Source organism: Agathobaculum sp., assembly GCF_050946325.1.
Classification (GTDB): domain Bacteria; phylum Bacillota; class Clostridia; order Oscillospirales; family Butyricicoccaceae; genus Agathobaculum.
In genome coordinates this window covers 1-55,750 of record NZ_JBMNUP010000002.1, presented here as the reverse complement: position 1 = coordinate 55,750, position 55,750 = coordinate 1, and the positions used below count along the sequence as shown (strand labels likewise).

The following is a 55,750-nucleotide window of genomic DNA, read 5'->3' as shown; positions in this document are numbered from 1 at the left end:
AGTGCATGCCGGCAGACCGCCCTGGGGATTTCAACCAGGCGCTGATGGAACTCGGCGCCACCGTCTGCCTGCCAAACGGCGCGCCGCTGTGCGAAGGCTGCCCTGTGCAGCACCTGTGCATAGGGTTTCATCGCGGGCATGCCGCCCTGCTCCCCATCCGCGCGCCCAAAAAGGCACGGCGGCTGGAGCGCCGCACCGTATTGCTGCCGCGGTATGGCGAGCTGGTAGGGTTGTCCCGCCGGCCGGACAGCGGTTTGCTGGCAGGGCTTTGGGAACTGCCCTCATTGGACGGCAGCCTTTCTCCCGATGCTGTTCGCACCACCCTGGCATCCCGCGGCTGGCAAACCGGTAAACTGCTGTCGCTCCGCCCCGCCAAACATATTTTCACGCATGTCGAATGGCACATGACCGGCTATTATGTCGAGCTTTCCGCTCCGCCGGATGAGCTGACCTTTGTCACGCCGGCCGCGCTGCGCACGGATTACGCGCTGCCCAGCGCGTTCCGCGCTTTTCTGTCCGTTATTGAGGAGGACGCATGAAAACCGAAACCATAACCCACAACATTCCCCCGCTGTATGACGCGCAGTCCCGCGTACTGCTGCTTGGCTCTCTGCCCAGCCCCAAATCGCGCGAGGCAAAGTTTTTCTATGGTCATCCGCAAAACCGGTTCTGGCCCGTGCTGGCCGCCGTGCTGCAGGAAGATTTGCCGCAGACGGTTGCGCAAAAGCGGGACATGTGCCTGCGCCACCACATTGCGCTTTGGGATGTAATCGCCCGCTGCGATATTGCGGGCGCGTCCGACGCCAGCATCCGCAACGCCGTACCCAACGATATCGGCCGCCTGCTGCGCGAAAGCCGGATTGAACGCATCTTTGCCACCGGCGGCAAGGCAGCCGAGCTGTACCGCCGTCTGGTTGAGCCCGTCACGCGCGTTCCTGTCATACAGCTTCCCTCCACCAGTCCGGCCAATGCCGCCTGGACGCTTGACCGTTTAATTTCGGCCTATCGTATGATTCTTTAAACCAGGAAAGAAGGCCCTCTTCTATTATGAAAAAAGATCTGTTCTCCAATGCGGACCTGAAAAAGCTGATCTGGCCGCTTGTTCTGGAGCAGCTTCTTGCCTATACCATCGGCCTGATGGACACCATTATGGTCTCCTCGGTCGGCGAAGCCGCCATGTCCGGCGTTTCGCTGGTTGACATGATAAACCTGCTGTTTATCAACCTTTTCGCCGCGCTCGGCACAGGCGGCGCGGTTGTCGCCGCGCAGCTTCTCGGCTCAAAGGACCGCGAGCGTGCCTGCACTTCTGCCAAGCAGCTTTATTTCGTTGTCACCATCATTTCGCTGGCGGTTTCCTCTCTGCTGATGGTCTTTCGCGCGCCCATTCTCCGTCTGCTTTTCGGCTCCATCGAAGATGCCGTGATGGAAAGCGCGCTGACCTATTTTACCATCAGCATTCTTTCTTTTCCCGCCCTGGCTATCTATAATGCAGGCGCGTCCCTGTTCCGCGCGCAGGGAAACTCGCGCATTTCCATGCTGATTTCCGCACTGATCAACGTTGTCAACGTCAGCGGCAACGCCATCATGATTTACGGCCTGCACAAGGGCGTTGCAGGCGCCGCAATCGCCTCTCTGATTTCCCGCCTGATTGCCGCGGTTGTCATCACCGTTTTGCTGTTCAATCCCGGCCACATCGTCTCGCTCCGGCGCGGCGCGCCGTTTCGCCCCGACCGCGGGCTCATCGGCCGCATTCTCTCGGTCGGCATCCCGAACAGTTTGGAAAACAGCCTGTTTCAGCTTGGCCGTGTGCTGGTTGTCAGCATCATCGCGCAGTTCGGCACCGCGCAGATTGCAGCCAATGCCGTTGCGAACAATCTGGACGGCATCAGTATTCTGCCCGGCCAGGCCATCAATCTGGCGATGATTACAGTCATCGGGCAGTGCGTCGGCGCGGGAGACGCAGAACAGGCCCGCCGCATGGCCAAAAAGCTGACGAAAATCACCTATGCCATCATGGGCTGCACCTGCCTGTTTGTTTTCCTGTTCTGCCCCCTCATTCTGCGCGCCTATACGTTGTCGCCGGAGGCGCGTTCCCTCGCCTCGCTGCTGGTTTACATTCACTGCCTCTGCGCTATCGTGCTTTGGCCCATTTCCTTCACGCTGGCCAACGCGCTGCGCGCGGCAAACGATGTGCGCTATCCCATGATCTGTGCCATCGCTTCCATGGCCATTCTCCGCATTGGCTGCGGCTATGTTCTTGCAGTACAGTTTCAGCTGGGTGCCATCGGCATCTGGATTGCCATGGTTGCAGACTGGATTTGCCGGGCAATCTGCTTTGTCGGCCGCTTCCACGGCACCAAATGGCTGACCTTCGCGCCCGAGCTGCGGCAGGCGCAGCAAACCCAGATATAAACAACACCCCCGAGCCAAAGCTCGGGGGTGTTCTTTTTTCAGGACGCCTGATCCGTTGCAGCGCACTCTCCGTTCTGCGTGCTGGGCAGCATCTTGTAAAAACGCAGCACCATTTTCATTGCAAAATACAAAATCACAACCTCTGCCGGCAAAATCAGCAGGTTTTTCGGAATCCGCAGTGCCAGCAGCGCGCTCATCGCCTTGCCGCCGGTCATGGTCAGCCACAGGGTGTTCATACCGATATTGCAGATCACGTTGATGCACAGCTTGGCGCCAATCGCCCGCCCGACGGACAGCTTGCGCGGATACAGCCACAGTCCCCACAGCAGGCCGCCGACGACCGCCGTCAGCGTAAAACCGGGAAAGTAGGCGCCCATGGTCAGATTGCCGGCGAAATAGCCCAGCACATCGGTACACACACCGGCCATCATGCCCACCACAGGGCCAAACAGCATGCCGATCGCTGCGTTGCACAAAAAGCCAAAACCGATGCGCAGATTGGGCGGCAGCTTGATTTGCAGGCCCATCAGGTCAAGCGCGATGTTGATGGAAATCAGCAGCGCCGTCAGGGCCAGGCAGCGGGTGGATTTGAGCTCTTTCAGGGAGCGGACAAAGATATTGGAGTTTTTGGACATAGAAAAAGACACCTCCTAAAAAATTCATCTGTTGCCACAGCGATTTAGGAAATGCCTAAACAGTTGCAGCAGCGGGATGCGATCACAATACCGCAGGGAAAACGCCCTTTCGTCCGCCGAACAACTCCCCGTCTCAGCGGCACTTTACGCATTGTGGTCTACTCTGCTTTTTCTGGTTCTTATTGTATCATGCTTTTACGGCTTGTCAATACCAAAAACACGCCGAATTGTCCGACACACGCCGTCCTCATCATTGGAAGGCGCAATATATTTGGCTGCTGCTTTCAGCGCGTCATGTCCGTTTTCCATTGCATAGGACTGGCCAACCGATTGCAGAAGCTCCAAATCGTTCAGATAATCGCCAAAGGCCATGCACTCATCGGGCGAAATGCCCATGCTCTGACACAGCGCACCGATGGCGACGCCTTTATTCATGCCCGGGCGCATCAGATCAATCCAGTCTGCGCCGGACAGCGCAACCTGCGAGGTTTTTTCAAACGCGCGAAACACAGGCAGCACCCTGTCCTCCGCATGGCGTGAGCAGAACAGCGCAACTTTACACACCGGCTCATTGCGCGCAACGGCCAGCAAGTCAGGCGTATACCGGCGGCGCGCATAGAAAAACGCCATGTTTTCCAAAAAAACGCCGTCCGTCTTATTTTCGTAAAAGCCGCCGTCCCGACAGGCCAGAATGACGGAAACACCCGCGAGCTCCCGCGCCGTTTGCACCACGCGCACCACCTCGTCCTGCGGCATTGCGTCAAAGGACAGAATTTCCGCGCCGTCGCACACCATCGCGCCGTTTTCGCTGATATAAACCAGCTCTTCTGAAATAGGGGCAAACAGCTCCCACAGGTTGTAATACTGCCGGCCGGACGCCGGCGCAAAACGAACGCCCCGCTGCCTGAGCTGCCCGATCAGGGAAAACAGGCCGGACGGAAAACGCCGCTGGCTGGTCAGCAGCGTGCCGTCCAGATCAGCCGCAATCAACTTGATAGCCACGGTATATTTCCCCCTTCCCCTATAGCAGCATCAGCAGGCTGCCGATCCGGTACACCGCAAGCGCAGCCAGATAGGCCAGCACCGTCTGAAACGCAGCCGCGCCCAGCGCCCAGCGCCAGCCGCCCATCTCCCGCTTGATGGTAGCGAACGCCGACATGCAGGGCATGTACAACAGCGTGAACACCAGGAAAGAATAGCCGGACAGCGGCGTAAAAACCGTGCCCAGCAGGCTGGACAGCAGCGCGCTGTCCCCGCCCGCGCCATACAGCACGCTCATCGTGGAGACAACCGCTTCCTTGGCAACCAGTCCGGTCAACAGCGCTACCGACTGCTCCCAGCCGGAAAATCCCAGCGGCTTGAACACAGGCGCGATAAACGTGCCGATCACGCCGAGAATGCTCTCCGAACTGGTCTGTGCAACCGCCAGCGTGGGCGTGAAGTTTTGCAGCAGCCAGATCACCACGCTCATCAAAAAGATGATCGTACCGGCCTTGGTGATGAAATCCTTGGCCTTCTGCCACATGTTCAGCACCGTGCCCTTGAATGAAGGCATGCGGTATGCAGGCAATTCCAGCACAAATCCCGAAGATACGTCGCGGAACACGGTTTTCTTCAGGATAAAACCGGCGATAATGCCCATGACAATGCCAAGCACATACAGGCTGATGACAACCAGGCCCGCTTTCTCACGGAAAAGCGCGCCCGCCACCAGCGCATACACCGGCAGCTTGGCCCCGCAGGACATGAACGGCGTCAGCATAATGGTCATGCGGCGGTCAGAATCGTTCTCCATCGTGCGGGCAGCCATCACTGCCGGCGTGGTGCAGCCAAAGCCCATCAGCATGGGCACGAACGACTTGCCCGACAGGCCAATGCGGCGCAGCAGCGTATCCATAATAAAGGCCACGCGCGCCAGATAGCCCGTATCCTCCAAAACGGACAGGAAGAAAAACAAAATTACAATCTGCGGCAAAAAGCTGAGCACGCCGCCCACGCCGCCGATCACACCGTCGCACAGCAGGCCTGTCAGCCACGGCTGCGCGCCTGCCGCGGCCAGTGCGCCGCTCACCGCGGGGGACAGCACCTCCTGCAGCAGATATTCCATTCCGTCCCCAAAAAAGCTGCCGATGGGGCCGAAGGTACACCAGAACATCAGAAACATGAATACCGCAAAAATCGGCAGCGCCCACACACGGTTGAGCACAATGCTGTCAATCCGTTCGGTCACGGTCATCTTGCGGACTTTGGGACGTTTATAGGCCGCGCGCACGACCTCCTCAATGTAATCATACAGCGCGTCAGCCAGCACCATTTCATTATCCGTCGAATTGGCGTGGCTGTGCATGCCCTCTGCCAGCGCGTCCAGTTCCTCGCGCATGCCGCGCGGCATATCCCCGCCGTAGCGCGACCACAGCTCCTTATCTCCTTCCAGCAGCTTGGCCGCATAAAACGGCAAACTGCACCCGCGCAGCGGCAGCGGCGCAAGCAGATCGGCCGCACGGCGAATCGCCGCGCCCACGCCATGCAGATAGGTCGGCTGACGCGCGGGCGCACGCATGCCGTGCGCGATCTGGTCGAGCAAATCGTGCATATTCTCGCCCTTTTTAGCTGAAATAGGCACGACCGGAACGCCCAGGCGCTCGGACAGCACCGCACAGTCAATTTCAATCCCCTGCGCGCGCACATCATCCATGAAACCCAGCGCAATCACCATCGGCAGGCCGAGCGAAATCAGCTGCAAGGTCAGGTACAGGTTGCGCTCAATATTGGCCGCGTCCACAATATTCAGAATGCCGTCCAGCTCGTCTGACAGCACAAACTCACGCGCAATGATTTCCTCCTGCGTATACGGCGACAGCGAATAAATGCCCGGCAGGTCGACGATGTCCACGCCGATGCCGTCATGACAGATATGGCCGGTTTTGCGGTCCACCGTCACGCCCGGCCAGTTGCCGACGTGCTGGTTTGCGCCGGTCAGCCGGTTAAACAGCGTGGTCTTGCCGCTGTTGGGGTTGCCAATGATGGCAACCGTTCTGTTTCTGCTCATCCTGCCGCCTCCAGCACAATTTTTTTCGCTTCCTGCCGGCGCAGCGACAGGCTGTACCCCCGCAGACGCACAGCAATCGGGTCCCCAAAGGGCGCAATACGCTCCATCGTGATCGCCACCCCTTTTGTAATCCCCATATCCAGAAAGTGCCGTTTGAGCGCTCCGTCGGCCGTGATACGGTCGACGATGCCGGTCTCTCCCGGGCGCAAATTGTTCAGCGTTTTCATTGTGTTTCCCCCGCTCTTGTTTGCTTAGGCTAACTCATCTTCAATTTTAAAACACCGCGCCCAGCTTGTCAAGCAATGGGGCGCACCTGCCGCAAACAAAAAGCGCCAAAAAAGCGCGGCCGCAGCCGCGCTTTTTTGACAATCTATCTCTCCATCCGGCTCCTTCCATGCGGAAGCAGCATCCAATCAGCAGCCGTGCGGACCGCCGCCGTTTGCGGAACGCCCCACGCATTCCGCACATTTCACACAGTCCGTTTGCTGCGCGTGACCTTGTCACGCTGTTTTCATTCAGCTCCAAAAGCCCAGAATCAGCGCCGTCGCCGCGGCCGCACCGGGCAGCCACGCCGTACCGGCCCCGCCCGAGGCCTTTACCAGCCGTAATTTTTCCAGCAGGCGAAAACCTGCATATCCTATCAGCGTACCCATCCCATTCGTCAGGATATCGTCAATATCCGTTGCGCGGTACAGGGTAAACAACTGCATCAGCTCAATCAGCAGCGACAGCCCCAGCCCCGCCATGCAAATGTTCCGCGCCCGTCCAAACGTTTTGCTGATCCACGGACACAAAAAGCCAAACGGGATAAACAGCAGAACATTCAGCAGCAGGCTCAGGCTGATCCCATCGCGCAGCGGGATCCAGTTCACATTGGGATTGAAAACCGCCTCTCCAAGCCGCAGCAGTCTGCGCCATTCTGCCAACGTGGGCATGCCGATGATATTGGTCAGCGCCACACACAGATAATCATACAGCAGCAGCGACAAAATTGTGGTCTTGATACGGGGAACGCTTTTATCCCTGCGAAATACCCAGAGCAGCAGCGCAGCGATCGGCACAATGCCCCACAGCAGCGCCGGTTTCAGCCACATCAGCTCCCACAAGGATTGCCACAGGCCGAGCTGCGTCACATGCGCATCCGGTACCATACCGCCAGCCTCCTTACAGCCCGCCGAACACCAACAGGTCGGTCACGGTAGCCAGCGCGATCACCGCGCACCAGCAGGCCAGCGGATAGGCCCACTCGCCCCGCCCCTGACGCCGCGGCGCCAGGCGTGGCCATGCCCGCAGCGCAAGCCGCGCCAGTGCAAAGCCGGCCGCCGCGCCTATGGTGTTCAAAATCAGGTCATCCACCGATGTTACGCCGCCCGAGACGAGCTGAATCAGCTCAATACTGACCGACAGACCCAGTCCAAACAGCACCGTGCGCTTTGCGCTGCCGAACCACCGCCAGAACAGCGGCAGCAGCAGCCCCAGCGGCACAAACATCACCACATTGCCTGCCAGATTGGCCAGCGGCCCCAACCCGGGGGACTGCGGGTCGGTCACCACTTTAATCATATCCACAAACGGGATCAGCTCCATTTTGGGCGCGGGCAGCCGCCCGAGCAAAAGCTGCACGAGCGACGGCCCTGTCAGCATCCCCACGCCCATCAGGTAGACGAACAGGAGCAGTACACCGCATACATCGCGTTTTTTCATGCCGCCGCCTCCACGAAGGGACCGTTGGACGACGTTCCCTCTGGACGGTATTTTTCTACCACCGCGGCGGGGTATTTGCCCTGCGGATAGAACAGCTCCCACTGTTCCCCGTCGATCGTCTGCACATATACTTCTTTATTCTCGGCCTGATCCTCCGCAAAGTAGAGACCGCTGATCTCCAGCATACGGCCGTTATCCAGCATATCGCGGGAAACCGCATCCTTCAGCAGCGCTTCCACATCGGCCTTGTCGGTCACTTCCACGGATACCCACTCGCCGTTGTCTTCGTCCAGCTGCTTAAAGTACTCAATATGGGTCGTTTCCAGCATATCCGCCGTCAGCGGCTGCGGGCGCACACCGGTAAACTGTTCGATCAGTGCCAGCGTCTTCACGTCCTGGTCGGTCACATAGGTGTCTCCCTCATAGTTGTGACTGCCGTTCTGTTTTTCGTGGTGCATCGCGATCCGCATGACAACCCTGCTGTCCTCCGCGCGGGTCAGCGATTCTTCCTGCAGCGTCCGCACGATCTGCTCAATCTGCGCGGCGTCCCACAGCTCATACACAGAGCGGTACCCGCTCGCATTCGTGTAAAAATCCAGCCGCGGCGCGCCGTTTTCCGTTTCGCCGGTCTCATACAGGAACAGCGGCCAGCGCTTCTGCTTATATTCTTCCGAACAGTAGATGCTGTCCACCAGGCCGACTACTTCCTCGGTTTCGGGCAATACATAGCGGCGCATCGTTATGCGGCTGCCCCGTTCAAAGATAACAAAGCAGCTTCGGTACGTCATGCCGCCCTCTCCGGTTTCCATATCGGGCTGCTGCGCAATTTCAGCCAGCCGGTACACCGCGTCGATATTCGCCTCGTCGGTCAGCAGCACTGAAGCACGCGAACTGTCCAGATCCACGCCGGTCAGTTCGTCCCGCTCGGGCATCCAGCGGTCATAGCCGAATACGTCAAACTTCATCAGCAGCATGCCGCACACCAGCACCACAAGGATCGCCGCCAAATGCACGGGCTTATGGAACATCGCATGGAAGTCCATCGCATAGATGATTTCCACAATCCAGTGGAACAGCACCGTGCCGATGACCAGCCCCGGCCAGAACCAGAAGCTTCCCGCAATCAGCTCGAACAGCATGCCAAACGCCGCGCCCGCCGTCAGGCACATATATACCTTAACCGGCAGCTTGAGCGGCTCAAAGGCCAGCGCCATGCCGCTCCGCTCGCTCTTGCGGATGCGGAACAGCCGGCAGGCCAGCGCCGTCACCAGCACCGCCGCGATCAGATAGCCCGCCAGCAGCGGCAGCGCGGAAACCTTTTCGCCCGTACCCCAATAGGTCAGCATATTGTGATAGGTCATGCCGTCAATCAGGAAGTAATGCACCACCGGCGAAGCATAGCCCAAACCGTCCATCGCGCCGGTTTCCACAAAGGTATCCAGGAATTTGCCGCACAGTCCGCTGAACAGCAGCCGCACCAGCGCAGGGGACAGATGCACCCACGCAAGCAGCAGCAGGGTGATGACCGTGTTGCCGCACAGCACTGTTGTCAGCACACTGAGCGCATACAGCAGCAGGAACAAAATCACATTGCTGATGACCGCAGCGCCGATCTCGCTCCAGTTCACCGCCGCGCCAAAGCCCATCGCGTAAACGCAGGCCAGCGTGATGCCGTACATCACCAGATAGCCCGTCAGCGTGCAGATCACGCCGGTCGCAAAATTGTTAAAGAACAGTTTTGTGCGCGTCACCGGCAGGCTGTGGTAAAAATCCACCTTCTGGCGGGAGTGCAGATAGGCAAACAGCGCCACGCCGCACGAAACCGCCATCACAATAAAGACAATCTTGATAAAAGGGTTATACCCGCCGATAAGCTCCGCAACCTGTGCCAGGTCGCTCTGCCAAAAGGTCTCCAGCGCCTCGGCGGATACATACGACGTTTCCGTCGCACGTCTCTCCAGCGAGTGCTGCATGGTCATCAGGGTGGGCAGCAGCATGGACAGGAAAAATCCCACGCCGGACAACACAAACGCCCACAGGCTGCGGCGCGTGCTGTCGCGCAGCATTCCCTTAGAAGAGCAGTTTCTTGATGTCATAACCTGCCACCTCCGTTTCATTGATAAAGATCTCCTCCAGCGTCAGCGGGAGCAGTTCGCAAAAGCTCGGTCCCATCGCGTTCACACGGGCCAGCAGCGCCTCGCGGCTGCCGCGTGCGGTCAGCGTATACAGCGAACCGCGCCGGTCCAGATGCATGATGTCGATGCCGTCCCACGCGTTTTCCGGCAGCGGGCTGGTAAAGATACACTGCATCTTGAACATATCCAGCTTCATTTCCTCCAAGTCGCGCGAAAACAGGATGCCGCCGCGGTGCAGCAGGCCGACATGGTCGCAAAAATCCTCCAGCTCGCGCAGGTTGTGCGAAGCGACGACCGGCGTCAGGCCGCGGCTTTCCACATCCTCTGCAAACAGGCTTTTGACCGTTTGCCGCACGACCGGATCGAGGCCGTCGAACGTTTCATCGCAGAACAGGTAATCCGTGCCCGCGCATACGCCGCAGATGACCGACACCTGCTTTTTCATGCCCTTGGAAAACGTGCGGATCTTGCGGTTTTCATCCAAACCGAAGCCGTTCATCAACTTACGGTAGCGTTCTTCGTCAAAATGGCGGTAAAAGCGCTTGTAGTAGTTTTTCATCTCTGCCGGCGTGCTGTTCTGGAAGAAAAACTGTTCATCCGAAATAAAAAAGCAGCGTTCCTTGAGAGACGTATTCTCAAACACGTCCGCGCCGTCAATCTGCACCGCACCTTCATCGGGCAGCAAAATGCCTGCCAGCATCCGCAAAAACGTACTCTTGCCCGCGCCGTTTGAACCGATCAGCCCGTATACCGAGCCATCGCGCACCTCGGCGCACACATGGTCCACCGCCGTGATGCCGCCAAAGCGCTTGGTCGCATTATTCGCCGTGATCATGCTCTGTCCTCTCCTTTCTCTTTCAGCCAGCCCTGCAGCTGTGCTTCGCTTGCGCCAAGCGCCCGCGCCTGACCGGCCAGCACGCCGATTTGTGCGCCGATTTCCTCCAGCCGGCGTGTGCGCAGCGCCCCCGTGTTATCTGAAATAAAGTTCCCCCGTCCTTTTGCGGCGTAGATCACGCCGCGGCGCTCCAGCTCTCCATACGCGCGCTGGATGGTGTTCGGATTGATTGACAGTTCCACCGCAAGCTGCCGCACACTGGGGATCTGGGTATCTGCCGGCAAAGCCCCACGCAGTGCCAGCTCTTCGATCCCGTCCACCACCTGTTCATAAATCGGCCGCGGGTCCCGATAGTCAATTTTTATCACATTGCGCGCCTCCTTTCCTGATATTGTCCTTGTGTCTTATCTGTATTAACAGTCTTAATACACTTAGAATATATCATACGCTTTATCAGATGTCAATGGCTTTTTTACGCGCATTATGCTATACTGTGTTTACGACGCATGTACAGGGAGGGCCGATATATGGTACGGTTAAACAATGAGTGGGACGAAATACTTGCCGGTGAGTTTTCGCAGGAATATTACAGGCGCCTTCGCTACTGGCTGAAAAAAGAGTATGCCGAGCAGACCATCTATCCGCCAATGGAGAATATCTTCAACGCTCTGCGCTATACCTCTTATTCAGATGTCAAAGCCGTCATCCTCGGACAGGACCCCTACCACGGCCCGGGGCAGGCGCACGGACTTTGCTTTTCCGTGCAGCCGGGCGTACCTGCGCCTCCCAGCCTGCAAAATATCTTCAAAGAGCTGCAAAGCGATCTTGGCATCACGCCGCCGAAGGACGGCACCCTGACCCGCTGGGCGGAGCGCGGGGTCCTGCTGCTCAACACCACGCTGACCGTGCGCCGCGGGCAGGCCAACAGCCACAAAAACATCGGCTGGACCACCTTTACCGACCATGTCATTCAAAAACTCAACGCGCATGAGCAGCCGATCGTCTTTTTGCTTTGGGGCGGCAACGCGCGCTCCAAAAAGAGCCTCATCACCGCGCCGCAGCATCTGGTGCTGGAAAGCGTGCATCCTTCGCCGCTTTCGGCGTCGGGCGGCTTTTTCGGATGCAGGCATTTCTCCAAATGCAACGCTTTTCTGGAGGCAAACGGCGTCTCCCCCATCGACTGGGACTTAAATCATCCATAAAAAAAGCTGTCATTCCACAGAATGACAGCTTTTTTATTTGGCAGAATTTATTCTTTGCCCAGCATATTCATAAATTCTTCGCCCGTAATGGTTTCCTTTTCCAGCAGGAAATGCGCCAGGCGGTGCAGCGCCTCCATATTCTCCCGCAGCAGGCCGATGGCCTTTTCGTGCGCGGTCCGCACGGCCGCGATCACCTCCTGGTCAATCTGCGCCGCCGTCTCCGGCGAGCATGCCAGCGAGGTATCTCCCGATAGGTACGGGTTATTCAGCGTTTCCAGCGCCACCATATCAAATTTCCGGTTCATGCCGTAGCGCGTGATCATTGCGCGGGCCAGCTTGGTGGCCTGCTCAATATCGTTGGACGCTCCCGTTGTAATCGAGCCGAAAATCAGCTCTTCCGCCGCGCGGCCGCCGGTCAGCGTCGCCAGTTTGTTCTCAATTTCCTCGCGGGTCATCAGATAGCGCTCGCCCTCATCCACCTGCATGGTATAACCCAGCGCGCCCGAAGTGCGCGGCACGATGGTAATTTTGGTGACCGGCGCAGAATCCGTCTGCCGGGCGGCAACCAGCGCATGCCCGATTTCGTGATAGGCGACAATCTCCTTTTCCTTGGGGCTAAGCACCGCATTTTTGCGCTGCGCACCTGCAATGACCGTTTCCACGCTTTCCTCCAGGTCCGCCTGCGTTACGGCATTGCGCCCCAGCCGGACTGCGCGCAGCGCGGCTTCGTTGATGATATTGGCAAGGTCTGCGCCCGACGCGCCCGAAGTTGCGCGGGCAATCGCCGCAAAGTCAATGCGTCCCGTCATGAGCACATCCTTGGCGTGTACCCGCAGAATGGCCTCGCGTCCCTGCAAATCGGGCAGTTCCACGGGAATCCGGCGGTCAAACCGGCCGGGGCGCAGCAGGGCCGGATCGAGCGATTCCGGCCGGTTGGTCGCCGCCAGAATGACAACGCCCTTGGTGCCGTCAAATCCGTCCATCTCGGTCAAAAGCTGGTTGAGCGTCTGCTCGCGTTCATCGTTGCCGCCGAAGCCGCCGCCGTCACGCTTTTTGCCGATGGTATCAATCTCATCAATAAACACAATACAGGGCGCTTTCTCGCCGGCCTGCTTAAACAGATCCCGCACTTTGGCCGCGCCCATGCCGACAAACATCTCCACAAATTCAGAGCCGGAGATGGAGAAAAACGGCACATGCGCTTCGCCCGCTACCGCTTTGGCCAGCAGCGTTTTGCCCGTGCCCGGCGGGCCTACGAGCAGCGCGCCCTTGGGCAGTTTGGCGCCGATGGAGGCGTATTTGCCTGGGTTGTGCAGAAAATCAACGATTTCCGTCAGCGCTTCCTTGGCCTCATCCTGTCCGGCAACATCGGCAAACGTTTTGCCGGTTTCGGTTTCCGCATAGATTTTTGCATTGGCCTTGCCAAAGGTCATTGCGTTGCCGCCCATGTTTTTCATCATCCGTTTATTCAGCCATTGGCCGAACAGGATGATAATGATAATCGGCAGCGCATAGCTGATCAGCAGGGTCAGCAGCGGCGAGGTCTTGGTCGGGATCTCCGCTGCGAAATCAACACCGGCCTTATCCAGCCGCTCATACAGGCCGTCGTCTGGGAAAATACCGGTTTTGTAAACGCCGTCTTCCCCTTCCGCATCCTTTCCTTCAAATACAATCTGCTGGTCGGTCCGGTCATAGGCAACGCGCTCCACGCGGCCTTCTTCCACCATGGTGGAAAACTCGCCGTAGCCGATCTCAATCACCTGCCGCTGCATCAGCGACGGAAACAGAAACGCATTGAGCAGCATCAGCACCAGCAGCGTAACTGCATAATAAAAAATCAGTGGTTTTTTGGGGCTTTTGGAGCCCTTTGAAGACTGTATCATATTCCTTTCACCTTTCCTTGGCCTTTCGGCCTTTTATTATTGTAGGAAAGCGCAGCGCCCCTGTCAACCATTTGCCCGTAAACAATTTGGAAATTCTTGTCCGCAAAAAAGCCGCGCGCCTCCATGCGCACGGCTTTTCCTGTTTTTACTGGTCAATTCCCTTCAAAGTGCCCTTGGAGCCCCAGACCGGATACTCGGTATAGTTCAGGTACATGCAGTCCTTGGCAAGACCGGTAACCTGATGCAGCGCTTCCAGCGCAGCCTCCGTATAGGCCTTCTTGTAGGAAAACTCTACCGAATCATAGCAGCGCAGATCCACATAAGCCAGTTCGCGCTTGACGCTGCCCAGATACATCGCATGGCCGTCCGAAATATCGACCATCAGATTGGCTTCAATCTTGTTCGGAATCAGGCTGATTTTCTCACCCAGCGCCGCAGCGAGCGCGCTTTTCTGCTCCTCCGTCAGCACCTTGGACGTAGAAATACCAATATACGGCATAATTGACACCTCATTTTTATTTAGTGGTTTTATTATACCACCCCCGCCCTGTCAGAGCAAGCAAACAAAATTATAAACGCTTTGTGAATTTTGCTCAAAATGACTGCACATCGGGCAAGTTTTGTGGTATGATATTTGCAGTTAACTTTACCCCGCCGAATGGATGTGTGCTTATGAATATCAAGTGTACTCAAAATATTTATAAAAGCTCCAACGGTGTGTCCAACGTCACCTACTATATCCTCGTTCCGGAGGACGTGGAGGTCCGCGGCATTATTCAGATTTCGCACGGCATGTGCGAATACTTTTCGCGGTATACGGCGTTTGCCAAATACCTCTGCGGCCTTGGCTTCATCGTCTGCGGCAACGATCATATCGGTCACGGCGCCTCGGTTTCACGGGATGCCGAGCTTGGTTTTTTTGCCACGCGGGACGGCTGGAAGTATCTTGTCGAAGACGTCAAGCAGCTCACAGACCTGATGCAGCGGCGCTATGCCGATCTGCCGTATTTTCTGCTCGGCCACTCGATGGGCTCGCTCATCGCGCGCCTGTACCTGACCGATTACGGCGAGCGGCTGGCAGGCTGCATTCTCATCGGCACCGCAGGGCCCAATCCCATGGCGGCCAGCGGCGCGCGCTTTGCCGATTCCATTGCGCACAGCCGCGGCGTGACCTATCGCAGCGGTCTGCTGGAAAACATCACCTTCAAGGGATACAACCGCAAAATCAAGCAGCCGCATTCGGTGTTTGACTGGCTCAGTCGGGATGAGGACGTCGTTTCCCTCTACCAGTCGGACGAAAAATGTAATTTCATCTTCACCGCGGCCGGCTTCCGCGATCTGTATACCCTCTGCGCGCGCGCCAACGCCAACCACACGTTCCGCCGCACGCCGCGCACCTTGCCGCTTCTGTTTCTTGCGGGAGACAAGGATCCGGTCGGCAAGTATGGCGACGGGGTCCGCCGCGTCGTCAACCTTTACCGCAGCGCAGGCGTGAAAAACATCGAGGTCATCTTCTATAAAGACGCCCGCCATGAGGTGCTCAATGAGCTCGGCCGGCTGGATGCGTTCGGTGACATCTCCCGCTGGCTGGAGGCGCAGCTTGCCGCCTGCACACAGGCGCAGCAGGAGCAGGCCAACTGATGTTATCTTCCAATTTCCAAAACAAAAAAGCACGGGCAATGCCCGTGCTTTTTCTATTTTACTTGCTCCACGCAGCCTTGGCCGCGCCCTCTTCAAATACCTTGAGGAAGCCCGTGACGTTGGCTGCAATATCGCCGCCGAACACCGCCGAGCCCGCAACGATGACATCCGCGCCCGCCGCAACAATATCCGCCGTGTTGTTCAGCTTGGCGCCGCCGTCGATCTCCAGCTCACACTGGTAGCCGTGCTTCTGGATTTCCGCACGCACCGCGCGGATTTTGTCCATGCACTCCGGAATAAAGCCCTGACCGCCGAAGCCCGGCTCCACCGTCATGATCAGCACCATATCGCAGTACGGCAGCAGCGGAAACAGCGCCTCGGCCGGCGTTTTGGGCTTGATGACACAGGCCGCCTTGACGCCCGCCGCACGGATTTTTTTGAGCTGCTCCAGCGTATCGCCGTTGGACTCATAGTGAACCGTGATGATATCCGAACCGGCCTTAATGAAATCGTCCAGATACTGGTCGGGGTCGGTAATCATCAGATGTACGTCCAGCACCTTGTCGGTCGCGCGACGCAGCGCCTTGACCACCGGCGCGCCGATGGTGATATTGGGCACAAAGTGTCCGTCCATCACGTCCACATGCACATATTCCGCGCCCGCATCGGTTGCGATTTTGATATCGCGCTCTAAATTGGCAAAGTCCGCCGAAAGAATAGACGGAGACAGCTTGATTTCCATTGGTTTTTCCTCCTGTAACCGCACGGAAAGGCGCGGCATATTTTGATAGTAAGCAGGCCTGAGCGGCTGCATGCCGCCGCCCGCTTTTCAGATACAGGGGGAGCGGCTGCCGCTCCCCTCTTTGTTTTTATTATACCGCATCCGCGCGTTTTTTCAAGAGCAGCAGCAGGGAAAGCTGCTGCTCGCCGTGTTTTTTCTCCGTTTCCCGTCATAACAGCCGGCCGCGCCTGTCACAGGGCTATCCATCCCGCCCCGGCGCGCGCTTTTGCATCTGTTTTTCTGCCCTGTTTTGATTTTCGCGCAAAAAAGCAGAGAAAGCCTACCGAATCCAGACGGATTTTGTCGTCCTGACCGATTGATTTATCGGTCCGAAACAGGTACAATAAACATATATGCCAAAACCAAATGAGAGGACACGATAAAATGAGCGTCAATCGTTGTTATTCCGAGAAAAAACCCGGCTTCGACGTAGAAGCGCGCAGCCTGTTTTCCAGTCTGCACGACCTGCTGGAGATCAAAAGCCTGACCCATGTCCGCTACCTCTGCCGCTATGACGCCGAGGGCCTCGTCCCGGAAGCCTATGAAAAAGCAAAGGGCATTGTCTTTTCCGAACCGATGGCCGATGTGTGCTATGACGAGGATTTCCCCCGTCCGGCCGGCGCTCATACCGTATTGGCGGTCGAGCCGCTGCCCGGCCAGTTTGACCAGCGCGCGGATTCCTGCGCCCAGTGCATCCAGCTGCTGACCGGCGGCGAGCGCCCGTCGGTAGCCGCAGCCAAGGTCTATGTGCTGGAGGGCGCGCTGTCGGACGCCGATCTGGATAAGATTCGCGGCTTCTTAATCAATCCCGTTGAGGCGCGCGAGGCTTCGATGGACAAGCCCGAAACCCTGCATGTGCAGTACGAAATCCCCACCACCGTCGCTTCGGTGACCGGCTTTATCCATATGGACAAGGCCGCACTGTCCGACCTGCTGACAAATATGGGCCTTGCAATGGATCTGGACGACCTCACCTTCCTGCAGGCATACTTCCGCGATGAGGAAAAGCGCGACCCCACCATCACCGAGGTGCGCATGGTGGATACCTACTGGTCCGACCACTGCCGCCACACCACTTTCCTGACCGAGATCGACGGCGTGCAGATCGACGACCCCATGGTGCAGGATGCGTTCGACCGCTATCTTGCCGCCCGCGTGGAAGTATACGGCGCGGAAAAGGCCGCAAAGCGTCCGGTCACCCTGATGGACATTGCGACCGCCGGCGTCAAGGTGCTCAAAAAGCGCGGCTACCTCAAAAATATCGACGAATCCGAAGAGATCAACGCCTGCTCGATCAAGGTCAAGGCGCTTGTGGACGGCCGGTATGAGGACTGGCTGCTCATGTTCAAAAACGAAACCCACAACCACCCGACCGAGATCGAGCCGTTCGGCGGCGCAGCCACCTGTCTGGGCGGCGCGATCCGCGACCCGCTCTCCGGCCGCTCCTACGTCTATCAGGCCATGCGCGTGACCGGCGCGGGCGACCCGACGGTGCCGCTCTCCGAAACGCTCGAGCACAAGCTGCCGCAGCGCAAGCTGTGCCAGACCGCCGCAGCCGGCTACTCCTCCTACGGCAACCAGATCGGCCTTGCCACCGGACTGGTACACGAGATCTACCATCCGGGCTATGTTGCCAAGCGCATGGAGATCGGCGCGGTCGTCGGCGCGGCGCCGCTGGAAAACGTCATCCGTGAAGTACCTGAGCCGGGCGATGTTGTCGTCCTGCTCGGCGGCAAAACCGGACGCGACGGCTGCGGCGGCGCCACCGGTTCTTCCAAAAAGCACACCGAGTCCTCGCTTGAAACCTGCGGTGCCGAGGTACAGAAGGGCAACCCGCCCGAAGAGCGCAAGATCCAGCGTCTGTTCCGCAACGGCGATGTCACCCGCATGATCCGCCGCTGCAACGACTTCGGCGCGGGCGGCGTTTCGGTCGCCATCGGCGAACTGGCTGACGGTCTGGATATCAACCTTGACGCAGTACCCAAAAAGTACGACGGTCTGGACGGCACGGAGCTTGCGATCTCGGAATCGCAGGAACGCATGGCGGTTGTCGTCCGCGCGAAGGACGCGGAAGCCTTTATTGCCGCTGCCGCAAAGGAAAACATCGAAGCCGTGCAGGTTGCCGTGGTGACCGACAAAAACCGGCTGTGCATGACGTGGAACGGCAACCTGATCGCGGATGTCTCCCGTGATTTCCTGAACACCAACGGCTGCGCCAAGCATGTAAACGCCGAAGTCGCGCCGCTTGCCGCACCGTCCATCACCTGCACCCCCGCCGGCAGCACTCAGGCGGAAAAGCTGCTGAACCACGCCGCAACGCTCGGCATCTGTCTGGAGCGCGGCCTTGTTGAGCGCTTTGACGGTTCGATTGGTGCAAACTCGGTATTCATGCCGTTCGGCGGCAAATATCAGCTCACCCCGACGCAGGTCATGGCAGCCACCATGCCGGCACTCTCCGGCCAGTGCGAAACCGCGTCCGTCATGGCCTTTGGCTTTGACCCCTGCTATACCGAACAAAACCCCTTCCTCGGCGCATCTGCCGCGGTGATTGAATCGGTTGCCAAGCTGGTCGCAGCAGGCTGCGACTTTGAAACCGCCTACCTCACCTTCCAGGAATATTTCGAGCGGCTGGGCAAGGACCCGAAGCGCTTCGGCAAGCCTCTTTCCGCCCTGCTGGGCGCTTACACCGCGCAGGAAGAGCTCTGCCTCGGCGCGATCGGCGGCAAGGACTCCATGAGCGGCTCGTTCGATGATATGGACGTTCCCCCGACGCTGGTTTCGTTCGCCATCGCCCCGCAGGACGCGGCGCGCCTGATTTCGCCTGAGTTCAAGGCGGCCGGTCATCCGGTTTACTTCTTCGACGCCCCGTATTTCCCGGACGGCTCGCCCGATTACCAGACGATGAAGCACGTCTGGAGCGAGGTTGCAGATCTCATCGCTTCCGGCAAGGCCGTATCCGCATGGGCGCTGACCACCGGCGGCATTGCCGAGGGTGTATGCAAAATGGCGCTCGGCAACAAGATCGGCTTTGCGTTCGACGAATCCTTCCCGACCGAGGCGCTTTATCTCAAGAACTTCGGCGGTATCCTGATCGAGGCCGCGGAAGAACTGCCCGCCTACTGGCTGGTCGGCCGCACCACTGCGGACGAGGCCGTTACCGTTGCGGGCGAGCGCGTTTCGATCGACGCGCTGACCGAAGCGTTTGAAGGCCGTCTGGAAAGCGTGTTCCCGACCAGGGCGAACGCTTCGGACGAACACCTCGTCAAGGTATCCTATGCTGCACGCAGCGGCAAGGCGCCGGCTGTCAAGTCGGCAAAGCCTCTGGCTGTTATTCCGGTCTTCCCGGGCACCAACTGCGAGTATGATACCGCCCGCGCGGTGGAAAATGCAGGCGGTGCGGCTGAGATCATCGTCGTACGCAATTTCTCTGCCGACGCACTGGCAGAAAGCGCCGAGCAGCTGGAAAGCGCTGTCCGCCGGGCACAGATGGTCATTCTGCCGGGCGGCTTCTCCGGCGGCGACGAGCCGGACGGCTCGGGCAAGTTCATCGCCTCGTTCCTGCGCGGCCCGGGCATCAAGGATTCCATCCACGAGCTGCTCGGTAAGCGCGACGGCCTGATGCTCGGCATCTGCAACGGCTTCCAAGCGCTCATCAAGCTGGGCCTGGTGCCTTACGGCGAAATCCGCGACGAAATGACCGGCGACGACCCGACGCTGACCTTCAACCTCATCGGCCGCCACCAGAGCCGCTATGTCACCACCCGCGTGGCGTCCGTCAAGAGCCCGTGGCTGTCCTCCTGCGAGGTCGGCGACCTGCACTCGATCGCCATTTCCCACGGTGAAGGCCGCTTTGTTGCCCCGCAGCATGTCATCGATCAGCTTGTGCAGAACGGTCAGGTCGCCTTCCAGTATACCGATCTGTCCGGCGAACCGTCTATGGATATCGCATGGAACCCGAACGGCTCGCTGTGCGCGATTGAGGGCATCACCTCGCCGGACGGCCGCGTGCTGGGCAAGATGGGCCACACCGAGCGTTACAGCCCGTTTGTCGGCAAGAACATTTACGGTGAAAAGTATCAGCCGATTTTTGAGAACGGCGTGAAATACTTCAAGTAAGCAAAGAGGTTTGCCATATCCCCTGCTTGACACCAGCCTTCACTGCCTCCGAATAATCGGAGGCAGTTTTTTCTTTTACCAAAGCGTATCTGGCATTGCCCGCGCTGATATGGTACAATCTGCTTAGTGAGCCATGCGCATATCTCTGCGCTGCGGCATATCCAGCAACCAATCCCGCAATATCAATATTGAGAGGAGCAAGCATATGGCACAGGAGAAACCAACGGGACTCTCTTCTTTTCACCTCCACCTTTTGGCCATGGCATTCATGCTGTGCGATCATCTGTGGGCTACATTATTTCCGTATCAGGAGTGGATGACCTGCATCGGACGTATCGCGTTCCCCCTTTTTGCCTTTTGCATTGTTGAAGGCTACTTTCACACATCCAACCTCCGAAACTATATTGTCAGAATTCTCGTCTTTGCCCTTCTTTCGGAAATACCGTTTGATCTGATTTATGGAAGTTCGGTTTTCTATCCGTTCCACCAGAATGTGCTTTGGACATTTTTAATCGGCCTGCTTGCTGTTTTGGCATGCGAAAAAGCCAAAACCTGCAAAAAGCGATGGATAACCTGGCTCCTCCTCCCCGCCATTGTGCTTTGCGCCTATGGGCTTGGAACGATCACCATGGTGGATTACTTCGGTGCTGGCGTCCTGATGGTCCTGACCTTTTACTTCTTTCACGGCAGAAATTGGCGGTGTCTGATCGGACAGGCGGTATGTCTGGCCTTTTTGAATATTTATATTCTCGGCAGCTATTTTTACCCCGTAATGATTGCAGGCTACGAAATCAAAATCATGCAGCAGGGGTTTGCTTTGCTGGCGCTCATCCCCATCTGGCTGTATCGCGGCAGGCAGGGCTACCACTCCAAAGCGTTCCAGTACAGCTGCTATGCTTTTTATCCGGTTCATCTTCTTGTGCTGTATTGTCTCTGGCAATATATGCTGTAATCGCTTGCTGTCATTTTTTCAAAAAAACGCCGCATCTTCTTCCCCTTGATCTCTTATCTTTGCATCGGAGGCATTCTTATGAACCCCTATCTTCACAAAGTGCAGTATTACGAAACTGACGGCATGGGCATCGTCCACCACTCCAACTACATCCGCTGGTTTGAAGAGGCGCGCGTCGATCTGCTTGAGCAGCTCGGCTGCGGATATGATGTATTTGAGCAGCGCGGCTATTCCAGCCCCGTGCTCAGTCTTTCCTGCGAATACCGTCACATGGTCCGTTTTCCGGAAACAGTTTCCATCCATGTGCAGGTACTTGCCTACACGGGCGCCAAAATGACGCTCGGCTACAAAATTTATAACGCCGCCGGCATGCTTTGCTGCACCGGCGAAAGCCGCCACGGCTTTCTTGACGCCGCATCCGAACGCCCTGTCACACTCAAGCGCGTCTGGCCGGAAGCGCATGCGCGCTTTGCCGCGGCCCTTGCAGAAAATCCCGCTGAATAAATAAAACCCCGCAGACCAACGTCTGCGGGGTTTTTCTTATGAAACGCTTACTTTTCTTTTTTCCTTCGGCCAAGGTATTTTTCTTCATAATCATGCAGCGAATCCAGCGCCTGTTTTGACAGCGGGAAGATGACCGCCAGATTAAACAGCGTCATCAGGCCAATGCCGACATCGCCCAGATCCCATACAAACGTATACGCTGCCAAGCCGCCGATAAACAGCATGATCAGCGCCAGCACCTTATAAGCGGTCTGCGGCAACCACTTATCGCCAAACAGATAGGATACATTGGAGCGCGCATAGAACAGGATGCCGATAAAGGTGGAAAAGCTGAACAGCCACAGCGTTGCTGCAATGAATACCACGCCGAAACTGCCGGAGTGATACTGCATAGCCGCCTGCAGCAGATCCATGCCAACCAGACCCTCGGTGACGTTTTCCGGCGCAAGCAGCATAATCATCGCAGTGCAGCTGCAAATCACAATGGTGTCAATGAACACGCCGAAAGCCTGCATCAGACCAACCTTGACCGGATGATCGGTTTCTGCCGCCGCTGCCGCGCAGGGCGCCGAGCCGGAGCCAGCCTCGTTGGAGAACAGGCCGCGCTTTACACCGTTCATCAGCACTGCGCCGAAGCCGCCGGCCGCAACCTGACGCAGGCCAAAGGCTTCCGAAAAAATCCGGCTGAACACGGCCGGCATCTGACCGATATTTTTAATCATAATAAACAGGGTGAAAATCAGATAGCAGCCTGCCATCACCGGAACCAGAATATCCAGCACCTTGACCGTTGCATTCTTGCGCAGCACGATAACCGCCGAAATTGCTACCAGTACAATCGTCGTATACAGCGGCGGGATGTGGAAAGCGTTTTCAAACGCATCCGAAACCGAGTTGCCGATTACCTGACTGATGCCGCACCAGCAAATCAGGCCGGAAATTGCAAAACCGATCGCCAGCAGACTGCGGCGCTTGGTATCCCCGCCTCTGCGCTTTGCCATAAAATTGTGGATATAATAGGCAGGACCGCCGCGGTAACCGCCGTACAGCGGATCCTTTTCCTTATGAATCTGTGCCAATGTACCCTCAACAAACGCGGTTGCCGAACCCATCAGCGCGGTAATCCACATCCAAAACACAGCGCCTGCGCCGCCGGCCGAAATCGCCGCCACTACGCCGACCAGGTTGCCCATGCCGACCCGCGTTGCAGTCGATACAATCAGCGACTGCAGGCCGGAGAGCGCACCGCTGCCCTTTCGCCCGCGCCGCTCCAGCGTTACGCGCACCATCTGCGGAAACAGACGGATGGGCAGAAAACGGGAGCGAATGGTAAAATACAATCCCGTAGGCAGCAGCAAAATTGCCAGCAGCGGCAATCCCAGCGTTCCGCCGCTGGGGAGCGGCAGCACAATAAAATCGTTCCACAGAAAGCCGTAAATGGCTTCAATTACATTGATGATGACCTGCATTCCTCTTCCTCCGCATCAGTCCCCCCTCGGGACTTGTAATCTGTCGACTTTTATTATATAGTATAAATCAGGATTAGTAAAATTGATAATATCATTTTATCAAATCGAATTTTCAAATCATGGAGGGCCGCATGGATATCCGAAGCCTGAAAACTTTTTTGTATGCTGCCGAGCTGAGCAGCTTCACCCGCGCAGGGGAAACGCTGGGGTACTCGCAGTCCACGGTTTCTTTTCACATCAAGCAGCTTGAGAACGAGCTTGGCGTGCGCCTGTTTGAACGGATCAATCACACCGTCAGTCTGACCGGCCGCGGCCGCGAAGTGCTGCAATACGCGCAGCAAATCATCCAATTGGAGCGCGACCTGACGCAGATGCTCAAAGATGAACCGGAGGCTGCCGGACACATCCGGCTTGCCATGGCCGATTCCCTTTGTCCGGCCTTTTTTGACGGCGATTTTCAGGGATTCCGCAGACAATTCCCCAACATCACGCTCAAAATCATCACTGCGGGCACGGAAGAAATGTTCCGCCTGCTCAACCGCAACGAAACCGATCTGGTCGTTACGCTGGACAACCATATCTACCATGCAGAATATGTCATTGTGCAGGAAAAGCAGCTTCCGATGCACTTTGTTGCCCGCACAGGGCACCCGCTTGCCGGGCGGCGGCAGCTTTCCGTGGAAGAGCTGCTCTCCTATCCCTTTCTGCTGACGGAAAAGGGTATGAGTTACCGCCGCCTGATGGATGAACGCCTGGCCGCACGCTCGCTGGAGGTATCCCCTGTGGTGGAATTGAGCAATACAGACCAGATCTGCCGGCTGGTCGAACAGGATATCGGTATCTCTTTTCTGCCCGATTATGCTACAGAAAACTGGGTCCGGTGCGGCGCACTGACCTATTTGCCGGTTACCGATTTTGATATTGACATTTGGCTTCAGCTGCTGCATCATCGCGATAAGTGGATCTCGCCCGCCATGCGCCATGTCATTGCATATTGCGGCGGCCTCTATGCTGCGCTCCGGCCGGCCTCACATGCCATATAGCAAAAAAGTTCCCACCGTTTCCGGTGGGAACTTTTTACTTCGTATAGTAAATCACGGTCACTTCGCCGTTGACAACCGACGGGTAACAATACCGATATTCGCCGCCCGTGCTCACAGGCCGCTCCAATTGGTGATAAGTGGAGGTCACATCAATTGCAACGCAGTTCGCCGCAACCGGATAGGTCGCCGCTCCGTCCTCTGCCGATGCGCCGCTCAGAATCAGTTCGCCTCTGCTGTAAACGCCTTCGCGGTCAATCGCCTGATTCTCTTCCAGCGTAATATAGGTAACGCCGCCCTCCTGCCAAAGCTTGGAATAACGCATCAGTTCGCCGTAATGCACGGTGGGGTCATAGTTGTCAATCACAACGTCGCAATAGCTTTGCGCACCGATGCAGACGTTTACCACATCCCCGCGCTTTTCATAAAAAGTGCCGCTGTCCTGCGCAATCAGATGGGTGGCGCGATACAGCATCACAGCCATTTCCGCGCGCGTTACCATGGCTTTCGGGTTGAGTTTGCCGTTCGAGCCGCCGATTACCTGCGCAATCACCAGTGCGTTAACCGCCTCTTTGGCATAACCGGAAATCTGATTGATATCGGAAAATCCGGAAATGGCGCCCGTTTGCAGCGTGAGCGGCGTGCAGTCAATCGTCCGCTTGAGGAACACCATCGCATCCTGCCGCGTCATTTTGTTCTTCGGAAGAAAGCGGCCGTCCTTGGTGCCCGTGGCAATGCCAAAAGCCTTGGCAGCAGTGACTGCCTTGCTGTAATAGGAACCTGCCGGCACATCGCTGAACGAGCCTTTGGACGAAATCAAACCGCTGTCCATCGCCTCACTCATGCCGTACGCACGGTCCAGCATCACAATAAAATCGGCGCGTGTGATCTGGTTGCCCGGATAAAACAAATGGTTGCCGCTGCCCTGTACCACGCCGTTCAGCGCCAGTGCGTCAATCTCCCTATGGGCCCAGGAATATCCCTCTGCAACATCATAGAAATAAACAGAGTGATCAGGAAGATACGCATAGGTGCTTGTGGTGTCCGTCGCGAGCGCGGCCGTAACCCCGCTCGCCGCAGCGACGGCCGCCAGCAGCAGCGCTGCTATCAGCTTACGCGTTCTTTTCATAATCTTCTCCTTGCAGTAGGTTTCAAACACAGGTCGGTATCGCCACCCATGCAAACTTACTGCAAAATTATAGCACATTCATCCCCACTTTGCAAGTTAAATATTGACTAAAAATGCTGTCGTTTCCTTTTTCTGCCTCTTTTTTGCCCTATTTCCCATCAATTTTCTTCCAGGTTTGCATTTTCTCCGGCTGATTGCCAAGGCCGTTATCCCTTCGACTCTGCCCTGTACCAGAAATAGCTTTTCACAGAAGGGACAATACAGGCCGCCATTACCGGCACAAAAAGCAGCGCAAACCGCGCATAGTTGTTGGGAACAAACGCACCGGCAAGCCCAATCAGCCCTGCTGCAAACATCATCCGTCCCCCCAGCCGATGCGTGCGCGTCCAGACCGTTTCGCTCGATAATGTCCATGGGTTTTTAATGCCGCAGTAAAAATTGGGCCGGAATTTGGGCATCACGTTGCCCAAAAACACAAACAGCAGGCTGCACAGCAGACAAACCGCCATGGATACATTTACGGTATCCGGCCACAGGGCCTCTGTCACGCAGATGCCCACCATCGCCAGCAGAAACAGCATCATCAGCACCTGAAACAAGTCATAAGACACCCTGAACTTACGATAATTGCGTTTTTTGGGGTCAACCACCGGCAACACAGAGAACAATACCGCCATCACCGGCGCAAGGCCTGCCACCCCCCAGATCTGCCATTTTGCCCCATACCTGACCTGTCCCCCAAAATCCCACTGCATCGGTATTTCCGCCGGCAGGCGGCTATATACCGCTGCGACCAGCACCAGCGGCAGCACCGCCAGCACCCAGGCGAAAATCTGCATTTTTGTGACTTTCTTCATCTCATCCTTCTCCTTTCAATGCGGTAAACCATTCCAGTATCTCGTCCACCACGGACATATTCAGCTCATAATAGATGTACTTTCCCCTGCGCTCATCCAGCACCAGCCCTGCCTCCTTTAAAATCGACAGGTGGTGCGACACCGTTGCGCCCGACACATGGAAATGCGCCACAATATCGCCCGCGGCCATTGGCCCCGCCCGCAGCAGCGCGAGTATTTCGCGCCGCGTCGGATCGCTGAGCGCCTTAAAACTCTGCTGAAAACCCATTCCACGCTTCCCCTTTCCCTTTTGGACAGCGCGCCCCGGTTTCGCTGCATACAGGCAGCCCTGCACCCGTCCATCATTTAGATATTTATCTAAACAAATGATACTCTGCGCGGTTTCTTCTGTCAATATTCATTTTGATGTTTGTCTAAATAATTTGCAGGCAAAACAAAAACACCCCGAAGCTTTTGCTCCGAGGTGTCCTTATCACAGCTATGAATTACGCCATGCCGTTGAGCTTGATCGTCATCTTGCTCTTCTTGTTGGCCGCGTTGTTCTTGTGCAGGAGGTGCTTGGCAGCCGCCTGATCGACCGCCTTAACAGCAGTCGTATAAGCCTCCGCAGCCTTCGCCTTATCACCGCCGACAACAGCAGCGTCAAACTTCTTCAGCGTAGTCTTCAGCTCGCTCTTGGCCATCTGGTTGTTCATCGCCTTGGTTGCATTCACCAGCACGCGCTTCTTTGCAGATTTGATATTGGGCATTCCGAAAACACCTCCTTCGTTCTCTATTCGTCAGTAGTTCTACTATACCATTATAATTTGCAAATTGCAAGAGTTTTTTCACCTGTATCGCATAAAAAAATCCTGAAGGCAGCAAAATACCGTAAAAGGAGTGGTGCTTATGGCATTCCGCACCGACCTTGCAGTCGAAGCGGTTGAAAATTTCCGGCAAACAGAAGGCGGACAGCACATTCGCCGCAGCGAAAGAACCATGGAAGGCTTTGCCGTACACGAGGTAGATGTGCTGAGCCTGCATGCCGCGCAGCAAACCGGCAAGCCGCAGGGCCGCTATCTGACCTTTGAGCTGGACGCGCTGCTGCACAGGGAGGAGGACGCCTTTCCGCGCGCCTGCCGCGCGCTCTGTTCGCTGCTGCGCGAACTGCTGCCCGAAAAGGCACAGCGCGGCCCTGCTCTGGTTGTCGGCTTGGGCAACCGCATGATTACGCCCGACGCCATCGGCCCGCAGGCGGTTGACCATGTGATTGCCACGCGCCACCTGGTTGCACAGGCCCCCGATATGTTTGCCGGATGGCGGCCGGTCTCCGCGCTCGCCCCAGGCGTGCTTGGGCAGACCGGCGTGGAAACCGGCGAAGTGATCTGCGGCGTGCTGGACAGGATACAGCCCGCTGCCGTACTGGCGGTGGACGCGCTGGCCGCCGGCCGTCTTTCCCGCCTGGTGCGCACGGTGCAGCTCACCGATACCGGTATTACGCCCGGCTCCGGTGTGGGAAATGCACGGGCGGCTCTGGGACCGCAGACGCTCGGTGTTCCCGTCATTGCCATCGGCGTGCCAACTGTGGTGGACGGCGCTACGCTCGCCCACGAAATCACCGCGCAGCTTGCGGGGTCCGGCTGCGAAGCGCTTGAAGACCTGTCCCGCCCGGTGATGATTACCACGCGCGATATTGACCGCGAAGTTGCGGACATTTCCCGCCTGATCGGTTACGCCATCAATCTAGCGCTGCATCCCCACCTTACTGTCGAAGAAATCGACCTGTACCTGTCCTGAACAGTCGTCAGAATTCTGGTCTACTCGCGCGCCGCACCGCGTATGATAGAAGCAAATGCAGGAGGTGGCGCGATGGGACGACACAGAAAATTTTACAGAAAGCGCAGCAGCATCGGCCTGTCCGCAGCCGCGGCGCTTTGCACGGCGGCTTCTCTGCTGCTGTTTGCACATGCAGGCGGTGAAACGGCGGCAGACGAACTGCTGGACAGCCTTGCACACAACAACAGTTTTATCACGCGCGCCGTCGCGCTGGAGCTTGGGCTTGCGCCCGAGGAAGCCGCAGTGCTTGCTCCTCGGACCGCCGCTTCCGCCCTGGACGAATCCGCAGACAGCGCCGTAGCCGAAAACACCTATATCCCGCTGCCCGAGCCCAACGATGCGCCCGTGCTTTCTGCCGCTGACAAAGCCGCAACCGTCACCGTCAACAACGAAACCTCCTACGAGGTCAACGTTGCCGCATGCCTTGCCGCAGACGCTGCCATCCATGCCGAAGGCAGCGGTCCGCAGGTGCTGATTGTACATACGCACGGCAGCGAAAGCTACACGCCCGACGCCGCCTTCCCCTATACGCCGACGGAAACCGAGCGCACCACCGACACCCGCTTCAACGTTGTCCGCGTAGGCGATGAGCTGCAAAGCGTACTGGAGCAAAACGGTATTCAGACCGTTCACATCCGTGATATTTTTGACTCGCCGGCTTACTCGGGCGCATACGACCGCTCGCTTGCCGCAACCGAACAGGCGCTTGCCGAATATCCGTCTATCCGCATGGTCATTGACCTGCACCGCGATTCGATTCTGACCGACGACGGCCGCGCCTATAAAACCGCCTGCACCATTGACGGAACCGAAATGGCACAGCTCATGTTCGTCGTCGGCACGGACGAAGGCGGCCTGTATCACCCCGACTGGCGCGACAACCTGAACCACGTCGCCGGCCTGCAATACCAGCTCAACCGCGCCTATCCCGGGCTGATGCGGCCGGTCAACCTGCGCACGCAACGGTTTAACCAGCACGCATCCCCCGGCTCGCTGCTGGTCGAAGTCGGTTCCTCCGGCAACACGATGACCGAAGCGCTCGCCGCTGTCCGCCTGTTGGGCGATGTATTGTCAGATGAACTGAATCATGTATAAACTCCCGTTTTTTGTACAAAATACCTGTGCTGCTTTCACCGGAAGCAGAATAATGACCATCCGGTCTTTTCAGGGGTGTGCCGATGGAAACCATCGTTTTTTCAACCGATCTGGAGACAAACATTCGATTGATGCAGTCCGTCTTTCAGGGAGACAATACCATGGTTGTGCGCCGCGCAAAAAGCCCGCACGGCCTGCGCTGCGCCATCTTTTTCTTCGACGGCATGGTGAATGCGCTTGCGATCAACCAAAGCATCATCCGTCCAATCGTCTGCTCGGACCGCCGGCATATGACCGCCGACGAGCTGGCGCAGACGCTTTTGCAGGTAAACGACAGCCGCGTGGAGACCGACTCTGACAAACTGTTCTCCTCTTTTCTGTACGGCGATACCATTGTGTTCACCGAAGGGGACGCGCGGCCGGTCGTAGTCAACACCAAAGGTTTTTCCCTCCGCTCGATCAGCGAGCCGGAAAACGAACGGGTGCTGTCCGGTCCGCGCGAAGGGTTTACCGAATGCTTTATGCCCAATCTTGCGCTCATCCGCCGCCGGCTGAACGACCGCCGGCTCAAATTTTCCTTTCTGCGCATCGGCACACGCACCAACACGGTCGTCTGCCTGTGTTATCTGGCCGGCGTGTGCGAACCGCGGCTGGTCGGTCATCTGCAAAAGAAATTGCAGGCGCTTGATATAGACAGCGTGCTTGACTCCAACTATCTGGCAGAGCGCATCCGCGACCACCGTTTTTCCCCTTTCCCCACCCTGGGCACGACCGAGCGGCCCGACGTCGTGGCCTCCCGCCTGCTGGAAGGGCGCTGTGCCATTGTGACAGACGGCAGCCCTGTGGTGCTGACCGCGCCTTTCCTGTTCCAGGAGTGCTTCCAATCCAACGATGATTACTATATCAGCTTTCTCCATTCCGGCCTGACGCGACTGCTGCGCCTGCTGGGCTTTCTCTGCACCATTGTTTTCCCCGCCGTTTATATTTCGCTTCTGCTTTATCACAGAGAGCTTGTGCCGTCGCGCCTGCTGTTCGCGGTATCTGCGGCGCAGCGCGGCGTACCGCTTCCGATCGGATGGGAAACGTTTCTGCTGCTGCTTGTACTGGAAGCGCTCAAAGAGGCCGGCGCGCGAACACCGGGCATTGTTGGACAAACCATGAGCATCGTCGGCGGCCTTGTTCTTGGACAGGCTGCCGTCACTGCGCGCTTTGCCGCGGCGCCAACCGTTATTGTCGTCGCCATCGCAGGCGTCACCGGCCTGATGGCGCCCAAACTGCAAACCGCATCGCTTTATCTGCGCTTCGGGCTGCTGGCGGCCGGCGCGGCCTACGGCCTGTACGGCGTCGGTTTTGGTCTGGGACTTATCCTGATCTCGCTCTGCCGCATGCACTCCTGCTCCGTGCCGTATATGCTCAACCTGGTTCCGCGCATACAGGCCGAACAGGAGGATGCCTGGCTGCGTGCGCCATGGTTTTTTATGCGGAATGACCGCTTTCCCGTCAAACGGGACAACCGAAGGGGGACTCACCATTGAAACGCCTTTTATTACCGTTTATCCTGCTGCTGCTCTGCGGCTGCTCGCAGGAAGTTTCACCCGTATCCGCACTTGCGCTTGACCGCACGGAGGACGGCTACCGCCTGACTGCCGAGCTGGTGCGGCAGGACAGCCTGGACGAACCCGCGGCGCCCTCGTATCTTTCCGCCGCAGGCCGCGATTTGCCTGCGCTGCTCCGCGGCATCGAAAACCTGCTGCCGGGTGAACTGTATCTGAGCCATGCGCAGGTGCTGCTGCTCTCCGAGGAGGTCGCGCAGGACAGCATCCTTGCGCTGGCCGACTATCTGTGCCAGCACAACGACGTGCGCCTTTCGCTGCGCGTTGCCGTTGTGCGGGAGGGGGCGGCAGACGAGCTGATGAAGGCGAGCGGCGAGGTTTTCGCGCTTTCCGAACTGCTTGACCGCTCGGCCAGCGCGGGCACGCTGCCGGATATGCCGCTTTACCGCACCGCAGAAGCCCTGCACGCCGACGGCACCGCCATCTTGCCCGCCCTGCGGGTGGATGCGTTTGGTCAAACCGCACCCGCAGGCACCGCGGTCTTTGCCCGCGAGCGGCTCTCCTGCTTTCTGGACGGCAGCGAGATAGGAGGCGGCAGCCATGCGTGAACGGTTATTCCCCCGTTGGGGCGCAGCGCTGTTTGCGCTGCTTCCGCTCAGTGAAATTCTGTATGTCTCCGTCAACGGACAAACCATGTATGCCGCGGCGCTCGCCAGCCTGGTCTGTGCGCTGATATGCGCGGCCGGTGCGCAAATCGCCCCGCTCATGCACCGGCACCCGCCGCTGCGCTGGGTGCTTGCACTGGCAGCGCTTTGGCCGCTGACCCGCTCGTTCGCCCGTATGGCGCTGTTTCTGCGCAGCACGGTATTTACCGGCCGGCCGCTGTGGAGTTTGGTACTGCTGCTGACCGTTTGCGCGGTGCTGTTGGCCGCAAGCGGCCTGAACCGCTGCGCTATGTGGGCGATGCCGGCCGTCTGGACCGCCGGCATCATCCTCGTGTTATCCGGCATTCTCACGCTCGGCGATCTGCGCGTCGCCTACTGGCAGCCGCCGGACGGCACGCTGCTGCCGCTGACCGGACAGCTGCTTTCCGCCATGCTGCCCGGCGCGCTTACGCTGTCCCTCTCTCTGCCGGACAAGCTCTCCGGCGCCGCCTCCCGCGGGCTGGCAGCCGGCGGCGCGCTGTTCGCTCTGATTTCGCTGCGCGCGCTGCTCCTGCTCGGGCCGCACACGGCGGCGCTGCTGCCATATCCCAATTTTTCAGCCGCCGGTCTTGCCGCCATCGGCGATTTTGCCCGCCGCGGCGAGGTATTCTTCGCCGTTCCCCTGCTGCTGTGCGAGCTGGGCCGCGCCGCCGCGCTCTGTTGTGTGCTGTTCTTCCCGCTGACACATACCTATGGGGTGCCGCACATTCAAAAAAAGGACGCTTAAGCGTCCTTTTTTTGAGGCTGCCGAAAAACTTCGTTTTTCCGACAAGCTGTTCCTTACCTTGCCAAGAGCGAGGCTGCGATTGCCAGCGTATACACATGCGCGGGATAATACGCATAAAACAGATATTTCATCCCGCGTCCGCGCCGCCCGTTATACAGCAGAAGCAGCGGCAGCGCCAGCCACATGAAAAACAAAGACGGCACAACCGACAGAAACATCTCCATAGAGGAGAACATGAGCTGCACTGCCGCCAGCGCCAGCAGAACCGACGTATAAAAAACGGCGAGCGCCCGCCTGCTGTTCCGGCAGTAATAAAACCCAATGCCGATAATCACAAACATCACGCCGCCCTCGCACCACATCGGGCCGGGAATCAGCATAATCGCGACCCGCGCAGCGGCCGGCGAGATCCCTGACAACCAGCCCACCAGCACGATGGAAAGCAGCAGCGCCGCCATAGCAAACACATAGAGCACCGCACGTCCTTTTTTGCCTTCACGCCAGCGCTTTTGCATATTTTCAATCCACCACAGATAGATGACAATGGCCGTCATTGTGGTGAAAATGCCGTTCATTACAATCATCCCGCCCGGCAGCGGACAGTAAGTGTTGACGAGCATATTCGCAATATACATCAGCACACCGCCGATATACAGCCGCAGCAGGTATTTCTTGCGGCTGCGCGTGTGTGCAAAGCCCTCCGCCACGAAAAACACAAAAATCGGTGCGGCAATGCGGCCGATCAGCGTCAGCAGCTCCGGCATGGGGCGCAAAGCCGACCCGAAATAATGGATATGGTCGATCGTCATAATCATCAGCGCCAACAGTTTGAGCTGAAATCCGTCCAGCCCGCGGCGGCGCTCCAAGGTATGTGTTGCTTCCATTTGTAAATCCCCTTTTGTATTATTGTCCGATTTGCATAATACAATAATTCACGCAGTTTGTCAAGCCTTGTTTTACAGCGCAAGCTCTGCTATAATGCAGGCAAAGGAGTTCGATGTGATGAATATTCAGATTTTCGGCAAAAACAAATGCTTTGACACCAAAAAAGCCCAGCGCTGGTTTAAAGAGCGCGGCATCAAATTCCAGATGATCGATCTGGCACAGAAGGGCATGTCGCGCGGCGAGCTGGACAGCGTGTGCAAGGCTGTCGGCGGGCTGGACGCGCTGATTGATGAAAAAAGCAAGGGGTATGCTGCGCTCGCCTATCTTGCCTATGACGAGGACAAAAAGGAAAAGCTGCTGGAGGACGGCACGCTTTTGAAAACCCCGATCGTCCGCAACGGCCGGCAGGCAACGGTCGGCTACTGCCCCGCAGTTTGGGAGACCTGGGAATAAAAAAACGCCGTATCCGGATGGATACGGCGTTTTAGCTTATCGAAAACGCATTTACAGGTAAATATCAGTTCTTCAGGCTCTGGATCGGCGCCGGAATACGTCCGCCGCGGCCGATAAACTTCGCCGGTGAACCAGTCGCGATGGGCATAATCGGCGCAGAACCCAGCAGGCCGCCAAATTCGACCATATCGCCCACTTTCTTTCCAATCGCCGGAATCACGCGCACCGCAGTGGTCTTGGAATTGACCACGCCGATGGCGATCTCGTCCGCAATCAGGCCAGAAATCACCTCTGCCGTCGTGTCGCCCGGCACCGCGACCATGTCGATACCGACCGAGCAGACCGCCGTCATCGCTTCCAGCTTTTCAAGCGTCAGCGCGCCCGACTGCGCAGCGGCAATCATGCCCTCATCCTCCGACACCGGAATGAACGCGCCCGACAGGCCGCCAACCGACGAGGACGCCATGACGCCGCCCTTCTTCACCGCGTCATTGAGCATGGCCAGCGTGGCGGTTGTGCCGCAGCAGCCGCAGACTTCCAGACCAACCTCTTCCAGAATACGCGCAACTGAGTCGCCGATGGCCGGCGTCGGCGCAAGCGACAGGTCCACAATGCCGAACGGCACGCCCAGCCGCTGGCTGGCAAGCGCGCCGACGAGCTGGCCCATACGGGTAATTTTGAACGCCGTCTTTTTAATCACATCCGCCACTTCGCCGATTGAGCAGTCGCCCGCCCGGCGGATGGCAGACTGCACAACGCCCGGGCCGGATACGCCGACGTTAATCACGGTTTCCGGCTCGCCAATGCCGTGGAACGCGCCCGCCATAAACGGGTTGTCATCCACAGCGTTTGCAAAGACAACCAGCTTGGAGCAGCCCATCGAATCGTTGTCCTTTGTCAGCTCCGCCGTCTGCTTGATGATGCGCCCCATCAGACCGATGGCGTCCAGATTGACGCCGGCCTTGGTGGAAGCAACGTTGACCGACGAACAAACCAGATTAGTTTCCGCCATCGCTTCCGGAATGGAGTTAAGCAGGATTTCATCGCCCTTGGCAAAGCCCTTCTGCACCAGCGCGGAAAATCCGCCCACAAAATTGACGCCCGTCGTCGCAGCGGCGCGGTCCAGCGCTTTGGCCAGCGGCACATAGCTGTTTGCAGACGAGGTTGCGCCGATCATCGCAATCGGCGTGACCGAGATGCGCTTGTTGATGATCGGGATGCCCAATTCGCGCTCAATCTGCTCGCCCGTGGCAACAAGGTTTTCTGCGCGGCGGGTCACCTTGTCATAAATCTTGTCAGCAAGTACATGCACATCGTCCGCCGCCAAATCGCGCAGCGAAATGCCCATCGTAATGGTGCGGATGTCAAGATGCTCTTCCTCGATCATCTTGATGGTCTCCAAAATATCTTTTGTGTTGATCATAGACATGGCAAAAACTCCGTTTTTTCATTGAAAATGCACTGCCGGCAGCGCCTGTACAGCGCGCCTTCCTCATCCATTTTCCACTTTATATTTTGTGCATCGCGTCAAAGATATCCTCATGCATGGTATGAATCTTCATGCCGAGGTCCTCGCCCACCTCGTCCAGCACGTCGGCCAGATGGTTGAAGTCAACCGTACATTTATCAATATTGACCAGCATGACCATGGCGAACATGTCTTCCATAACGTTCTGCGAAATATCGACAATATTGACTTCATGCCGGTACAGCGTATCCGAAATTTTGGCAATGATGCCCGTGCGGTCTTTGCCGACCACTGTAATAACTGCGCGCATACTGTATTCCTCCAAAATAGTGGTTTGGTTTATTTCAAACGGAGGTGTTTCTCAACCCTCCATCTGTTTCTGCCCTGCCTCTACGACAGTGTTGATAATGCTGTTTGATACCAGAAATCCTTTTTCCGTCAGGTACCATCGGGTGCCTCGGTGGGCGACCAGCTCCTGTCCCATCAAACTGCGGAACGCTTCCTCATAGGGCGTGGAATCAATGTTATACCGCTTTTCCAGGTCCAGAAAATCAACCCCATCCGACGTGCGCAGGCGCACCATCAGGTATTCTCCCTGCCGCTGGAACGTCGGCACCTCTTCCTCGTCCCGCAGAATATCCTCGCCGCCGATATACGCCTTGATATCCCGCGCAAATGCAAACCGCCGCCCGTTCATAAACGAATGTGCGCCCGGCCCCAGTCCAAGATACTCGGACAGATCCCAGTATTTCAGATTGTGCCGCGAACGGAAACCCGGCTTTGCAAAATTTGATATCTCATAATGCTCATATCCGTTGTCCCGCAGCAGCCCGCACATGGCAAGATAGGTATCCGCCTGCTCGTCATCATCCGGCAGAACGGGATTTTCGCGTCCCATCTTTGTCGTCGGTTCCAATTTGAGCCCATAGCAGGACAGATGCTGCGGCTCCAGCAGCAGGCACTGCTCCACCGAATCCAGAAACATCTGCTGCGTCTGCCCCGGCAGGCCGTACATCAAATCAAGGCTGATATTGGCAAAGCCCTTTTCCCGCGCCAGCGCAACGGCCTGCTGCGCCTGCGCGAAAGTATGAATCCGGCCGATGGCGCGCAGTTCTTCATCATGCGCGGACTGCACGCCGAACGACAGCCGGTTGACGCCGTGCTTTTTCATCGCGTCCAGCACTTTTTTATCTGTGCTTTCGGGGTTGCATTCAACGGTGATCTCCGCATCGTCCGCCAGCGGGAATTTGCTCCGCACCTCCTGCAAAATGCGGCCGAGGTACTTGGGGCCGAGGCAGGTCGGCGTGCCGCCGCCAACATAAACCGTATCCACCGTATAGCCGCTGCACAGCCTGCCGTATTCCCGTATGTGGGTCAGCAGGGCGGAAACATAGCTTTTTTTCAGCCCCTCGTCGGTCACAGAATAAAAATCACAGTATCCGCATTTGGAAACGCAGAACGGGATGTGAATATAAAGCCCCAAAGGCTTGTTTTTGTAACTAAATCTGCTCATTTTGCTGTTCTTCCAATTGATTTGGGCTATTTGCTTATTCTTCGTCCAATTTCAGGACCGCCATGAACGCCTCGGTCGGAATCTGCACCGTACCGAGCGAACGCATCTTCTTCTTGCCTTCCTTCTGCTTTTCCAGCAGCTTCTTTTTGCGCGTGATATCGCCGCCGTAGCACTTGGCCAGCACGTCCTTGCGCATGGCCTTCACGGTTTCGCGCGCGATCACCTTGCCGCCGATTGCCGCCTGTACCGGAATTTCAAAAAGCTGGCGCGGAATATTCTCCTTGAGTTTTTCGCAGATGCGGCGGGCGCGGCCATAGGCCTTCTCCCGATGCGCGATGAAGGAGAGCGCGTCCACCTGATCGCCGTTGAGCAGCATATCAACCTTGACCAGATCGCTCTTCCGATAGTCGAGAAATTCATAGTCCAGCGAAGCGTATCCTTTTGTACGCGCCTTGAGCGCGTCAAAAAAGTCATAGATGATCTCATTGATCGGCATTTCATAGTGCAGCTCCACCAGACTGGCGTCCAGATACTGCATGTCCTTAAATATGCCACGGCGCTCCTGGCACATCGGCATAATATTGCCGACAAACTCATTGGGCGTCATGATCGTCGCCTTGACAAAGGGCTCGCGCGCCTCCTCAATCACGGCAGGGTCGGGATACTCATGCGGATTGTCGCACCGCACGGTCGTTCCGTCCGCCTTGACGATTTCATATACAACCGAAGGCAGCGTCGTCACCAGGTCCAAATCGAACTCGCGCTCCAGACGTTCCTGAATGACCTCCATATGCAGCATGCCAAGGAAGCCGCAGCGGAAACCGAAGCCCAGCGCAACCGAACTTTCCGGCTCAAAGGACAGAGCCGCGTCATTGAGCTGCAATTTTTCCAGCGCATCGCGCAAGTCAGGGTATTTGGAGCCGTCCTCCGTATAAATGCCGCAGTATACCATGGGCCGCGCCGGACGGTAGCCGGGCAGCGCTTCCGCCGTCGGGCGGTCCGCCTCCGTGACCGTATCGCCCACGCGGGTATCCGCCACGTTTTTGATTGACGCGGTAAAGTAGCCAACCTCGCCCGCGCGCAGCTCCTTCTGGGGCGCCAGGCCGAACGGCTGCAAATATCCGCACTCCAGCACCTGGAACACCGCGCCCGTCGCCATCATCTTCACGCGCATTCCGGGACGAACGCAGCCGTCTATCAGCCGCATATACACGATAACGCCTTTATAGGGGTCATACTGGCTGTCAAAAATCAGCGCTTTGAGCGGCGCGTCCGCATCGCCCTGCGGGGGCGGAACGTCTGAAACAATGCGCTCCAGCACTTCATGAATGTTGATATTCATTTTAGCGGAGATTTCCGGGCTGTCCTCTGCCGGAATGCCGATGATATCCTCAATCTCCGTCTTGACACGCGCAGGGTCTGCCGCAGGCAGATCAATTTTATTGATAACCGGCACGACCTCCAGCCCTGCGTCAATCGCAAGGTAGGTGTTGCCAAGCGTCTGCGCCTCAATGCCCTGCGCCGCGTCCACAACCAGCAGCGCGCCCTCGCACGCGGCAAGCGAGCGCGAAACCTCATAGTTAAAGTCAACATGGCCGGGCGTGTCAATCAGGTTCATCTGATAGGTGTTGCCGTCATCCGCCTCATACTCCATGCGCACCGCGCGCGCCTTAATGGTGATGCCGCGCTCGCGCTCCAAATCCATATTATCCAAAAGCTGCTCTTCCATCTCGCGCTGGGAGACGGCCTTGCACTGCTCCAGCAGGCGGTCTGCCAGCGTGGACTTGCCGTGGTCAATATGCGCGATAATGGAAAAGTTTCTGATTTGCTCTCGATTGCTCACGTCGGAAGCTCCTTATCTGTTATGGCGATATGGAAATATTATAGCACGTTCGCCAACCGCTCACAAGCTTCTTTTGGCCTTCCGTCTCAAACCTGCCGATTTTTCTAACTTTTGACGAAAACCACCGGTTAAATTTCACAAAAAACGGATATACTGATTACGGCAAGGAAACTTTCACCATTTATTCTTTCTTTTCTTCATCCCCTTTTTTGTAAAGGAATTGCGGGTAGCCGCAATTCCTTTTTTCATACGCGCCGCGCGCAGTCCCATCCGAAATGCCGGCAGTTTTCCGCCTTTCTCCGCACAGCACGGTGCCCGCCTTCCTTTTATTAGCACTCCCGCCGCCCGTGTGCAAAAGCGCGCATATCATTTAACAAAATATTCATAAACGAGACTTGACTTTGCGCCTATAGGGTGGTAAATTAATTTTAGCACTCAGATAGTTCGAGTGCTAAACCGTTTTGAGAAAGGAGCCACCACCGTGGAGCTTTCGGAACGAAAAAAGCAAATACTCAAGGCTATCATCGGCGATTACATCCGCACTGCCGAACCGGTCGGCTCCAAGACGCTGACCGAGGGGCACGCCCTCCCCTTCTCCTCCGCCACCATCCGCAATGAGATGAGCGAACTGGAAGAAATGGGCTATCTGGAAAAGCCGCACACCTCGGCGGGACGGATTCCCTCGCCGCGCGGCTATCGTCTGTATGTGGACGAACTGATGGAACGCCCTGCCGATACCGAGGACGATGACACCCCTTCGCTGCGTAGCATGATGCAGACCCGTGTGCGCGAGCTTGACCGCCTGATTCAGGAAGCCGGCAAGCTGATTTCCGGCCTGACCAACTACGCTTCCGTAGCGGTCACGCCGTCGCTGACGCAGATCTCCATCCGCCAGTTTGAAATCATTCCGGTGGATCAGCTGAATTTCGTCATTGTAGTGGTTACGGACTCGGGCACGGTCAAAAACAAGATGGTGCGCACACTTGCCCCCGTCTCCAGGGACGAATCCGAACTGCTGACCTATGTGCTCAACCAAACGCTGACCGGCCTGCCGATCAGCCACATTACGGCCGAACGGTTTGACATCGTCCGCCGCGCCGCCGGACTGAGCGCGCTGCTTGCGCCGGTTGCGGAATATCTGGCCGAACTGGTGCAGGAGCTCAGCGATCAGAAGGTCTATCTGGAGGGCGCAAGCAAGCTGCTGCGTTTCCCCGAATACCAGGATACGCGCAAGGCGCAGACGCTGCTTGACTATATGGAAGGCGAACGCAAGCATCTGCTGCCCGCCACCCGCAAAATCGACGGTATCGAGTTCTTCATCGGGCCGGAAAACGGTGAAAATCCGCTGAGCGAGACTTCGGCAATTTACGCCAAATACGATATTGGCAACATCGGTCAGGGCGCGATTGGCATTGTAGGCCCCACCCGCATGGACTACGCCCGTCTGTCCGCCCAGCTCAGCCGCTTTGCCAAGGGGCTGAACCGGCTGATTGCCGAAACTTTTCTAAGCGATAACGACGGGAACCGCTGAAGCACGGTTCTCTTAAAACAAATGGAGGCATGAAACGACATGAGTAAGAAAAAGCAGTCCGAAGCGGCAGAAAACGAGCAGATGACCGCCGAAGAGACCGCGGCAGCCGAAACGGCAGCCCCCGCAGAAGACTGGAAAGCCAAGTATGACGAACTGAACGACCGGTATCTCCGCATGGCGGCAGAGTATGATAACTTCCGCAAACGCAGCCAGCGCGAGCGCGATCAGGCTTACGGCGACGCCGTCAGCCATGCCGTTAAGGCGCTGCTGCCGACGTATGACAATCTGGAACGCGCCATCAAGGCGGAGACGGCTGACGCTGAATACAAAAAAGGCGTTGAGTTGACCATGAATCAGCTTGTGGAAAGCCTGAAGGGTCTGAACGTCACGCTGATTGAGGCCGCGCCCGGCACCCCGTTTGACCCCAACTTCCACAACGCGGTGATGCATGTGGAAGACGAGCAGTTCGGTGAAAGCGAGATTGCGGAAGTATTCCAGCAGGGCTTTATCAACGGCGACAGGGTCATCCGTCACGCGATGGTCAAGGTGGCAAACTAAGTATCGGGGGCTTCAAAAGCACCCTATATACGAAAGTCAGTTCCCAAAGAAACTGACTTTCGATACCCCGAATGACGCCGCCCAAGGCGGCTGGATCGAGGAATAAAATCCGAGATACAGGCTCTCGGATTTTATAGAAATTTCTCTTCCAAGAAATTTCCTGATAAATGCGCGCCTTATGGCGCGACAATAAGTGTAATAAAGTATCGAATCATATAAAGGAGTGCAATCAATCATGGGAAAAATCATCGGTATTGACCTTGGTACCACTAACTCTTGCGTATCTGTTATGGAGGGCGGCGAAGCCGTCGTTATCCCCAACGCGGAAGGCGCGCGCACGACCCCGTCTGTCGTTGCCTTCTCCAAGGACGGCGAGCGCATGGTCGGCCAGGTTGCAAAGCGCCAGGCTGTTACCAATGCGGACCGCACCATCATTTCCATCAAGCGCCACATGGGCTCGGATTACCGCGTAAACATTGACGGCAAGCCCTATTCCCCGCAGGAAATTTCTGCAATGATCCTGCAGAAGCTCAAAGCGGACGCCGAAGCCTATCTGGGACAGACGGTTTCGCAGGCTGTTATCACGGTTCCCGCTTACTTCTCCGACTCCCAGCGCCAGGCAACCAAGGATGCCGGTAAGATCGCGGGTCTGGAAGTTCTCCGCATCATCAACGAGCCGACCGCTGCCGCACTGGCTTACGGCGTAGATAAGGAAACCGAGCAGAAGGTTATGGTATACGACCTTGGCGGCGGCACGTTCGACGTTTCCATCCTTGACATCGGCGACGGTGTTCTGGAAGTACTTGCCACCGCAGGCGACACCCATCTCGGCGGCGACGACTTTGACCAGCGCATCATCGACTGGATGGTGGCCGAGTTCAAAAAGTCCAACGGCATCGACCTGTCTGCCGACAAGATGGCCATGCAGCGCCTGAAGGAAGCGGCGGAAAAGGCCAAGATCGAGCTGTCCAGCATGGCGCAGACCTCGATCAACCAGCCGTATATCACCGCGGACGCCACCGGCCCGAAGCATCTGGAGCTGACGCTGACCCGCGCCAAGTTCAACGAGCTGACTGCCGACCTGGTAGAGCGCACCATGGTGCCCGTCCGTCAGGCGATGTCGGACGCCGGTCTCAGCGCTTCCGATCTGGCAAAGGTTCTGCTGGTTGGCGGCTCTACCCGTATTCCTGCCGTGCAGGAAGCGGTAAAGGGCATCACCGGCAAGGACGGCTTCAAGGGCATCAATCCGGATGAATGCGTTGCCATCGGCGCGTCCATTCAGGGCGGCGTGCTCGGCGGCGAAGTCAAGGACGTATTGCTGCTTGACGTTACCCCACTGTCCCTCGGTATTGAGACCCTTGGCGGCGTATGCACCCGCCTGATCGAGCGCAACACCACAATCCCGACCAAGAAGAGCCAGATCTTCTCCACCGCGGCGGACAATCAGCCCTCGGTTGAGATCCATGTATTGCAGGGCGAGCGCGAAATGGCTGCCGGCAACAAGACCCTCGGCCGCTTCACCCTTGACGGCATCGCACCGGCGCCGCGCGGCGTACCGCAGATCGAAGTTACGTTCGATATTGACGCAAACGGCATCGTAAACGTATCCGCCAAGGATCTGGGCACTGGCAAGGAGCAGAAGATCACCATCACCGCTTCGACCAATCTCTCGCAGGATGAGATTGACAAGGCGATGCATGAGGCAGAGCAGTTTGCCGAGCAGGATAAGAAGAACAAGGAAGCCGTTGAAGTGCGCAACAGCGCCGAGCAGCTCGTATTCCAGTCCGAAAAGGCGCTGACCGATCTGGGCGATAAGCTGTCCGCCGATGAAAAGGCCGGCGTACAGGCAGAGATCGAAAAGGTGAAGGAAGCCCTCAAGGGTACCGATACCGAAATGATCAAGATGGCGACCGACGGCCTTTCCAAGAAGTTCAGCGACCTGGCAGGCAAGATCTACCAGCAGCAGGCACCGCAGGGCGACCCGAACATGGGCGGCCAGGGCTTCCAGGGCGGCGCACAGCAGTCCGGTCCGCAGGGCGATTTCGTCGACGCTGACTTCACCGAAGTGAAGGACGACGACCAGAACAAGTAAAAATGCTTCCGTAGGGCGCGACAGGCCGTCGCGCCCTACGGCGCTGTAATTCCATTACCATTTGAGGGATCACAATGGCTGACAAAAGAGATTATTATGAGGTGCTCGGCGTACAGAAGGGCGCCAGCGAGGAGGAGCTGAAAAAAGCTTACCGTCGTTTGGCCCGCAAGTACCACCCTGACCTGAACAAGGACAATCCGGAGGCTGCCGACAAGTTTAAAGAAGTCAACGAGGCTTATGAAGTGCTGTCAGACGCGGATAAGCGCGCCAAGTACGATCAGTTCGGCTTTGCCGGCGTCGATCCAAGCTATGGCGGCGCAGGCGGCGCGGGCTTTGGTGGCTTCGATATGGGCGACCTCGGCGATATTTTCGGCTCGTTCTTCGGCGGCGGCTTTGGCGGCGGCGGACGCGCACAGCGCCGCAACGCACCGCAGCGCGGCGAATCCATCCGCGAAAGCGTGATTCTGTCGTTTGAAGAAGCCGCTTTCGGCTGTGAGAAAGAGATTTCCGTAAACCGCGTTGAGACCTGCGACGAATGCGGCGGCACGGGCGCAGCCAAGGGCACAACGGCGGAGACCTGCCCCAACTGCCGCGGCACCGGCACCGTGATGCAGACGCAGCGCACCCCGCTCGGCATGTTCCAGACGCAGACCGCTTGTCCGAACTGCCGCGGCACGGGCAAAATCATCCGCAAGCCCTGCACCAAGTGCGGCGGCGCGGGCCGTGTACGCAAAACGCGCAAATTCAAGGTCAACATTCCGGCCGGTATTGATGAAGGACAGTCGATCCAGCAGCGCGGACAGGGCAACGCCGGCGTCAATGGCGGTCCAGCCGGCGATCTGTTCGTGACCGTTTCCATCCGTCCGCATCCGATCTTCACCCGCGAGGGACAGAACGTATATGTGGAAATTCCGATTTCCTTTGCGCAGGCCGCGCTGGGCGATACCCTGCAAGTGCCGACCATTGACGGCCGCGTGGAATACAAAGTTCCCGAAGGCACACAGACCGGTACCGTGTTCCGCATGAAGGGCAAGGGCATTCAGAATGTCAACGGCCGCGGCCGAGGCGACGAATATGTGCGCGTCAACATCGAAGTGCCAAAAAATCTGTCCGATAAGCAGAAAAAACTGCTCCGTGAATTTGAAGAGTCTGCAACCGATGAAAACCAGTCCAAGCGCAAAGGCTTCTGGGATAAGGTAAAAGACGCCTTTAAAGAATAACCAAACAGGAAAAAACGCCCCTCCGGCTTTGCCGGAGGGGTGCTTTTTTGTTTCTATTGCTATCATTCTTCGCGGTAATGCCGAATCAGGGCCTGCGTGCCCAGATCGCCCATACCTTCCGCTTCCAGGTCGCCGTACATCGCGCACACGCGCTCCAGAACCGGCAGCGCCTTGTCGTTCTGCGCCTGCGCGATCTTCATATCCTTGATGAAGTGCTTGAGGAAAAATCCGGGCGCATAATCCTCCCGAACCATTTTTGGCATCAGGTTTTCCATCTGCCACGAGCCTGCCGCACCCTTGGAAATGCTGGCGATCAGCTTTTCCGGATCCAGCCCTGCCCGTTCCGCATAGGTCAGCGCCTCGCTCACACCGGCGATCGTTCCGGCGATTGCGATCTGGTTTGCCATCTTGGTGTGCTGCCCCGCGCCGGCCGGACCTTCATACACAATCTGTTTTCCCATCGCCTCAAACAGCGGCAGACATGCGTCAAAATCGGCCTGCTCGCCGCCTACCATGATGGACAGGGTGCCGTTCTTCGCGCCCGTATCACCGCCGGAAACCGGCGCGTCCAGCGTATGCAGACCGCGCGCTGCGCCCTCTTCATGGATGCGGACGGACAGCCGCGGATCGGTGGTCGTCATATCAATCAAATAAGTACCCTTCTGCGCCGAGGAAAGGATCCCGTTTTCACCAAAGTACACCTGCTCAACATCCTGCGGATAGCCGACAATGGTAATCACCGCGTCCCTGCCCGCAGCACATTCTGCTGCCGAATCGCACCACAGCACATCATTCTCTGCCAGAAAATCGGTCAGCTTGCACTTTGTGCGCGAATAAACCGCAACTTCATATCCTGCCTTGAGCAGATTTTTTACCATGGAGCGCCCCATCACGCCTACGCCGATAAAGCCGATTTTTTTCATTCCAGTTTCCTCCCTGCATGATTTGTTGTCTCTATTTTACCTGATAAAATCCCATATGTACAGAAAAAGGCGCGTTTTTCACGCGCCTTTCGTTTTTTATCCATTTTATCGCTCTGACAGCGCCACATAATCCGTTTCCGGCAGCACACAGCGGTAAGCCGGACGAATAATTTTATCCGTGTTAATCAGTTCTTCCAGCCGGTGCGCGCTCCAGCCGACAATACGCGCCATGGCAAACACGGGCGTATACAGCTCCGGCGGCAGGCCGAGCATGGAATATACAAAACCGGAATAGAAATCCACGTTGGCAGAAACGCCTTTGTAAATCCGGCGTTCCTGCGCAATCACCTGCGGCGCCAGCCGGGCAACGCTGGAATACAGCGCAAAATCCGCGTCCCGTCCTTTTTCATGCGCCAGCTTGCCGACAAAAGACTTGAACACCTGCGCACGCGGGTCCGAAATGGAATATACGGCATGTCCCATACCATATATCAGTCCCTTGTGGTCAAACGCCTCCCGCCGAAGCAGTTTGCACAGGTAATCCGCTACCTGCTCGTCGTCCGTCGGGTCGGATACGTTTTGCTTCAGATCGTTGAACATCTGCACAACCTTGTAATTTGCGCCGCCGTGCTTGGGGCCCTTGAGCGAACCGAGCGCCGCCGCCACCGTCGAATAGGTGTCCGTACCGGAGGACGTCACCACATGGGTTGTGAACGACGAGTTGTTGCCGCCGCCATGCTCCATGTGCAGCACCAGCGCCAGATCCAGCACGCTTGCCTCCAGCGGCGTGTACTGCATATCCGGCCGGAGAATGCGCAGAAAATTGGACGCAGTCGACAGACTGTCCGACGGATAATGGATATACATGCTGCCGCCGCACTCATAGTGGTTATAAGCGTGATAGGAATATACGGCCAGCATCGGGAAGACCGAAATCAGCATCAGGCACTGCCGCAGCACGTTGGGCAGGCTGATATCATCCGCCCTGTTGTCATACGATGCCAGCGTGAGTACGCTGCGCGACAGGCTGTTCATCATATCGTGTGTCGGCGCTTTCATGATTACGTCGCGCGTAAAATTGGTCGGCAGGGTGCGCCCGCGCGCCAGCAGGCTCTTAAAGTCCGCCAGCCGTCTGGCATCCGGCAGTTCGCCGAACAGCAGCAGATACGCCGTTTCCTCATAACCTTTGCGGCCGTCTTTCATAAAACCGCTCACCAGGTCGTTGATGTTGATGCCGCGGTAATACAGTTCGCCTTCGCAGGGAATCAGCTTGCCGTCCACTTCTCTGGCTGAAATAATATCCGAAATATTGGTCAGACCGGCCAGAACGCCTTTGCCGTTGATATCGCGCAGGCCCCGCTTGACGTCAAATTCCTTGTACAGCTTTGCATCAATCGCACTGTTGCTTTTGCACAGCGAGGCCAGCGCCTCAATCTGCGGCGTTACTTCCAAAACATCGCGTTCTACTGTCATTTTGTCTCCTCCCCGCCCCTTAAATTGCCATTCATTATATTTATTGTATCGGGAATCCGCCCTTTCTGCAACGATAATTTATGTGCAGACTGTTAAATATCTGTGAATTTTTCAAGCAAATTTTCTCATGCCGCTCATTCCCCGCATTCGGTCTCCGTTTGCTCGGCCCGCGCTCTGCGGCGCCTGGTATACCGGAAGAGCACATAGGTAATCAGTAAAACCAGCCCCGCGGTCAGCGGCAGCAGAAACAACAGCTTCATTGCGAGAATCAGCGCAATCGTCCCCGCCCCCATCGAGGCCCACGGCGCGCCCCCCGCCGCCTGAATCAGGCAGGTCACAGCGGCCGCGGCCACGCCGGCCAGCAGTCCCTGCGCCAGATAATGCTTCCACGGATAGCGGTCGCATTCTGCAAAGGCATTGTCGTCCATCAGTCCTCTGCGCGCCAGCAGCAGCATACAAACAACCTGCGTGCCGATGACAACGGCAAATTCAAATAAATTGACGTTTCCGTTCATACCGCCCCCAAACCGAACGCCCAGCGCCTGCAATACGATATCCGCTAAAATGCCAAACGTCAAAATAAAAAATCCCAGCCTGTAAACGCGGTTTGCCTCTGCAATCACCCGCTCGTCCCTGGCTTTGTTGCGAAACAGCTTCATCTCAGTTTTCCTCCCAAAAAAGTTCGTCCAATGTTTTATCCAGCACCCTGCAAATTGCAATGCACAGGTTCAGCGTCGGGTTGTAGCCGCCCGCTTCGATCAGGCCGATGGTCTGACGCGTTACCCCCACCCGCTCGGCCAGTTCCGCCTGCGACAGGTCCTTTTCCACCCGCGCGAGCCGCAGCTTCTTATTCTTCATGCACTCACCTCTCCTTGCGCTCTCAGTATACGATATAGTTTTCATTATGTCAAGTATATATTGCATTATGTCAAATAAAAAAGGAAACACCATTGTGTTTCCTTTCACTCAATATGCTTTTCCGTTTCCATGCGGTACAGCCGCATCACAACCAGCGTGTGGTTGAGTTGCGGGCCCATCAGCAAAATCATGCTGACAATATACAGCCACAGCATCAGCACAACAATCGCGCCAAGCGAGCCGTATAAAACAGAGTATTGCGCCATATTGTCTACATAGAACGAAAACACCCACGAAACCAGCATCCACGCCACCAGAGAAAACAGCGCGCCCGGCCAGACTTCGCGAAATTTCAGGTGCAGGTTGGGCACGACCTTATTAAACAGCAGCAAAAACAAAAAGATAAAGCCAATCATCAGGCCAAAGCTGGCGCTGTGCGTCAAATCAAGCGCAGGCGCAGGGATGGGCAGGTATTGAGGCAGCAGGCGCAGCAGCGTCTTGCCGGCAACGGCCAGCACAAAACTGCACACAACCGAGACCAGAAAGCCGGCGGTGATGCCAAAGGAGATCAGCACATCCCAGACAATACCGCGCGCCACCTCAACATGATAAATGTCGTTCACCGTCCGCATCATGGAGCGCACGGCGCGCGACAGGAAATACAGTGTCAGACCCACGCCGAACAGCATCGGGCTGAACGACGGGGTGTTGGAAATCTGCGTCAGGTAGGAGTAAATCAGTGCCTGCAAACTTTTGGGCAGCATTTCCATCACCGGCGCAACGCTCTCAATCGACAGGCTGTCAATCCGCGCCAGCACCGCATTGACAAACATCAGCAGCGGAAAGGTGGAAAACAGCAGAAAATAAGAAAGCTCTGCCGCCGCCTGCGGGATGCCGTCTGAAAAAAAGCGGTAAATCATGCGCTTTGTCAAATAAACCAGCCGATTCTGTCCGTTCATACCGCATCCCCCTTCCGCAGTTCTTTTGTATTGCTATTGTATCAGTATTTTCTGCCAATTACAACTTGCGTTTTACCGGTCCTTGGGGTATACTGGTTTTAAATAGAACATTTGTTCTGCTGGAGGCGGTCTTATGCAGGAACAGAAACTGGAAACCTGTTGTTTTTCCGGATACCGAATCGAAAAAATGCCCTTTTTGCCGAACGATACTGCCGCTATTGACGCACTGCGCAGCGCCCTGGCGCAAGCAATTGCAAACGCTGCTGCGCAGGGATATACCCGCTTTGTTTCCGGTATGTCCACCGGTCTTGATCTGTGGGCGGCAGAGACGGTTCTGCGCCTGCGGGACAGTCTGCCGGTTCAGCTAATATGCGCCGTGCCGTTTGACCAGCAGGCAGAGCATTTTCCCACTGCCTGGAAGCGTATTTTCAATCACTGTCTGCTGCGGGCCGACCAGGTCTATTCGCTTTCCCGCCGCTATTACAGCGGCTGCTACGCCGCGCGCAATCAATTTATGGTGGACCAGTCCTCTCTGCTCATCTGCTATTATGACGGCCGCCCCGGCGGCACCGCGCAAACCGTGCGCATGGCGCGGCAGGCTGGGCTTGATATTGTCAATCTGGCAGAACGGCAGCTCTCGTTTTCGGAATAGCGGCGGTTTATCAGGGCAGCCGCCATTCCTTTTTCTGAATGGGGCGCACGCAGCCGCGCTTCGTCCGGATGCCAGCGGGAGGTGGGCACCGTGCGCAGCTGCTCATATGGTCCCCTTAACCTGAGGTTTCATTTTGTATCTGCTGAACCATTCTATGAAAATCCTCCTTCATGAGACGTTGATCTTCTGGAGAATAATAAAAATGTCCGGAATTTTCCAGCATTTTGACGCATACAAAGCGATTATCCCTGCATATTTCTCTGCATTTAGGAGAAACCATCTCATCCTGCACGGATAGATATATATACGCCGGTGTTGATAATTCTCCTATGATTTTTCTTGTTTTTCTGATTTCAGAAAACAGTTCAAGGTATCTTGGAACCCAGCCGAGGTACCTTAAAATATGATAATCTCTTTCTATGCTATACGCATTCTGCGCTGCGAGAGACCACGAATCATCCGGCTTAATTTTCCCTGTAAAGACGCTCCACGCTGTTCTGAATAAGCGAAAGGTGACCCGCACTTTTAACGGGACATTCAGAAGAAACAGCGCATCTACCGGTTTTTCTATCGCTTGCTGTATCGCAAACAGCGTCCCCATAGAATGCGCGGCAATCATGACTTTGTTGTTGGTTTCTAATAATTCTTCAAGCGCATTCTTTACCTGCTGTTTCCATTCCGCCATAGAAGCCCGAGAAAAGTCCGTTACGCTTCCTCCATGCCCTTTTAATGATAGATTACATATGTGCCAGGCAGGAGGAATCAGCGATAAAAAAGGCGCAAAGTGGCTGGGTGTTCCAAGAATACCGTGTATCAATAAAATTGCTGTTTTCTCTTGATCGCCTGCCACAAAATCACCTCTGTCTTTCTTTTCACTCTGATTGCAGTTTCAGGCAAAGTAGGATTGATCTTTTTATCTACCTTATCATATTTTTCTGCCCCGTTCAACACATTGTGCCATTGACAATACGATTCTTCACCCGCTCAACTGTAAAACGAGAGCCGCTTTACGCCGCCTTGCTATTTTTCCCTTGCCGTGGTATGATAAAGAAAAGATTTTTCCAACAGAAAAAGGTGTTTTCATGCAAATTACGACCCACTCGACAGAGGAGACCGAAGCCTTTGGCGCGCAGTATGCGCAGTCCCTTGCCATGGGCGATATCGTCGCCTTTTCGGGCGATCTTGGCGCGGGCAAAACCGCTTTCACGCGCGGCGTGCTGCACGGCCTGGGCTACAGGGGCCGCGTAACCAGCCCTACCTTTGCCATTGCCAATGAATATGAAACGCCGCGCGGCCGCGCCGTTCATTTTGACCTGTACCGTATTTTAGACGAAGAAGCCCTGTTTGAAATCGGCTTTGACGAATATCTGGACGGCAGCGCCATTGTGCTCATCGAATGGAGCGAAAATGCCGCCGGCGTACTGCCTGCACATTACAAAACGGTTCACATCGCTTACGGCGAAGCGGAAAACGACCGTCTGATTACCACTGGGGAGGCCGCAGAATGAAAATACTTGCATTTGAATCCTCCGCGGTTTCCGCGTCCGTCGCGCTGACTGAGGATGAAAAGCTCATCGCGCAGTCTTTTCAGAACTGCGGGTTGACACACTCGCGCACCCTGCTGCCCATGGCCGAAGCGCTGCTGCAAAACTGCGGCGTTTCCCTCGCGTCGGTGGATGCGCTGGCGGTTGCGCAGGGGCCCGGCTCGTTCACCGGTGTGCGCATCGGCGTAGCAACCATCAAGGGGCTGGCGCTTGGCGCAGATAAGCCCTGTATCGGCGTTTCCACACTGGAGGCGATGGCCTATGGCGCGCGCGCCTTGGGCGGACCGCTGTGCTGCGTGATGGACGCCCGCGCAGGCCAGGTATACAATGCGCTGTTTGCCATAGAGGACGGGTGTCCGCACCGTCTCTGCGCAGACCGCGCGCTGCGCTTGACTGCGCTTGGAGAAGAAATCGGCCAAACCCCGTATTTTCTGGTTGGAGACGGCGCGGAACTATGTTATAATACTCTCAAAGAGACCTGCTCCGGCCTGCGGCTTGCGCCGCCTGAACTGCGCTACGCCACCGGTTTCGGCGTAGCCGCTGCCGCAATGCCGCTGCTCCGTGCGGGGCATACCAGTACCCCCCAGCAGCTTGACGCATTTTACCTGCGCCGTCCGCAGGCCGAACGCGAACGGCTCAAACGGCTTTCCGAGCAGCAGAATACGAAATAAAGGAGAAAACAACTATGGCAACTCTTCACGAAATGGATCATCCGCTGATTAAGCATAAGCTCAGCCTGATGCGCGATAAAACCACCGGCGTCAAGGAATTCCGCGAGGCGACCGCAGAAATCGCCATGCTGATGTGCTACGAGGCTACCCGTGACCTGCCGCTCAAGGAAATCAGCATCGAAACGCCTGTCGGCCCTGCCAAGGTTAAGGTTATTTCGGGCAAAAAAATCGCGTTGGTACCCATTCTGCGTGCCGGTCTCGGCATGGTGGAAGGTATGCTGGAAATGATTCCGGCGGCCAAGGTCGGTCACATCGGCCTGTACCGCAATCCGGAAACGCTCCAGCCCATCGAATACTACTGCAAGCTGCCCAATGACATTCAGGACCGCGACGTGCTGCTGCTTGACCCGATGCTGGCGACCGGCGGCTCGGCCGTTGCCGCGATTGACGGCCTCAAGCGCCGCGGCGTCAAGCACATCAAGCTGATGAACCTGATTGCCGCGCCCGAAGGCGTTGAGGCGGTGCAGAAGGCGCATCCGGACGTTGAAATCTTTGTTGCCGCAATTGACGAGAAGCTCAACGACCACGGCTACATCGTGCCCGGCCTGGGCGATGCCGGTGACCGTATCTTCGGCACCAAGTAATCCATCCCTGCAAGCGAATATGCAAGCGGTGCGGTCCAAAGGCCGCACCGCCAATTTGTTATTTGGTATCTTCCCGCCGCACCGTATCAATCCATATGCTTTGGGGCACGCAAAGCCCGGCAAATATTATCTTGCGGCAGGATTTCTCACAGGAGTACTATCCATGCAAACTTCCCCTATTTTTGAAATGCAGTCCAATCGTCTTCGTTTCCGCCGTTTGCGCGCGGACGACTTCTCTCTTGTTGCACCCATTCTGCAGGATGCACAAACCATGTATGCGTGGGAACACGGCTTTTCGCACGATGAAGTCATCGACTGGATCGCCGATATGCTGCGCCGCTATCACGAGGACGGATTCGGTTACTTCGCTGTGCTTGACCGGCAGACGGGCGCGCTGGCCGCGCTGGCCGGCCCGCTGACCGAACAGCTTGACGACGGGCAGACTGCGCTCGGCCTGGGCTGTATTGTGCGGCGTGATTTATGGCAGCAGGGCTATGGCACCGAATGTGTGCAGGCCACGCTCCGCTACGCCTTTGAACGGCTGAACGCTGCGCAGGTGGTCGCCCTCATCCGGCCGAACAATACCGCCTCTCTGCTCCTGGCCAAAAAATGCGGCCTGCAGCCCATCGGGCAAACGGTCAAACACTACCATGGCAGCGATATGCCGCATCTTATCCTTGCTATAGAGCGTCCAAATGCATAAAAAAACCGCCTGACAGGCGGTTTTTTCTTTCTCTCTTTATCGATATTTTTCGTTCCAGACGGGCGCATTCGCCGCAAGCGACGCCGGCACATCCAATACGCGCTGGTTGGCGCTGCCGCGGAACTGCAAGTCGATATTTTTTTCTGCCTCAATAAACGGACCGTCCACCAGCAGATCAAGCTGAGAAAGCAGTTTCCGCACATAAGGGTCTGTGCTTTCCAGCAGCTGTTCAAAGGTGAATCCCGAATACGCCATCAGGTGTTTTCCTTTTTTCTTCAGCTCCACCGCAAGCGCATACAGCGGCTCCGGCTGGCAAAAAGGCTCTCCGCCGGTAAAAGTGATGCCTTTTACCAGCGGGCTGCGGCAGGCCTCGCGCAATACATCATCCAGCGCGACCTCACTCCCGCCGGCAAAATCATGCGTCTGCGGATTATGGCACCCGGGGCAGTGATGCGGACACCCCTGCGTAAACAGCGCAAAGCGAAAGCCAGGTCCGTCTACAATCGACTCATTCACCGTGCCCGCAATGCGGATTGTGCCTTCCATCACGCCGTATGCTTCTCTTCCAGGGAGCAGCAGGAGACATTGTGCTTGACGCGATCCTGCTCTTCTGCGCGCTTGGCATTATTAAAACGGTCGAGCGTACCAACCAGATAGCCCGTAATGCGGCGGATTCTCTCAAAACCTACGCCCTCGCCGATCAGCATTTCCTTATTTTCCATTTTCTTGTTCCTCCTGTTCAACTTGCTGTTTTAATCCTTAACGATCGTCAGGCTGTTGGGCTGACGGTCCGCTTCCTCTGCGGGGTCGCCCGAATAGCCGAGTGTTGTGCTGTTTAAGTGCTTGTACAGCCCCAGCTTTTGCAGCTTGGACAGCGGTACGCCCTCTCCCTCGTGCCGTCCGCAGCGGGGGCAGGTTTCACCGATAATGCCCGTATAACCGCAGACAGGGTCGCGGTCAATCGGATGGTTGATCGCGCCGTAGCCGATGCCGGCTTCCTTCATCGCGCGGACAACCGCCTCAAACGCTTCCAGATTCTGCGTCGGGTCGCCGTCCAGCTCAATGTAGCTGATGTGGCCGCCGTTGGTCAGCTCATGGTAGGGCGCTTCGCGCGCAATTTTCTCAAATGCCGAAATAGCGTAATATACCGGCACATGGAACGAATTGGTGTAGTAATCGCGGTCGGTCACGCCCGGAATCTCTCCAAAACGCTGGCGGTCAATCTTGACAAAGCGGCCGGACAGACCTTCGGCCGGCGTGGCAATCAGCGAGAAGTTCAGGCCGTATTTTTCACCCGCCTGGTCCATACGGCTGCGCATATGGCTGACAATCTCCAGACCGAGGTTCTGCGCCTCATCGCTTTCGCCATGATGTTTGCCGATCAAAGCCTTCAGGCACTCTGCCAGGCCAATGAAGCCGCAGGTCAGCGTACCGTGCTTGAGCACCTCTCCCACCGTATCATCCGGCCCCAGCTTTTCCGAATCCAGCCACACGCCTTCTCCCATCAGGAAGGGATAATTGCGTACCTTCTTGCTGCACTGAATGCGGAAACGCGCCAGAAGCTGCTCGATCACCAGATCAATCTTGCGGTCCAGGTCTTCAAAGAACCAGTCCAGGTCGCCGTGGCTGCGGATGGCAATGCGCGGCAGATTGATGGACGTGAACGACAGGTTGCCGCGGCCGGTGACGATCTCTCTCGTCGGGTCATAGCGGTTGGCAATGACGCGGGTGCGGCAGCCCATATAGGCCGCTTCGGTATCCGGCTGGCCGGGCTTGTAGTACTGCTTGTTAAACGGCGCGTCCAGGAAGGAGAAGTTCGGGAACATCCGCTTGGCCGATACGCGGCAGGCAAGCTTGAACAAATCGTAGTTCGGGTCGTCCTCGTTATAGTTCACGCCTTCCTTGACCTTGAAAATATGGATCGGGAAGATCGGCGTTTCTCCGTTGCCCAGGCCGGCTTCGGTTGCAAGCAGCAGCTGCTCGATGGCGAGCCGTCCCTCCGGCGAGATGTCCGTACCGTAATTGAGCGAAGAGAACGGAATCTGTGCGCCCGCGCGCGAGTGCATGGTGTTCAGATTATGTACCAACGCTTCCATCGCCTGATAGGTTGCCTTGCGGGTCTCCTTATCGGCATACTTGCGGGCAAAGCGGATGCAGCGTGCCGCCGTATCCTCATCCAGCTTTTCGGCCAGCGCGGCGGCCATGGCCTCGTCATAGCCGTTGTCTCCCGCCAGACAGGCCCACTTGCCCGTCTGCAATTCGATTTTTTCGGTCAGCTTGGCAGCGTCAACCTCGTTCTGTTCATCCGCGCCGAATACCTCAAGCGCTTTGGCAAGGTTGTCCCTGAACAGCTTGCGGAACGTCTTCTTGACGCCCGGCGCCATCGAATAATCAAAATTGGGTACCGACTGACCGCCGTGCTGGTCATTCTGGTTGGACTGAATGGCAATGCAGGCCAGCGCAGCATAAGAGCGAATATCATTCGGCTCCCGCAGGAAGCCGTGACCGGTTGAAAAGCCGCCGTCAAACAGTTTAAGCAAATCAATCTGGCAGCAGGTTGTGGTCAATGTCAGAAAATCCAAATCATGGATGTGAATATCCCCTTCCCGATGTGCCTTGGCATGCGCAGGGTCAAGGATGAACATCTCATAAAACTGCTTGGCGCCTTCCGAGCCATACTTCAGCATGGTACCCATAGCAGTATCGCCGTCAATATTGGCATTTTCGCGCTTGACGTCATTTTCCAGCGAGGACTGGAAGGTCAGGTCCTCATACACCTTCATCAGCTTGGTGTTCATTTCGCGCACGCGCGTACGCTCATTGCGATAAAGGATGTACTTCTTCGCCGTGCGCGCGTGACCGTTTTTGATGAGCACCTTCTCTACCGTATCTTGTATCTGCTCAACGGTCGGTTCTCCGTCTTTTACGGCGTTTTCCAGCACAGTTTCCACCTGCGCGGCCAGCTCACGGGCCATATCATAGTCCTGCCCGCCCGACGCCTGCGCCGCGCCGAAAATCGCATTGGCAATCTTCTCAATTTCAAAGGGGGCCTTGCGCCCGTCCCGCTTGACGATCTGATGGATCATATGCTGTGTTTCCCTTTCTCTATCCGCCGCGTTCTGCGGCATTTACTAAATTTCGTAGTTTCTTTTTCAAATACGCACCATATCTTGTGCCTGTATTTTATATTTTACTGCGCTGCCCCTGCATTGTCAAGTGGTAAGAATCTTTTTGGCACTTTTGTAAGAATTCCGCATTTTTTCTTGTCAAAATCTCTGAACTTTCTCCAGATGCCGCTGTGGGCAATGTGGATAACCGCTTGTGGATAATTCCCTGCTGTGTAAAAAGCTGTGTATCCGCTGTGGAAATCAGGTGAAAATGCGCTGCTCACACAGAAAAAAGGAGACACTATATATAGTGTCTCCTCAGCCTGTCGAGAAACCCGGTTGCGCATTAAGCAGCAACCTGGTTTTCAGTATGTACTGGAGAAAACAGAAGTGAAAACAGGGAAAGGGTGTAGTC

Annotated in this window: 56 protein-coding genes, 1 pseudogene and 1 riboswitch (1 of these 58 cut by a window edge); of the genes and pseudogenes, 24 read left to right on the top strand and 33 right to left on the bottom strand. The window is 56.7% G+C overall.

The window, feature by feature from the left end:
* The 3 genes in view from mutY to ACOYIE_RS00605 are tightly spaced (at most 26 nt apart) and all read left to right on the top strand, a layout consistent with a single transcriptional unit that may run on beyond the window.
* Window positions 1-539: the 3' portion of an A/G-specific adenine glycosylase gene (mutY, locus tag ACOYIE_RS00615; protein ID WP_433409880.1), read on the top strand. Its footprint begins 511 nt before the window's first position; only the last 539 of its 1,050 coding nucleotides appear in the window; its start codon lies off the left edge, out of view; its stop codon occupies window positions 537-539.
* Window positions 536-1,021, top strand: a complete 486-nt coding sequence (locus ACOYIE_RS00610) for a DNA-deoxyinosine glycosylase (protein ID WP_433409878.1) — start codon at window positions 536-538, stop codon at window positions 1,019-1,021. Before mutY ends, ACOYIE_RS00610 begins: the two co-directional genes overlap by 4 nt.
* 26 nt (window positions 1,022-1,047) lie before the next feature.
* Window positions 1,048-2,412: an MATE family efflux transporter gene (locus ACOYIE_RS00605; RefSeq protein ID WP_433409876.1), complete on the top strand. Its 1,365-nt coding sequence runs from the start codon at window positions 1,048-1,050 to the stop codon at window positions 2,410-2,412.
* Between the two features lie 38 nt (window positions 2,413-2,450).
* On the opposite strand, the gene ACOYIE_RS00600 is transcribed toward ACOYIE_RS00605, so the two are convergent.
* The 9 genes from ACOYIE_RS00600 to ACOYIE_RS00560 all read right to left on the bottom strand — a co-directional run bounded on the left by ACOYIE_RS00600 (window position 2,451) and on the right by ACOYIE_RS00560 (window position 11,138).
* Window positions 2,451-3,047, bottom strand: a complete 597-nt coding sequence (locus tag ACOYIE_RS00600) for a folate family ECF transporter S component (protein ID WP_433409875.1) — start codon at window positions 3,045-3,047, stop codon at window positions 2,451-2,453.
* A 67-nt stretch (window positions 3,048-3,114) separates the two neighbouring features.
* A riboswitch (THF riboswitch) is annotated at window positions 3,115-3,215 on the bottom strand.
* Window positions 3,216-3,242: 27 nt separating this feature from the next.
* The gene (locus ACOYIE_RS00595) at window positions 3,243-4,049 is read right to left on the bottom strand and encodes a Cof-type HAD-IIB family hydrolase (protein ID WP_433409874.1); all 807 of its coding nucleotides are present in this window, start codon (window positions 4,047-4,049) and stop codon (window positions 3,243-3,245) included.
* A 19-nt stretch (window positions 4,050-4,068) separates the two neighbouring features.
* Complete coding sequence (gene feoB, locus ACOYIE_RS00590; protein WP_433409872.1) at window positions 4,069-6,096, bottom strand: ferrous iron transport protein B; 2,028 nt, start codon at window positions 6,094-6,096, stop codon at window positions 4,069-4,071.
* A complete protein-coding gene (locus ACOYIE_RS00585) occupies window positions 6,093-6,323 on the bottom strand; it encodes a FeoA family protein (protein ID WP_433409871.1) in 231 nt (76 codons plus the stop codon). The genes feoB and ACOYIE_RS00585 overlap by 4 nt, the downstream gene beginning before the upstream one ends.
* 288 nt (window positions 6,324-6,611) lie before the next feature.
* Complete coding sequence (locus ACOYIE_RS00580) at window positions 6,612-7,247, bottom strand: VanZ family protein (RefSeq protein ID WP_433409869.1); 636 nt, start codon at window positions 7,245-7,247, stop codon at window positions 6,612-6,614.
* Window positions 7,248-7,260: 13 nt separating this feature from the next.
* A complete protein-coding gene (locus ACOYIE_RS00575; RefSeq protein ID WP_433409867.1) occupies window positions 7,261-7,800 on the bottom strand; it encodes a VanZ family protein in 540 nt (179 codons plus the stop codon).
* On the bottom strand, window positions 7,797-9,896 hold the full coding sequence (locus ACOYIE_RS00570) for a hypothetical protein (protein WP_433409866.1): 2,100 nt from the start codon (window positions 9,894-9,896) through the stop codon (window positions 7,797-7,799). The genes ACOYIE_RS00575 and ACOYIE_RS00570 overlap by 4 nt, the downstream gene beginning before the upstream one ends.
* Window positions 9,871-10,770: an ABC transporter ATP-binding protein gene (locus ACOYIE_RS00565; RefSeq protein ID WP_433409864.1), complete on the bottom strand. Its 900-nt coding sequence runs from the start codon at window positions 10,768-10,770 to the stop codon at window positions 9,871-9,873. The genes ACOYIE_RS00570 and ACOYIE_RS00565 overlap by 26 nt, the downstream gene beginning before the upstream one ends.
* A complete protein-coding gene (locus ACOYIE_RS00560; RefSeq protein WP_433409863.1) occupies window positions 10,767-11,138 on the bottom strand; it encodes a GntR family transcriptional regulator in 372 nt (123 codons plus the stop codon). Before ACOYIE_RS00560 ends, ACOYIE_RS00565 begins: the two co-directional genes overlap by 4 nt.
* 159 nt (window positions 11,139-11,297) lie before the next feature.
* On the opposite strand from ACOYIE_RS00560, the gene ACOYIE_RS00555 reads away from it, so the two are divergent.
* Window positions 11,298-11,972, top strand: a complete 675-nt coding sequence (locus tag ACOYIE_RS00555) for a uracil-DNA glycosylase (protein WP_433409861.1) — start codon at window positions 11,298-11,300, stop codon at window positions 11,970-11,972.
* A gap of 47 nt (window positions 11,973-12,019) precedes the next feature.
* Here the strand turns inward: ACOYIE_RS00555 and ftsH are convergent, their stop codons facing one another.
* On the bottom strand, window positions 12,020-13,855 hold the full coding sequence (gene ftsH / locus ACOYIE_RS00550) for an ATP-dependent zinc metalloprotease FtsH (RefSeq protein ID WP_433409859.1): 1,836 nt from the start codon (window positions 13,853-13,855) through the stop codon (window positions 12,020-12,022).
* Window positions 13,856-14,000: 145 nt separating this feature from the next.
* The gene (locus tag ACOYIE_RS00545) at window positions 14,001-14,354 is read right to left on the bottom strand and encodes a hypothetical protein (protein ID WP_433409857.1); all 354 of its coding nucleotides are present in this window, start codon (window positions 14,352-14,354) and stop codon (window positions 14,001-14,003) included.
* A 173-nt stretch (window positions 14,355-14,527) separates the two neighbouring features.
* On the opposite strand from ACOYIE_RS00545, the gene ACOYIE_RS00540 reads away from it, so the two are divergent.
* Window positions 14,528-15,496 carry an alpha/beta fold hydrolase gene (locus ACOYIE_RS00540; RefSeq protein ID WP_433409855.1) on the top strand — a complete coding sequence of 323 codons (969 nt, stop codon included), beginning with the start codon at window positions 14,528-14,530 and terminating at the stop codon, window positions 15,494-15,496.
* A 58-nt stretch (window positions 15,497-15,554) separates the two neighbouring features.
* Here ACOYIE_RS00540 and rpe read toward each other — a convergent pair whose 3' ends face one another.
* Window positions 15,555-16,238: a ribulose-phosphate 3-epimerase gene (rpe, locus tag ACOYIE_RS00535; RefSeq protein WP_433409853.1), complete on the bottom strand. Its 684-nt coding sequence runs from the start codon at window positions 16,236-16,238 to the stop codon at window positions 15,555-15,557.
* Window positions 16,239-16,661: 423 nt separating this feature from the next.
* On the opposite strand from rpe, the gene ACOYIE_RS00530 reads away from it, so the two are divergent.
* The gene (locus ACOYIE_RS00530) at window positions 16,662-20,393 is read left to right on the top strand and encodes a phosphoribosylformylglycinamidine synthase (RefSeq protein ID WP_433409851.1); all 3,732 of its coding nucleotides are present in this window, start codon (window positions 16,662-16,664) and stop codon (window positions 20,391-20,393) included.
* Here ACOYIE_RS00530 and ACOYIE_RS00525 read toward each other — a convergent pair.
* On the bottom strand, window positions 20,386-20,598 hold the full coding sequence (locus ACOYIE_RS00525; RefSeq protein WP_433409908.1) for a hypothetical protein: 213 nt from the start codon (window positions 20,596-20,598) through the stop codon (window positions 20,386-20,388). The two genes, ACOYIE_RS00530 and ACOYIE_RS00525, sit on opposite strands and share 8 nt — an antisense overlap.
* On the opposite strand from ACOYIE_RS00525, the gene ACOYIE_RS00520 reads away from it, so the two are divergent.
* Both ACOYIE_RS00520 and ACOYIE_RS00515 read left to right on the top strand, forming a co-directional pair.
* Complete coding sequence (locus ACOYIE_RS00520; protein WP_433409849.1) at window positions 20,527-21,345, top strand: TraX family protein; 819 nt, start codon at window positions 20,527-20,529, stop codon at window positions 21,343-21,345. The genes ACOYIE_RS00525 and ACOYIE_RS00520 overlap by 72 nt on opposite strands.
* Window positions 21,346-21,423: 78 nt before the next feature.
* On the top strand, window positions 21,424-21,849 hold the full coding sequence (locus tag ACOYIE_RS00515; RefSeq protein WP_433409847.1) for an acyl-CoA thioesterase: 426 nt from the start codon (window positions 21,424-21,426) through the stop codon (window positions 21,847-21,849).
* 47 nt (window positions 21,850-21,896) lie between these two features.
* On the opposite strand, the gene ACOYIE_RS00510 is transcribed toward ACOYIE_RS00515, so the two are convergent.
* The gene (locus ACOYIE_RS00510) at window positions 21,897-23,318 is read right to left on the bottom strand and encodes an alanine/glycine:cation symporter family protein (protein WP_433409846.1); all 1,422 of its coding nucleotides are present in this window, start codon (window positions 23,316-23,318) and stop codon (window positions 21,897-21,899) included.
* A gap of 131 nt (window positions 23,319-23,449) precedes the next feature.
* Here ACOYIE_RS00510 and ACOYIE_RS00505 point away from each other — a divergent pair, with 131 nt between their 5' ends.
* On the top strand, window positions 23,450-24,361 hold the full coding sequence (locus tag ACOYIE_RS00505) for a LysR family transcriptional regulator (RefSeq protein WP_433409845.1): 912 nt from the start codon (window positions 23,450-23,452) through the stop codon (window positions 24,359-24,361).
* Window positions 24,362-24,395: 34 nt separating this feature from the next.
* Here the strand turns inward: ACOYIE_RS00505 and ACOYIE_RS00500 are convergent, their stop codons facing one another.
* The 4 genes from ACOYIE_RS00500 to rpsT form a co-directional block, all read right to left on the bottom strand.
* Window positions 24,396-25,487, bottom strand: coding sequence for an S-layer homology domain-containing protein (locus tag ACOYIE_RS00500; RefSeq protein ID WP_433409843.1), 1,092 nt, complete (start codon window positions 25,485-25,487; stop codon window positions 24,396-24,398).
* Between the two features lie 206 nt (window positions 25,488-25,693).
* Complete coding sequence (locus ACOYIE_RS00495; RefSeq protein ID WP_433409841.1) at window positions 25,694-26,344, bottom strand: SdpI family protein; 651 nt, start codon at window positions 26,342-26,344, stop codon at window positions 25,694-25,696.
* Window position 26,345: 1 nt separating this feature from the next.
* Entirely contained in the window at window positions 26,346-26,612 is a 267-nt protein-coding gene (locus tag ACOYIE_RS00490) for an autorepressor SdpR family transcription factor (RefSeq protein WP_433409839.1), read from the bottom strand.
* 217 nt (window positions 26,613-26,829) lie between these two features.
* Window positions 26,830-27,093 carry a 30S ribosomal protein S20 gene (gene rpsT / locus ACOYIE_RS00485; RefSeq protein WP_433409837.1) on the bottom strand — a complete coding sequence of 88 codons (264 nt, stop codon included), beginning with the start codon at window positions 27,091-27,093 and terminating at the stop codon, window positions 26,830-26,832.
* A 139-nt stretch (window positions 27,094-27,232) separates the two neighbouring features.
* Between rpsT and gpr the strand changes: the two genes are divergently transcribed.
* The 5 genes from gpr to ACOYIE_RS00460 all read left to right on the top strand — a co-directional run bounded on the left by gpr (window position 27,233) and on the right by ACOYIE_RS00460 (window position 32,238).
* Window positions 27,233-28,120 (top strand): GPR endopeptidase, encoded by an 888-nt coding sequence (gpr, locus tag ACOYIE_RS00480; RefSeq protein WP_433409835.1) that lies wholly within the window; start codon window positions 27,233-27,235, stop codon window positions 28,118-28,120.
* Window positions 28,121-28,192: 72 nt separating this feature from the next.
* Window positions 28,193-29,254, top strand: a complete 1,062-nt coding sequence (spoIIP, locus tag ACOYIE_RS00475) for a stage II sporulation protein P (protein WP_433409833.1) — start codon at window positions 28,193-28,195, stop codon at window positions 29,252-29,254.
* Window positions 29,255-29,337: 83 nt separating this feature from the next.
* The gene (locus ACOYIE_RS00470; RefSeq protein ID WP_433409831.1) at window positions 29,338-30,789 is read left to right on the top strand and encodes a spore germination protein; all 1,452 of its coding nucleotides are present in this window, start codon (window positions 29,338-29,340) and stop codon (window positions 30,787-30,789) included.
* Window positions 30,786-31,415 (top strand): hypothetical protein, encoded by a 630-nt coding sequence (locus ACOYIE_RS00465; protein WP_433409829.1) that lies wholly within the window; start codon window positions 30,786-30,788, stop codon window positions 31,413-31,415. The genes ACOYIE_RS00470 and ACOYIE_RS00465 overlap by 4 nt, the downstream gene beginning before the upstream one ends.
* Complete coding sequence (locus ACOYIE_RS00460) at window positions 31,408-32,238, top strand: hypothetical protein (RefSeq protein WP_433409827.1); 831 nt, start codon at window positions 31,408-31,410, stop codon at window positions 32,236-32,238. The genes ACOYIE_RS00465 and ACOYIE_RS00460 overlap by 8 nt, the downstream gene beginning before the upstream one ends.
* A 53-nt stretch (window positions 32,239-32,291) precedes the next feature.
* On the opposite strand, the gene ACOYIE_RS00455 is transcribed toward ACOYIE_RS00460, so the two are convergent.
* Window positions 32,292-33,122, bottom strand: coding sequence for a TraX family protein (locus tag ACOYIE_RS00455; RefSeq protein ID WP_433409826.1), 831 nt, complete (start codon window positions 33,120-33,122; stop codon window positions 32,292-32,294).
* 118 nt (window positions 33,123-33,240) lie between these two features.
* Here ACOYIE_RS00455 and ACOYIE_RS00450 point away from each other — a divergent pair, with 118 nt between their 5' ends.
* The gene (locus tag ACOYIE_RS00450) at window positions 33,241-33,576 is read left to right on the top strand and encodes an arsenate reductase family protein (RefSeq protein WP_433409824.1); all 336 of its coding nucleotides are present in this window, start codon (window positions 33,241-33,243) and stop codon (window positions 33,574-33,576) included.
* A 64-nt stretch (window positions 33,577-33,640) separates the two neighbouring features.
* Here the strand turns inward: ACOYIE_RS00450 and ACOYIE_RS00445 are convergent, their stop codons facing one another.
* From ACOYIE_RS00445 to lepA, 4 genes are all read right to left on the bottom strand, one after another.
* Complete coding sequence (locus tag ACOYIE_RS00445; RefSeq protein ID WP_433409906.1) at window positions 33,641-34,999, bottom strand: PFL family protein; 1,359 nt, start codon at window positions 34,997-34,999, stop codon at window positions 33,641-33,643.
* 85 nt (window positions 35,000-35,084) lie between these two features.
* Window positions 35,085-35,354 (bottom strand): ACT domain-containing protein, encoded by a 270-nt coding sequence (locus tag ACOYIE_RS00440; protein ID WP_433409822.1) that lies wholly within the window; start codon window positions 35,352-35,354, stop codon window positions 35,085-35,087.
* Between the two features lie 51 nt (window positions 35,355-35,405).
* Window positions 35,406-36,557 (bottom strand): radical SAM family heme chaperone HemW, encoded by a 1,152-nt coding sequence (hemW, locus tag ACOYIE_RS00435; protein WP_433409820.1) that lies wholly within the window; start codon window positions 36,555-36,557, stop codon window positions 35,406-35,408.
* Between the two features lie 34 nt (window positions 36,558-36,591).
* Window positions 36,592-38,400 (bottom strand): translation elongation factor 4, encoded by a 1,809-nt coding sequence (gene lepA, locus ACOYIE_RS00430; protein ID WP_433409818.1) that lies wholly within the window; start codon window positions 38,398-38,400, stop codon window positions 36,592-36,594.
* A gap of 481 nt (window positions 38,401-38,881) precedes the next feature.
* Here lepA and hrcA point away from each other — a divergent pair, with 481 nt between their 5' ends.
* From hrcA to dnaJ, 4 genes are all read left to right on the top strand, one after another.
* Entirely contained in the window at window positions 38,882-39,931 is a 1,050-nt protein-coding gene (gene hrcA, locus ACOYIE_RS00425) for a heat-inducible transcriptional repressor HrcA (RefSeq protein WP_433409816.1), read from the top strand.
* Between the two features lie 39 nt (window positions 39,932-39,970).
* Window positions 39,971-40,489 (top strand): nucleotide exchange factor GrpE, encoded by a 519-nt coding sequence (grpE, locus tag ACOYIE_RS00420; RefSeq protein WP_433409814.1) that lies wholly within the window; start codon window positions 39,971-39,973, stop codon window positions 40,487-40,489.
* Between the two features lie 235 nt (window positions 40,490-40,724).
* A complete protein-coding gene (gene dnaK / locus ACOYIE_RS00415; RefSeq protein WP_433409812.1) occupies window positions 40,725-42,581 on the top strand; it encodes a molecular chaperone DnaK in 1,857 nt (618 codons plus the stop codon).
* A 74-nt stretch (window positions 42,582-42,655) separates the two neighbouring features.
* Window positions 42,656-43,801 carry a molecular chaperone DnaJ gene (gene dnaJ, locus ACOYIE_RS00410; protein ID WP_433409810.1) on the top strand — a complete coding sequence of 382 codons (1,146 nt, stop codon included), beginning with the start codon at window positions 42,656-42,658 and terminating at the stop codon, window positions 43,799-43,801.
* Between the two features lie 62 nt (window positions 43,802-43,863).
* Here dnaJ and ACOYIE_RS00405 read toward each other — a convergent pair whose 3' ends face one another.
* The 5 genes from ACOYIE_RS00405 to ACOYIE_RS00385 all read right to left on the bottom strand — a co-directional run bounded on the left by ACOYIE_RS00405 (window position 43,864) and on the right by ACOYIE_RS00385 (window position 48,014).
* Window positions 43,864-44,724, bottom strand: a complete 861-nt coding sequence (locus ACOYIE_RS00405) for an NAD(P)-dependent oxidoreductase (protein ID WP_433409808.1) — start codon at window positions 44,722-44,724, stop codon at window positions 43,864-43,866.
* A gap of 105 nt (window positions 44,725-44,829) precedes the next feature.
* Window positions 44,830-46,197 carry a citrate/2-methylcitrate synthase gene (locus ACOYIE_RS00400; protein WP_433409807.1) on the bottom strand — a complete coding sequence of 456 codons (1,368 nt, stop codon included), beginning with the start codon at window positions 46,195-46,197 and terminating at the stop codon, window positions 44,830-44,832.
* Between the two features lie 134 nt (window positions 46,198-46,331).
* Window positions 46,332-46,856, bottom strand: a complete 525-nt coding sequence (locus ACOYIE_RS00395) for a hypothetical protein (protein WP_433409805.1) — start codon at window positions 46,854-46,856, stop codon at window positions 46,332-46,334.
* 1 nt (window position 46,857) lies between these two features.
* Window positions 46,858-47,055 (bottom strand): helix-turn-helix transcriptional regulator, encoded by a 198-nt coding sequence (locus ACOYIE_RS00390; protein WP_433409803.1) that lies wholly within the window; start codon window positions 47,053-47,055, stop codon window positions 46,858-46,860.
* A 104-nt stretch (window positions 47,056-47,159) separates the two neighbouring features.
* Entirely contained in the window at window positions 47,160-48,014 is an 855-nt protein-coding gene (locus ACOYIE_RS00385; protein WP_433409801.1) for a YihY/virulence factor BrkB family protein, read from the bottom strand.
* A 133-nt stretch (window positions 48,015-48,147) separates the two neighbouring features.
* Between ACOYIE_RS00385 and ACOYIE_RS00380 the strand changes: the two genes are divergently transcribed.
* Window positions 48,148-48,666 (top strand): SLOG family protein, encoded by a 519-nt coding sequence (locus ACOYIE_RS00380; RefSeq protein WP_433409799.1) that lies wholly within the window; start codon window positions 48,148-48,150, stop codon window positions 48,664-48,666.
* A 115-nt stretch (window positions 48,667-48,781) separates the two neighbouring features.
* Here ACOYIE_RS00380 and ACOYIE_RS00375 read toward each other — a convergent pair whose 3' ends face one another.
* Window positions 48,782-49,516, bottom strand: a complete 735-nt coding sequence (locus ACOYIE_RS00375) for an alpha/beta hydrolase (RefSeq protein WP_433409797.1) — start codon at window positions 49,514-49,516, stop codon at window positions 48,782-48,784.
* A gap of 232 nt (window positions 49,517-49,748) precedes the next feature.
* Here ACOYIE_RS00375 and tsaE point away from each other — a divergent pair, with 232 nt between their 5' ends.
* From tsaE to ACOYIE_RS00355, 4 genes are all read left to right on the top strand, one after another.
* Window positions 49,749-50,174, top strand: coding sequence for a tRNA (adenosine(37)-N6)-threonylcarbamoyltransferase complex ATPase subunit type 1 TsaE (gene tsaE, locus ACOYIE_RS00370; RefSeq protein ID WP_433409795.1), 426 nt, complete (start codon window positions 49,749-49,751; stop codon window positions 50,172-50,174).
* Window positions 50,171-50,881, top strand: a complete 711-nt coding sequence (tsaB, locus tag ACOYIE_RS00365; RefSeq protein WP_433409794.1) for a tRNA (adenosine(37)-N6)-threonylcarbamoyltransferase complex dimerization subunit type 1 TsaB — start codon at window positions 50,171-50,173, stop codon at window positions 50,879-50,881. The genes tsaE and tsaB overlap by 4 nt, the downstream gene beginning before the upstream one ends.
* Before the next feature lie 14 nt (window positions 50,882-50,895).
* Window positions 50,896-51,525, top strand: a complete 630-nt coding sequence (gene upp, locus ACOYIE_RS00360) for a uracil phosphoribosyltransferase (RefSeq protein ID WP_433409793.1) — start codon at window positions 50,896-50,898, stop codon at window positions 51,523-51,525.
* A gap of 163 nt (window positions 51,526-51,688) precedes the next feature.
* Complete coding sequence (locus ACOYIE_RS00355) at window positions 51,689-52,228, top strand: GNAT family N-acetyltransferase (RefSeq protein WP_433409792.1); 540 nt, start codon at window positions 51,689-51,691, stop codon at window positions 52,226-52,228.
* A gap of 36 nt (window positions 52,229-52,264) precedes the next feature.
* Here ACOYIE_RS00355 and nrdG read toward each other — a convergent pair whose 3' ends face one another.
* The 4 genes and pseudogenes from nrdG to ACOYIE_RS00335 all read right to left on the bottom strand — a co-directional run bounded on the left by nrdG (window position 52,265) and on the right by ACOYIE_RS00335 (window position 55,619).
* Window positions 52,265-52,774, bottom strand: a complete 510-nt coding sequence (gene nrdG / locus ACOYIE_RS00350; RefSeq protein WP_433409791.1) for an anaerobic ribonucleoside-triphosphate reductase activating protein — start codon at window positions 52,772-52,774, stop codon at window positions 52,265-52,267.
* Window positions 52,774-52,917: pseudogene (nrdD, locus tag ACOYIE_RS00345) on the bottom strand (anaerobic ribonucleoside-triphosphate reductase); the annotation flags it as partial. The pseudogene nrdD and the gene nrdG, both read right to left, overlap by 1 nt.
* Window positions 52,918-52,980: 63 nt before the next feature.
* The gene (locus ACOYIE_RS00340) at window positions 52,981-55,314 is read right to left on the bottom strand and encodes an anaerobic ribonucleoside triphosphate reductase (protein ID WP_433409790.1); all 2,334 of its coding nucleotides are present in this window, start codon (window positions 55,312-55,314) and stop codon (window positions 52,981-52,983) included.
* Between the two features lie 104 nt (window positions 55,315-55,418).
* Window positions 55,419-55,619, bottom strand: a complete 201-nt coding sequence (locus ACOYIE_RS00335) for a hypothetical protein (protein ID WP_433409788.1) — start codon at window positions 55,617-55,619, stop codon at window positions 55,419-55,421.
* Between the last annotated feature and the right edge of the window lie 131 nt (window positions 55,620-55,750).

Bases quoted from the DNA above. Each gene is read 5' to 3' on its own strand.
- dnaJ (WP_433409810.1), top strand. From the start codon at position 42,656: ATGGCTGACAAAAGAGATTATTATGAGGTGCTCGGCGTACAGAAGGGC.
- ACOYIE_RS00450 (WP_433409824.1), top strand. From the start codon at position 33,241: ATGAATATTCAGATTTTCGGCAAAAACAAATGCTTTGACACCAAAAAA.
- ACOYIE_RS00440 (WP_433409822.1), bottom strand. From the start codon at position 35,354: ATGCGCGCAGTTATTACAGTGGTCGGCAAAGACCGCACGGGCATCATT.
- ACOYIE_RS00505 (WP_433409845.1), top strand. From the start codon at position 23,450: ATGGATATCCGAAGCCTGAAAACTTTTTTGTATGCTGCCGAGCTGAGC.
- ACOYIE_RS00355 (WP_433409792.1), top strand. From the start codon at position 51,689: ATGCAAACTTCCCCTATTTTTGAAATGCAGTCCAATCGTCTTCGTTTC.
- ACOYIE_RS00510 (WP_433409846.1), bottom strand. From the start codon at position 23,318: ATGCAGGTCATCATCAATGTAATTGAAGCCATTTACGGCTTTCTGTGG.
- ACOYIE_RS00470 (WP_433409831.1), top strand. From the start codon at position 29,338: ATGGAAACCATCGTTTTTTCAACCGATCTGGAGACAAACATTCGATTG.
- ACOYIE_RS00530 (WP_433409851.1), top strand. From the start codon at position 16,662: ATGAGCGTCAATCGTTGTTATTCCGAGAAAAAACCCGGCTTCGACGTA.
- ACOYIE_RS00500 (WP_433409843.1), bottom strand. From the start codon at position 25,487: ATGAAAAGAACGCGTAAGCTGATAGCAGCGCTGCTGCTGGCGGCCGTC.
- feoB (WP_433409872.1), bottom strand. From the start codon at position 6,096: ATGAGCAGAAACAGAACGGTTGCCATCATTGGCAACCCCAACAGCGGC.
- ACOYIE_RS00395 (WP_433409805.1), bottom strand. From the start codon at position 46,856: ATGAAGCTGTTTCGCAACAAAGCCAGGGACGAGCGGGTGATTGCAGAG.
- tsaB (WP_433409794.1), top strand. From the start codon at position 50,171: ATGAAAATACTTGCATTTGAATCCTCCGCGGTTTCCGCGTCCGTCGCG.
- hemW (WP_433409820.1), bottom strand. From the start codon at position 36,557: ATGAGCAGATTTAGTTACAAAAACAAGCCTTTGGGGCTTTATATTCAC.
- ACOYIE_RS00385 (WP_433409801.1), bottom strand. From the start codon at position 48,014: ATGAACGGACAGAATCGGCTGGTTTATTTGACAAAGCGCATGATTTAC.
- ACOYIE_RS00460 (WP_433409827.1), top strand. From the start codon at position 31,408: ATGCGTGAACGGTTATTCCCCCGTTGGGGCGCAGCGCTGTTTGCGCTG.
- ACOYIE_RS00585 (WP_433409871.1), bottom strand. From the start codon at position 6,323: ATGAAAACGCTGAACAATTTGCGCCCGGGAGAGACCGGCATCGTCGAC.
- ACOYIE_RS00605 (WP_433409876.1), top strand. From the start codon at position 1,048: ATGAAAAAAGATCTGTTCTCCAATGCGGACCTGAAAAAGCTGATCTGG.
- ACOYIE_RS00405 (WP_433409808.1), bottom strand. From the start codon at position 44,724: ATGAAAAAAATCGGCTTTATCGGCGTAGGCGTGATGGGGCGCTCCATG.
- ACOYIE_RS00455 (WP_433409826.1), bottom strand. From the start codon at position 33,122: ATGGAAGCAACACATACCTTGGAGCGCCGCCGCGGGCTGGACGGATTT.
- nrdG (WP_433409791.1), bottom strand. From the start codon at position 52,774: ATGGAAGGCACAATCCGCATTGCGGGCACGGTGAATGAGTCGATTGTA.
- ACOYIE_RS00495 (WP_433409841.1), bottom strand. From the start codon at position 26,344: ATGAAGAAAGTCACAAAAATGCAGATTTTCGCCTGGGTGCTGGCGGTG.
- upp (WP_433409793.1), top strand. From the start codon at position 50,896: ATGGCAACTCTTCACGAAATGGATCATCCGCTGATTAAGCATAAGCTC.
- ACOYIE_RS00445 (WP_433409906.1), bottom strand. From the start codon at position 34,999: ATGATCAACACAAAAGATATTTTGGAGACCATCAAGATGATCGAGGAA.
- ACOYIE_RS00580 (WP_433409869.1), bottom strand. From the start codon at position 7,247: ATGGTACCGGATGCGCATGTGACGCAGCTCGGCCTGTGGCAATCCTTG.
- tsaE (WP_433409795.1), top strand. From the start codon at position 49,749: ATGCAAATTACGACCCACTCGACAGAGGAGACCGAAGCCTTTGGCGCG.
- ACOYIE_RS00520 (WP_433409849.1), top strand. From the start codon at position 20,527: ATGCGCATATCTCTGCGCTGCGGCATATCCAGCAACCAATCCCGCAAT.
- ACOYIE_RS00490 (WP_433409839.1), bottom strand. From the start codon at position 26,612: ATGGGTTTTCAGCAGAGTTTTAAGGCGCTCAGCGATCCGACGCGGCGC.
- ACOYIE_RS00545 (WP_433409857.1), bottom strand. From the start codon at position 14,354: ATGCCGTATATTGGTATTTCTACGTCCAAGGTGCTGACGGAGGAGCAG.
- rpsT (WP_433409837.1), bottom strand. From the start codon at position 27,093: ATGCCCAATATCAAATCTGCAAAGAAGCGCGTGCTGGTGAATGCAACC.
- ACOYIE_RS00380 (WP_433409799.1), top strand. From the start codon at position 48,148: ATGCAGGAACAGAAACTGGAAACCTGTTGTTTTTCCGGATACCGAATC.
- gpr (WP_433409835.1), top strand. From the start codon at position 27,233: ATGGCATTCCGCACCGACCTTGCAGTCGAAGCGGTTGAAAATTTCCGG.
- dnaK (WP_433409812.1), top strand. From the start codon at position 40,725: ATGGGAAAAATCATCGGTATTGACCTTGGTACCACTAACTCTTGCGTA.
- ACOYIE_RS00575 (WP_433409867.1), bottom strand. From the start codon at position 7,800: ATGAAAAAACGCGATGTATGCGGTGTACTGCTCCTGTTCGTCTACCTG.
- ACOYIE_RS00600 (WP_433409875.1), bottom strand. From the start codon at position 3,047: ATGTCCAAAAACTCCAATATCTTTGTCCGCTCCCTGAAAGAGCTCAAA.
- ACOYIE_RS00390 (WP_433409803.1), bottom strand. From the start codon at position 47,055: ATGAAGAATAAGAAGCTGCGGCTCGCGCGGGTGGAAAAGGACCTGTCG.
- grpE (WP_433409814.1), top strand. From the start codon at position 39,971: ATGAGTAAGAAAAAGCAGTCCGAAGCGGCAGAAAACGAGCAGATGACC.
- ACOYIE_RS00610 (WP_433409878.1), top strand. From the start codon at position 536: ATGAAAACCGAAACCATAACCCACAACATTCCCCCGCTGTATGACGCG.
- ACOYIE_RS00400 (WP_433409807.1), bottom strand. From the start codon at position 46,197: ATGACAGTAGAACGCGATGTTTTGGAAGTAACGCCGCAGATTGAGGCG.
- ACOYIE_RS00555 (WP_433409861.1), top strand. From the start codon at position 11,298: ATGGTACGGTTAAACAATGAGTGGGACGAAATACTTGCCGGTGAGTTT.
- ACOYIE_RS00525 (WP_433409908.1), bottom strand. From the start codon at position 20,598: ATGCTTGCTCCTCTCAATATTGATATTGCGGGATTGGTTGCTGGATAT.
- rpe (WP_433409853.1), bottom strand. From the start codon at position 16,238: ATGGAAATCAAGCTGTCTCCGTCTATTCTTTCGGCGGACTTTGCCAAT.
- ACOYIE_RS00515 (WP_433409847.1), top strand. From the start codon at position 21,424: ATGAACCCCTATCTTCACAAAGTGCAGTATTACGAAACTGACGGCATG.
- spoIIP (WP_433409833.1), top strand. From the start codon at position 28,193: ATGGGACGACACAGAAAATTTTACAGAAAGCGCAGCAGCATCGGCCTG.
- ftsH (WP_433409859.1), bottom strand. From the start codon at position 13,855: ATGATACAGTCTTCAAAGGGCTCCAAAAGCCCCAAAAAACCACTGATT.
- ACOYIE_RS00570 (WP_433409866.1), bottom strand. From the start codon at position 9,896: ATGACATCAAGAAACTGCTCTTCTAAGGGAATGCTGCGCGACAGCACG.
- ACOYIE_RS00565 (WP_433409864.1), bottom strand. From the start codon at position 10,770: ATGATCACGGCGAATAATGCGACCAAGCGCTTTGGCGGCATCACGGCG.
- ACOYIE_RS00540 (WP_433409855.1), top strand. From the start codon at position 14,528: ATGAATATCAAGTGTACTCAAAATATTTATAAAAGCTCCAACGGTGTG.
- ACOYIE_RS00340 (WP_433409790.1), bottom strand. From the start codon at position 55,314: ATGATCCATCAGATCGTCAAGCGGGACGGGCGCAAGGCCCCCTTTGAA.